The 57,671-nt window shown below is 31.4% G+C and carries 47 protein-coding genes and 1 pseudogene (2 of these 48 cut by a window edge); 36 read left to right on the top strand and 12 right to left on the bottom strand.

Annotated features, from left to right (window positions below; translation table 11 throughout):
• The 5 genes from Q4Q47_RS18965 to Q4Q47_RS18945 all read left to right on the top strand — a co-directional run.
• Window positions 1-681: the 3' portion of a helix-turn-helix domain-containing protein gene (locus Q4Q47_RS18965; RefSeq protein WP_303308214.1), read on the top strand. Its footprint begins 1,059 nt before the window's first position; only the last 681 of its 1,740 coding nucleotides appear in the window; its start codon lies beyond the left edge, outside the window; it ends in the stop codon at window positions 679-681.
• A 139-nt stretch (window positions 682-820) separates the two neighbouring features.
• Entirely contained in the window at window positions 821-1,675 is an 855-nt protein-coding gene (locus Q4Q47_RS18960; RefSeq protein WP_303308213.1) for an alpha/beta fold hydrolase, read from the top strand.
• A gap of 55 nt (window positions 1,676-1,730) precedes the next feature.
• Window positions 1,731-2,939: a glycosyltransferase gene (locus tag Q4Q47_RS18955; protein ID WP_303308212.1), complete on the top strand. Its 1,209-nt coding sequence runs from the start codon at window positions 1,731-1,733 to the stop codon at window positions 2,937-2,939.
• A 50-nt stretch (window positions 2,940-2,989) separates the two neighbouring features.
• The gene (locus Q4Q47_RS18950; RefSeq protein ID WP_303308211.1) at window positions 2,990-3,493 is read left to right on the top strand and encodes a hypothetical protein; all 504 of its coding nucleotides are present in this window, start codon (window positions 2,990-2,992) and stop codon (window positions 3,491-3,493) included.
• A 42-nt stretch (window positions 3,494-3,535) separates the two neighbouring features.
• Window positions 3,536-3,730: a hypothetical protein gene (locus Q4Q47_RS18945; protein WP_303308210.1), complete on the top strand. Its 195-nt coding sequence runs from the start codon at window positions 3,536-3,538 to the stop codon at window positions 3,728-3,730.
• A 102-nt stretch (window positions 3,731-3,832) separates the two neighbouring features.
• Here Q4Q47_RS18945 and Q4Q47_RS18940 read toward each other — a convergent pair whose 3' ends face one another.
• Complete coding sequence (locus Q4Q47_RS18940) at window positions 3,833-4,927, bottom strand: adenylate/guanylate cyclase domain-containing protein (protein WP_303308209.1); 1,095 nt, start codon at window positions 4,925-4,927, stop codon at window positions 3,833-3,835.
• A gap of 153 nt (window positions 4,928-5,080) precedes the next feature.
• On the opposite strand from Q4Q47_RS18940, the gene Q4Q47_RS18935 reads away from it, so the two are divergent.
• The 5 genes from Q4Q47_RS18935 (at window position 5,081) to Q4Q47_RS18915 (ending at window position 11,504) form a co-directional block, all read left to right on the top strand.
• Window positions 5,081-6,151: a helix-turn-helix domain-containing protein gene (locus tag Q4Q47_RS18935; protein ID WP_303308208.1), complete on the top strand. Its 1,071-nt coding sequence runs from the start codon at window positions 5,081-5,083 to the stop codon at window positions 6,149-6,151.
• A 330-nt stretch (window positions 6,152-6,481) separates the two neighbouring features.
• Window positions 6,482-7,936 carry an amidase gene (locus Q4Q47_RS18930; protein WP_303308207.1) on the top strand — a complete coding sequence of 485 codons (1,455 nt, stop codon included), beginning with the start codon at window positions 6,482-6,484 and terminating at the stop codon, window positions 7,934-7,936.
• A 159-nt stretch (window positions 7,937-8,095) separates the two neighbouring features.
• Window positions 8,096-8,230, top strand: a complete 135-nt coding sequence (locus Q4Q47_RS18925) for a hypothetical protein (protein WP_303308206.1) — start codon at window positions 8,096-8,098, stop codon at window positions 8,228-8,230.
• 57 nt (window positions 8,231-8,287) lie between these two features.
• Window positions 8,288-10,654: a TonB-dependent receptor gene (locus Q4Q47_RS18920; RefSeq protein WP_303308205.1), complete on the top strand. Its 2,367-nt coding sequence runs from the start codon at window positions 8,288-8,290 to the stop codon at window positions 10,652-10,654.
• Window positions 10,655-10,658: 4 nt separating this feature from the next.
• Entirely contained in the window at window positions 10,659-11,504 is an 846-nt protein-coding gene (locus Q4Q47_RS18915; protein ID WP_303308204.1) for a DUF4249 domain-containing protein, read from the top strand.
• 83 nt (window positions 11,505-11,587) lie between these two features.
• Here the strand turns inward: Q4Q47_RS18915 and Q4Q47_RS18910 are convergent, their stop codons facing one another.
• On the bottom strand, window positions 11,588-13,297 hold the full coding sequence (locus Q4Q47_RS18910; protein WP_303308203.1) for a tetratricopeptide repeat protein: 1,710 nt from the start codon (window positions 13,295-13,297) through the stop codon (window positions 11,588-11,590).
• A gap of 175 nt (window positions 13,298-13,472) precedes the next feature.
• Between Q4Q47_RS18910 and Q4Q47_RS18905 the strand changes: the two genes are divergently transcribed.
• Both Q4Q47_RS18905 and Q4Q47_RS18900 read left to right on the top strand, forming a co-directional pair.
• Window positions 13,473-14,060, top strand: coding sequence for an RNA polymerase sigma factor (locus Q4Q47_RS18905; RefSeq protein WP_303308202.1), 588 nt, complete (start codon window positions 13,473-13,475; stop codon window positions 14,058-14,060).
• Between the two features lie 205 nt (window positions 14,061-14,265).
• The gene (locus tag Q4Q47_RS18900) at window positions 14,266-15,093 is read left to right on the top strand and encodes a mechanosensitive ion channel family protein (protein WP_303308201.1); all 828 of its coding nucleotides are present in this window, start codon (window positions 14,266-14,268) and stop codon (window positions 15,091-15,093) included.
• A gap of 97 nt (window positions 15,094-15,190) precedes the next feature.
• Here Q4Q47_RS18900 and Q4Q47_RS18895 read toward each other — a convergent pair whose 3' ends face one another.
• Window positions 15,191-15,907 carry a LytR/AlgR family response regulator transcription factor gene (locus Q4Q47_RS18895; RefSeq protein ID WP_303308200.1) on the bottom strand — a complete coding sequence of 239 codons (717 nt, stop codon included), beginning with the start codon at window positions 15,905-15,907 and terminating at the stop codon, window positions 15,191-15,193.
• A 176-nt stretch (window positions 15,908-16,083) separates the two neighbouring features.
• The gene (locus tag Q4Q47_RS18890) at window positions 16,084-17,136 is read right to left on the bottom strand and encodes a sensor histidine kinase (protein ID WP_303308199.1); all 1,053 of its coding nucleotides are present in this window, start codon (window positions 17,134-17,136) and stop codon (window positions 16,084-16,086) included.
• Between the two features lie 189 nt (window positions 17,137-17,325).
• Between Q4Q47_RS18890 and Q4Q47_RS18885 the strand changes: the two genes are divergently transcribed.
• The 7 genes from Q4Q47_RS18885 to Q4Q47_RS18855 all read left to right on the top strand — a co-directional run bounded on the left by Q4Q47_RS18885 (window position 17,326) and on the right by Q4Q47_RS18855 (window position 22,568).
• The gene (locus Q4Q47_RS18885; RefSeq protein ID WP_303308198.1) at window positions 17,326-17,733 is read left to right on the top strand and encodes a MotA/TolQ/ExbB proton channel family protein; all 408 of its coding nucleotides are present in this window, start codon (window positions 17,326-17,328) and stop codon (window positions 17,731-17,733) included.
• A gap of 163 nt (window positions 17,734-17,896) precedes the next feature.
• A complete protein-coding gene (locus Q4Q47_RS18880) occupies window positions 17,897-18,226 on the top strand; it encodes an ArsR/SmtB family transcription factor (RefSeq protein WP_303308197.1) in 330 nt (109 codons plus the stop codon).
• On the top strand, window positions 18,219-18,683 hold the full coding sequence (locus tag Q4Q47_RS18875; RefSeq protein WP_303308196.1) for an SRPBCC family protein: 465 nt from the start codon (window positions 18,219-18,221) through the stop codon (window positions 18,681-18,683). The genes Q4Q47_RS18880 and Q4Q47_RS18875 overlap by 8 nt, the downstream gene beginning before the upstream one ends.
• A 169-nt stretch (window positions 18,684-18,852) precedes the next feature.
• Window positions 18,853-19,428: a Crp/Fnr family transcriptional regulator gene (locus Q4Q47_RS18870; protein WP_303308195.1), complete on the top strand. Its 576-nt coding sequence runs from the start codon at window positions 18,853-18,855 to the stop codon at window positions 19,426-19,428.
• Between the two features lie 83 nt (window positions 19,429-19,511).
• Window positions 19,512-20,051 carry an NADPH-dependent FMN reductase gene (locus Q4Q47_RS18865; RefSeq protein ID WP_303308194.1) on the top strand — a complete coding sequence of 180 codons (540 nt, stop codon included), beginning with the start codon at window positions 19,512-19,514 and terminating at the stop codon, window positions 20,049-20,051.
• 27 nt (window positions 20,052-20,078) lie between these two features.
• Window positions 20,079-20,492, top strand: coding sequence for a nuclear transport factor 2 family protein (locus Q4Q47_RS18860; RefSeq protein ID WP_303308193.1), 414 nt, complete (start codon window positions 20,079-20,081; stop codon window positions 20,490-20,492).
• 390 nt (window positions 20,493-20,882) lie between these two features.
• Window positions 20,883-22,568 (top strand): hypothetical protein, encoded by a 1,686-nt coding sequence (locus Q4Q47_RS18855; protein ID WP_303308192.1) that lies wholly within the window; start codon window positions 20,883-20,885, stop codon window positions 22,566-22,568.
• A 250-nt stretch (window positions 22,569-22,818) separates the two neighbouring features.
• Here the strand turns inward: Q4Q47_RS18855 and Q4Q47_RS18850 are convergent, their stop codons facing one another.
• Together Q4Q47_RS18850 and Q4Q47_RS18845 are read right to left on the bottom strand one after the other, a co-directional pair.
• The gene (locus Q4Q47_RS18850) at window positions 22,819-24,171 is read right to left on the bottom strand and encodes a DEAD/DEAH box helicase (RefSeq protein ID WP_303308191.1); all 1,353 of its coding nucleotides are present in this window, start codon (window positions 24,169-24,171) and stop codon (window positions 22,819-22,821) included.
• 39 nt (window positions 24,172-24,210) lie between these two features.
• A complete protein-coding gene (locus Q4Q47_RS18845; protein WP_303308190.1) occupies window positions 24,211-25,098 on the bottom strand; it encodes an aldose 1-epimerase family protein in 888 nt (295 codons plus the stop codon).
• Window positions 25,099-25,354: 256 nt separating this feature from the next.
• Between Q4Q47_RS18845 and pabB the strand changes: the two genes are divergently transcribed.
• Window positions 25,355-26,656 (top strand): aminodeoxychorismate synthase component I, encoded by a 1,302-nt coding sequence (gene pabB / locus Q4Q47_RS18840; protein WP_303308189.1) that lies wholly within the window; start codon window positions 25,355-25,357, stop codon window positions 26,654-26,656.
• Between the two features lies 1 nt (window position 26,657).
• On the opposite strand, the gene Q4Q47_RS18835 is transcribed toward pabB, so the two are convergent.
• Window positions 26,658-27,344, bottom strand: coding sequence for a hypothetical protein (locus Q4Q47_RS18835; RefSeq protein WP_303308188.1), 687 nt, complete (start codon window positions 27,342-27,344; stop codon window positions 26,658-26,660).
• Between the two features lie 124 nt (window positions 27,345-27,468).
• Between Q4Q47_RS18835 and tilS the strand changes: the two genes are divergently transcribed.
• Genes tilS through Q4Q47_RS18820 form a run of 3 tightly spaced genes read left to right on the top strand, consistent with a single transcriptional unit; the run spans window position 27,469 to window position 31,402 of the window.
• A complete protein-coding gene (tilS, locus tag Q4Q47_RS18830; RefSeq protein WP_303308187.1) occupies window positions 27,469-28,779 on the top strand; it encodes a tRNA lysidine(34) synthetase TilS in 1,311 nt (436 codons plus the stop codon).
• Window positions 28,780-30,399 (top strand): adenine deaminase, encoded by a 1,620-nt coding sequence (gene ade / locus Q4Q47_RS18825; RefSeq protein WP_303308186.1) that lies wholly within the window; start codon window positions 28,780-28,782, stop codon window positions 30,397-30,399.
• Window positions 30,400-30,439: 40 nt separating this feature from the next.
• Entirely contained in the window at window positions 30,440-31,402 is a 963-nt protein-coding gene (locus Q4Q47_RS18820) for a YheT family hydrolase (protein WP_303308185.1), read from the top strand.
• On the opposite strand, the gene Q4Q47_RS18815 is transcribed toward Q4Q47_RS18820, so the two are convergent.
• Together Q4Q47_RS18815 and Q4Q47_RS18810 are read right to left on the bottom strand one after the other, a co-directional pair.
• The gene (locus tag Q4Q47_RS18815; protein WP_303308184.1) at window positions 31,399-32,415 is read right to left on the bottom strand and encodes a phosphotransferase; all 1,017 of its coding nucleotides are present in this window, start codon (window positions 32,413-32,415) and stop codon (window positions 31,399-31,401) included. The two genes, Q4Q47_RS18820 and Q4Q47_RS18815, sit on opposite strands and share 4 nt — an antisense overlap.
• 184 nt (window positions 32,416-32,599) lie before the next feature.
• The gene (locus Q4Q47_RS18810; RefSeq protein ID WP_303308183.1) at window positions 32,600-33,061 is read right to left on the bottom strand and encodes an Lrp/AsnC family transcriptional regulator; all 462 of its coding nucleotides are present in this window, start codon (window positions 33,059-33,061) and stop codon (window positions 32,600-32,602) included.
• 161 nt (window positions 33,062-33,222) lie between these two features.
• On the opposite strand from Q4Q47_RS18810, the gene Q4Q47_RS18805 reads away from it, so the two are divergent.
• From Q4Q47_RS18805 to Q4Q47_RS18780, 6 genes are all read left to right on the top strand, one after another.
• Window positions 33,223-34,173, top strand: coding sequence for an NAD-dependent epimerase/dehydratase family protein (locus Q4Q47_RS18805; RefSeq protein WP_303308182.1), 951 nt, complete (start codon window positions 33,223-33,225; stop codon window positions 34,171-34,173).
• A gap of 33 nt (window positions 34,174-34,206) precedes the next feature.
• On the top strand, window positions 34,207-35,412 hold the full coding sequence (kbl, locus tag Q4Q47_RS18800; protein ID WP_303308181.1) for a glycine C-acetyltransferase: 1,206 nt from the start codon (window positions 34,207-34,209) through the stop codon (window positions 35,410-35,412).
• Window positions 35,413-35,742: 330 nt separating this feature from the next.
• Window positions 35,743-36,369 carry a TerB family tellurite resistance protein gene (locus Q4Q47_RS18795; protein WP_303308180.1) on the top strand — a complete coding sequence of 209 codons (627 nt, stop codon included), beginning with the start codon at window positions 35,743-35,745 and terminating at the stop codon, window positions 36,367-36,369.
• Window positions 36,370-36,448: 79 nt separating this feature from the next.
• Window positions 36,449-38,386: a CASTOR/POLLUX-related putative ion channel gene (locus Q4Q47_RS18790; protein WP_303308179.1), complete on the top strand. Its 1,938-nt coding sequence runs from the start codon at window positions 36,449-36,451 to the stop codon at window positions 38,384-38,386.
• Window positions 38,387-39,027: 641 nt separating this feature from the next.
• On the top strand, window positions 39,028-40,227 hold the full coding sequence (locus tag Q4Q47_RS18785; protein ID WP_303308178.1) for a thioredoxin family protein: 1,200 nt from the start codon (window positions 39,028-39,030) through the stop codon (window positions 40,225-40,227).
• 34 nt (window positions 40,228-40,261) lie between these two features.
• Complete coding sequence (locus Q4Q47_RS18780; protein WP_303308177.1) at window positions 40,262-40,771, top strand: hypothetical protein; 510 nt, start codon at window positions 40,262-40,264, stop codon at window positions 40,769-40,771.
• 63 nt (window positions 40,772-40,834) lie between these two features.
• Here Q4Q47_RS18780 and Q4Q47_RS18775 read toward each other — a convergent pair whose 3' ends face one another.
• Together Q4Q47_RS18775 and Q4Q47_RS23875 are read right to left on the bottom strand one after the other, a co-directional pair.
• A complete protein-coding gene (locus Q4Q47_RS18775; protein ID WP_408612146.1) occupies window positions 40,835-41,041 on the bottom strand; it encodes a transposase in 207 nt (68 codons plus the stop codon).
• The gene (locus Q4Q47_RS23875; protein ID WP_408612156.1) at window positions 40,956-41,147 is read right to left on the bottom strand and encodes a hypothetical protein; all 192 of its coding nucleotides are present in this window, start codon (window positions 41,145-41,147) and stop codon (window positions 40,956-40,958) included. The genes Q4Q47_RS18775 and Q4Q47_RS23875 overlap by 86 nt, the downstream gene beginning before the upstream one ends.
• Window positions 41,148-41,684: 537 nt before the next feature.
• On the opposite strand from Q4Q47_RS23875, the gene Q4Q47_RS18770 reads away from it, so the two are divergent.
• The 7 genes and pseudogenes from Q4Q47_RS18770 to Q4Q47_RS18740 all read left to right on the top strand — a co-directional run bounded on the left by Q4Q47_RS18770 (window position 41,685) and on the right by Q4Q47_RS18740 (window position 57,402).
• On the top strand, window positions 41,685-43,667 hold the full coding sequence (locus tag Q4Q47_RS18770) for a DUF4091 domain-containing protein (protein ID WP_303308176.1): 1,983 nt from the start codon (window positions 41,685-41,687) through the stop codon (window positions 43,665-43,667).
• Between the two features lie 52 nt (window positions 43,668-43,719).
• On the top strand, window positions 43,720-46,632 hold the full coding sequence (locus Q4Q47_RS18765; RefSeq protein ID WP_303308175.1) for a glycoside hydrolase domain-containing protein: 2,913 nt from the start codon (window positions 43,720-43,722) through the stop codon (window positions 46,630-46,632).
• Between the two features lie 220 nt (window positions 46,633-46,852).
• A pseudogene (locus Q4Q47_RS23870) lies at window positions 46,853-46,954 on the top strand (hypothetical protein); the annotation flags it as partial.
• Between the two features lie 202 nt (window positions 46,955-47,156).
• Complete coding sequence (locus tag Q4Q47_RS18755) at window positions 47,157-51,128, top strand: hybrid sensor histidine kinase/response regulator transcription factor (RefSeq protein ID WP_303308174.1); 3,972 nt, start codon at window positions 47,157-47,159, stop codon at window positions 51,126-51,128.
• A 256-nt stretch (window positions 51,129-51,384) separates the two neighbouring features.
• The gene (locus Q4Q47_RS18750; RefSeq protein ID WP_303308173.1) at window positions 51,385-52,878 is read left to right on the top strand and encodes a GEVED domain-containing protein; all 1,494 of its coding nucleotides are present in this window, start codon (window positions 51,385-51,387) and stop codon (window positions 52,876-52,878) included.
• A gap of 54 nt (window positions 52,879-52,932) precedes the next feature.
• Window positions 52,933-55,950: a SusC/RagA family TonB-linked outer membrane protein gene (locus tag Q4Q47_RS18745; RefSeq protein WP_303308172.1), complete on the top strand. Its 3,018-nt coding sequence runs from the start codon at window positions 52,933-52,935 to the stop codon at window positions 55,948-55,950.
• A gap of 3 nt (window positions 55,951-55,953) precedes the next feature.
• Window positions 55,954-57,402 (top strand): RagB/SusD family nutrient uptake outer membrane protein, encoded by a 1,449-nt coding sequence (locus Q4Q47_RS18740; RefSeq protein ID WP_303308171.1) that lies wholly within the window; start codon window positions 55,954-55,956, stop codon window positions 57,400-57,402.
• 243 nt (window positions 57,403-57,645) lie between these two features.
• On the opposite strand, the gene Q4Q47_RS18735 is transcribed toward Q4Q47_RS18740, so the two are convergent.
• Window positions 57,646-57,671, bottom strand: the end of a protein-coding gene (locus Q4Q47_RS18735) for a hypothetical protein (protein WP_303308170.1). Its footprint extends 727 nt past the window's final position; 26 of the gene's 753 nt are visible here — the last part of the coding sequence; its start codon lies off the right edge, out of view — the gene reads right to left on this strand; its stop codon occupies window positions 57,646-57,648.

The following is a 57,671-nucleotide window of genomic DNA, read 5'->3' as shown; positions in this document are numbered from 1 at the left end:
AAATATGGGCTTTTAGGAATTGCTTATGCGATTTTAAAAGATACGCCAAGTACTGAAATGTACATAGAGTTATTAAATAGTAAAATAGAAAAACAGCAATCAGAAAGAGCTCAGTTTTTCATATTCATAATAAACGTTCTATCTAACCAAAAGCAAAAGGCGTTAAACTGGTTAAAAGGAATTATTGATACAAAGCCCACTTTGATGCTACTGATGTTTTCAGACCCTATATTGAACACGATTAAAGAAGATAAGGAATATAAGGAAATCATCAAAAATGTATTCTCTGCAACTTTTAATACTGAAGATAAACATAGCAATAAAAAAGAGCTTTTAACGAAAAAAATGCGGGATACGTATTCAAGAAAACTATTGGATTATATAGAAAAAGAGCTTCCTTATTTAAACCCTGATTTAACACTAAGAAGCCTTGCTGCTAGTTTAGATATTCACCCCAATCAATTGTCCTGGTTGATTAATTATGAATTCAATAAAAACTTTAGTGAATTCATCAATCATTATAGAGTTGAAACTTTTAAACGTATTTCAAAAGACCCAAAAAACGATCACATTACTTTGATAGGGTTGGCTTACGAAAGCGGATTTAATTCTAAAACTGTATTTAATACCTTCTTCAAAAAAGAAACAGGCATGACGCCTATGCAATATATTAAACACTAAGATTTAACCACCATTCATTTTAATTAATAGTTATCAGTTGCTAAAAGAGTTCGCATTTACAATTCGGAACTCTTAAACAAACTGTAGCATATACTTTTGCCAAATAATTTAAAAATAGAATAAATTGAAAGGTGAAAAAATGAAAACAATTAAAAGAATTAAAGTAGCAATCGCACTAATTTTGATACCACTGGGTTTTATATCATGTGGCGAAGATGATATTGTAACTAACCTGTTAAAAGATCCGCAACAAATACGAGTGGAATTAGGAACACACAAATTGGAGACTTATAGTCAAATAAATAATACAGAATACTTAGTTGTATTTGAATCTGGATTAGGAGATGGTCATTCGGTTTGGTTTGAAAAAAATATCTTAGAAGAAATAGGAGACTTATCAGATGTATTATTATACGATAGAGCTGGTTATGAGAATTCTGAAGTTGGTCCTGGCCCTAGAGACATTGAAAGATTATCGAGTGAATTGGAAACAGTAGTTAACCTATTTTCAAATGGTCGAAAAGTAATACTGGTCTGCCATTCTATAGGCGGATTAATTGCCAGAGATTTTGCTATAAAGAATCCTGACAAAATGGCCTCGATACTATTCATCGACCCATCACATGAATCTTATAATAACCCAACTCAGGAAATAGAAGACTGGGGGTACGATTTATTTGCTAATGCCTATGGAGAGAACCATGGAGCTCCAATGGAGTACAGAGAATTAATAGAAGACATAGCGTATGCGTATACGCTTCCGGATTTACCGAATATCCCTGTTACTGTTTTAACCAGTATGAATGTAGAGGCCAATGCTGATAATGACGAGATTAATAATGCAAGTAGAGCAATAGCATTTGCGGCTCAAGGAGAATTAGGGGAAGGGATTGCTGATTTTACGCATGTAGGTGTTGAAAGTTCTGGACATTATGTTATGAGGGAAGAACCAAATTTGGTTATAGAACACATTAAGATATTGCTTTCTAAATAAAACTACCGTAGTAAAATAATTAATAATTAAATGTTGATGAATTAAAAAGAGTACTATGAATATAGTAATATCAGCTTTTGGTACACGTGGCGATGTACAACCTATGATTGCTCTGGCTCTTCAGGCAATTAAGAAAAATCATAATGTATTAATGGTTGTAAGTAAAGGGATGGAATCGCTTTTAATTAAATATAGTATTCCTTATAAGCTATATAGTGGTAAAACTGCTCAAGAGCAATTTGGAAGATTAGGAGGTGATAATAAATCAACCTCTATAGTTTTAAAGAATATAAAACAGCATATGATAACACAAGTGGAGGAATTGCCAGCTTTTTGTAATGATGCAGATATTCTAGTAGGAAACAGCTTAGATTCAGCAGCTCCTTCAGTAGCCGAATATTGCAATATTCCTTTTGTACGAACGGCTTTAACTCCCATGTTTGCAGGAGATTCAAGACCTACAACAATTCCTATGCAGTCGTTATCAAAAAAAATGAATAAATGGGTTTGGAAAATAGGCATCTTATCTTGGGAATTTTTGTTAAAGCCGCAATTAAACAAATCAAGAAAAATTCTCGATTTAAAGCCAATTGCTAATTATTATAAATACACTATTGCCAACCCGACCATACTTTGTTTAGATAAGAGATTAGCTCCACCATCAAAAGATTGGCCTGAAAATATTAAGTATGCAGGGTATCCATTTCTTAAGACACAAGAAGAGCTACCGTTGGATTTATTAAAGTTTATAAATAATGGAGAAGCACCAATATATTTTGGGTTTGGTAGTATGGGTAATAACGACCCTATAAAAACGACTCAAACTATTTTGTCTGCCGTTAAGAATTCGGGGGTCAGAGCTATTATAAATAAAGGATGGGCAAATTTAGGCGGTATTGAACTTCCCGAAAATGTATTTGCAATTGATAAAGTTTGTCACTTCCAATTATTTCCTCACCTATCAGGAATAGTACATCATGGTGGCGCTGGGACAACCCATACAGCTGCTTTGTCTGGAGTTCCTCAATTAATAATTCCACATATCACAGATCAGTTTTACTACGGACAATCCGTTTTTGAAAACAGAATTGGTCTCGAACCAATTCCTTTTAAAAAAATTAATGAAGAAGTACTAACTAGGGCATTAATAAAACTAAAGGATTCAATACTTGTTGAAGCTGCTGAGGAATTTTCATGTAAGATGAAATTATATGGAGCCGATAAAACTTTAGATGAAATAGAGCGTCTCCTAAAAGAAAATTAATCAAACATTAAAAAATCAATAATGGTTATTTAAATACAATCCTGTTTTATATGAAAACAAATCTATTATTCTTAACTCTGATAAGCTCTTTTTTAATATCGTGTTCATCAGATAATGACCCTATTGAAGAACCTTTGAGTATTTTTGGGATCTGGAACTCTACAAGCTTTATAGCTAACGAGCCACTGTTTGATGTCAATGAAGATGGTGTTAATTCTTCTGAGCTTTTGGATGAGTTGCCATGCAGATATTCTAAACTCATTCTTAATACAGATTTTACGTTCTATCAAGAAAATAATACATGGTTTTATAACAAAGATACCCAAACTTATGGTTGTTCAACTCAAGACAATATCTCATCGGTTAATGGCACTTGGACTGTTAATTCTAATTACACCTTACTATCACTAGAAATAGATGGCAATATATCATTTCTGAAAATAGAATTAGATAGTGAGGTTCTACAATTTAATTCAAGCGAAATATTTATTAATAAAAATGCTCAGGGAGAAGCCAAAAATATTTATGGTCGAGCATTCTATAAAAGGAATTAATATAACTATTTAAATTTGGTCCCTTTTTTATTCAAGAAAAAAATGAAGGTGAATAAACAAAATAAAATAGAGCAAGAAATTATTAAAAAGTCAAATCATCTCGAATATTTAAAATTTGAGATGATTGACGATATCTGGGTCGTATCTCTAAATGATCTAGCTGGTTACACTATCGTTAAGGGCTATGGGGAAACAATCATTGAAGCTATCAATGACATGCATAGAGGGGTAATTTAAAATTAATAACCCTGTTTTTTTTAATAATAGGTTTATTTGATGTTTTATAACGATTTCGGATAAATCTTAGAAGATGTTAAAAATAGGCTAGCCTATATACTATCAATTAAAAGCTACTTGATACAATTGTATAGGCTGTTTTTTTCCACGAAGTAATAAGTTTTCAACTTTGATGGAAGAGAACCGATTGTCTGCTTTTAATTTTAAAGAAAGGTCTTCAGAAATAAGAACCTTAGAGTTAAAATTATTGCATTCTTCCTGAATACGGGCAGATGTGTTTAAAATATCCCCCGTATAAATAAGATCCTTTTTAATAATACCTATTTCGCCAGTAGTCACCATACCTATATGGTAGCCTGCTTTAAATTCTGGTACCAATCCAAATTGCTCTATATATTTATTCCTTTTTTTGTCCAGTCCTTCAGAAATCTTCCTAAAGCAATGAATACAGTTATTTCTATAAATTCCAGACGTTTCTTTCCAGGTAATGACTATTTCATCTCCTACATATTGGTATACTTCGCCAGAAGTTTCTAAAATAGCATTCGTCATATCTGCATAATAGGTTTTTAATAGTTCAAAATACTTTTTATGACCTAAATTTTCAGCTATTGTGGTTGATGATTTCATGTCTAAAAACATAAATATGCGTGTCTCTTGTTTGGGTTTGTGGTATTTTCCAAGGTAATTTGATAATACGTTTTTACCCAAGTAGTCTTTAATTTCAGAATAAAACAAAGCAATATCCAAAATAATCCCTATGTATATTATGACGCTCCAAAAAACAAATTTGTTCATGAACACAAGCAAATTATCAATTACAATAGGATCAAATATTGAAGTTTTATATAAATAAGCATTATTTATAAGTGATAGTAAAATAATACAGGTAACTACAAAAAAAAGATAAAATATACTTTTAAATAAAATCTTGATCCAAAATGATGTATGTGTAAAATATTTTTTAAGCCAAAAAATCTCAACACTCCCTTGAATTAACCCCATTAAAAAGCCGCCAACACATACCATAATTAATGAGTTTTTAGGGCTGTAAAGACTTCCTGTAACAGGGTATAAAGTAAGTGTTCCCAGAAGTCCATATTCTATCATAACGTACGTAAGACCAAAAAACAACCAGATGATTCCAAAAGACAGAATTTGTCCAAAATGACGTTTATATAAAGGGTGAAGTTGCATGAAGTAAATATAGATAAATCATACTTATTTTGTTTTTATTCAATGATATTCTATAAAGAAAAAAATATTGCTTTATTTTGTTTAACTCCTTAAACGTAAGTAGTGTTTTTTATAATTGGAATTTTTGTAGCAATATTTCTTATTCTTCTGTTATTGATAAAGAAGAACAAATCTCGTGCAGATAAGATTTTAGTATTTTGGCTGTTACTAATTTCTATCAATCAGTTATTTCATTATTTCACATTTACAACAGCTATATATGAATACCCAGATTGGTTAGGAATCGATCTTGCTATGCCAGTTTTAATAGGTGTATTTTTATACTTCTATGTCATGGAAATTACTGGTAATAAATTAGATTTCAATTGGAAAATACTATGGCACTTTATTCCAACAATACTACTTGTGTTATTAGCAGTTCCTTTTTATAAACTATCTGGACCAGAAAAGATTTATGTCTTCGAAAATGAAGGTCTTGGTTTTGAATGGTATACAATGATTCAAAACTCTGTAATTGCACTGTCTGGTTTAGCCTATTCAATATGGTCTTTAGTTATTATAAATAGGCATCAAAAAAGAATAAAAGATAAGTTTTCGAATACTGATAAAAAGGAGCTACAATGGCTTCGATTATTATCTATCGGTTTTGCTATTATCTGGGTTTTATCCATGTTTTTTGGTAATATTATAATATTTTCAGCTGTAGTAATCTTTGTATTGTGTATTGCAATTTTCGGAATCAATCAGTTAAGTATTTTTAATTCAAATTTAGTAGAATTGGAAGAGCTACCAGATGAACAAATAGTAACTAAAACAAAAAAAACGTCCAAAGATGTTATTAAGACAGAAAAATATTTGAAATCTGGTTTAAATTCTGAAATGGCCTCCGAAATATATTCAGATTTAAATGGCTTAATGAAGGCAGATGCTATTTACAAAAATGCAAACCTTACTTTAGTTGAGCTAGCTAAACGATTAGATATTCATCCAAATTATCTCTCACAAGTTATTAATGAAACGGAGGGAAAGAATTTTTATAACTACGTTAATGCACTTCGGATAAAAGAGTTTATTTCACTAGCATCTCTTCCTGAAAATAAAAAATACACTATGATTTCTTTAGCCTACGATTGTGGCTTTAGCACAAAATCTACATTCAACAAACATTTTAAATTGCATACAGGTAAAACACCTACCGAATTTTTTAGTACTTCAAGTATTTAAACAAGGTGTTTTTCTTCCCCCTGTGTACACGTACCTCATTTTTATTTAAAATCAATATCTGTTAATTCTTTGATATTTAGGTATTTGTGGGTTTTTCCTTGTAAGCGCGTACCCCCTTTTTTATTACGCTTGTAAACTTGACCTTTTGGTATTCAAATCGGTCACATCTTTGTCGAAGATTTAAGAAATGGATCTATCAAATTGCTTTTTGCATAATTTCTTTACAAAAGAAGTTCTGTTTTGTAAAAGCGAACATTTCAACCAAAAGGCGATAATACATTTGCCGAATAATAGTATATAAAAATAAATTACGAACAGCGAAATATAATTATGAAATCTATAATTTTTAAGAGTGCAACAGAAATCACAAAACTTATAAGAGATAAAAAAATCTCTTGTGTTGAAGTTACAAAACAGTTTGTAGGCCATATTGAAACGTATAATAAAACTATTAATGCGATAACGGATATTATAGATTATGATGATATCATTACCGAAGCAAAAGTTAAAGACCGGTTGTTAAATAATGGTGAAGTAATAGGACCGCTACACGGGTTGCCAATAACGGTTAAAGATACATTTAATGTAAAGGGTTTGATTTCTTCAAATGGAAATCCTAAGTTAAAAGGAAACATTGCAGATCACGATGCAGAATTAGTAAAAAGATTAAAAGAAGCTGGAGCCATCATTATAGGTAAAACAAATTTAGCATTATATGCTCTTGATTGGCAATCAACAAACCCTTGGTTTGGGCAAACGAATAATCCCTATAACCTTAATCATGTTGTAGGGGGGAGCTCAGGAGGTTCTGCAGCAGCATTAGCTTCAGGCTTTACGGCTTTAGAATTAGGAACTGATGCAGGAGGATCTATTAGAGTGCCGGCACATTTTTGCGGAGTTTGTGGTATTCGTACAACAGAATCTGCATTACCAAATAGAGGTAATATGGTAACTCCAAAAATGCCAAGACTGGGGCGTTACTTAACAAGTAATGGTCCCATGGCGAGAAATGTTGACGATTTAGCCCTTGCTCTGGAAGTACTGTGGAACGATGAGCAACAGTTTTCCGAGAATCCACCAATAACCTTAAAGCAGTTTGAATATAAAGGCGGAAATCTGAAAATCGCATATTCTCCAACACTTGATGGTTTATATCTTGACGAAGATTATAATGAAGTATACGCGTCATTTTTAGATAAAATTCAACAATCAAAACACGAATTAGTTCAATCAAAGCCCAGTTATAGTTCTAACACACTCATTAATCTTTGGGGACGAATAGCTGGGTTCGATTTTGGGGCAGCCATGAAAGGTATGCCATTTAAAGGCTTTATATCTTATTTATTTATAAAATCTAAATATAAAGACTCACAATGGGCAAAAGGGATGAGCCAAGGCGCAAAAAGTTTTCCTAATGATTATGTACAAGCTTTGCAATTAAAAGATGACATATCAGATACTTTTACAAATTTTTTTAAAAAGCATGATGTTTGGTTGACTCCAGTTTCTATGGCTCCTGCATTTAAGCATCAAAAGCCTGGAATCCCATTTGAAGTTAATGGATGGAAAATTCCTTATACAAAAGCGTTTATTCCATTTAATTTTCCGTCAACTATTCCTGGTCATCCAATAGTAGTTATTCCTATAGGTATAACAAAAAAAGGATTGCCTGTAGGGATCCAAATTCATGGACAGAAATGGCATGATTACAAGGTGTTACAGATAGCCAAAGAATTAGAAAAATTAACTAATGGATTTAAAATACCAGATATGTTTGAACTATAATATTTTTATAAAAAAAGTTAAAATCTGAAAAAAGAATCTATTTATGCAACCTTTTATTTTTTCGAATGTCTATAGATAGAGATTAAGAAAAAATAAAAATCAATAATCAATACTGAAATTAATTCAGCACAAGAAAACGAACATGTAATTAATAAAACAATGGAAAATATTTACAATAATCGGCCAATAAAATCTTTAAATCCGTTTTTAGGATTTGGCTGGAATACAAAAACAACATTAATAAAAGAGGGATTAAATATTAAACACAAAAAGTTTACGTTTAAAAACGAATAAAAAATTACTTAACACAAATCATTTTAAAATTTTACAAAATCATTAATCAAAAAACGAATGAAAAATCTAGTATTATTATTTATGTTATTTACCGCGGTTTTGTCGGCTCAGGAAAATTACACCGTCAGTGGTATAATTAAAGAGGCAAAAAACGGAGAAACGGCTTTTGGAGCATCGGTATTTTTAAAAGGAACCAGTATTGGCTCCATTAGTAATGAGTATGGGTTCTTTTCCATTACAGCGCCAAAAGGGACGTACACTTTAATTGTTTCTTATATAGGATTCGAAAATATGAAGCAAGAAATAACTTTAGATCAAAATCAAAAAGTGAATTTTGAAATGAAAGAAGAATCAACTCAATTAGATGAGGTGTTGGTGGTTGCAGAAGAAACCGAACGTGTAAGTCTTAAGAAACCAGAAATGAGTGTTTCTAAGCTAAATATTAAAACAGTGAAACAGATGCCTGTGATTTTAGGAGAAGTTGATATTATAAAATCTTTGCAAATGCTTCCTGGGGTTACTAAAAATGGAGAAGGTACCGGTGGTTTTCATGTAAGAGGTGGTGCCGTAGATCAAAACTTAGTATTACTGGATGAGGCCATTATATATAATACGTCTCACATGTTAGGTTTCTTTTCTGTATTTAATGCAGATGCTATTAAAGATATTAAATTGTACAAAGGTGGGATACCTGCTCGTTTTGGAGGCAGAATATCGTCTGTATTAGATGTACGTCAAAAAGATGGAAATAGTAAAAACCTTTCTTTTACAGGAGGTGTTGGTCTGATTTCTAGCAGACTCGCTGTTGAAGGTCCAATGTTTAAAGATAAAGGATCGTTTTTAATAGCAGGGAGAAGTTCTTATATTAACTTGTTTTTAATGGCAGCCAATGAAAAGAACAGACTTGGTTTTTATGATTTAAACCTTAAAACAAATTATAAAATAAATGATAATAATAAGCTATATCTTTCTGGGTACTTTGGTAGAGACTCCTTTAAGTTTGGAAAAAACTTTAGCAGTAGCTATGGTAATGCTTCAGGAAATTTAAGATGGAACCATATTTTTAATGATCGCTTATTTTCAAACTTATCTTTGATTTATAGTAAATACGATTACGATTTAGAAATTACTGGTGATGAATTTGATTGGATTTCTTCAATTAATAATTATAATATAAAATACGATCTCAAATATTATGCTAATGATAGATTTAAACTTGATTTTGGAATTAGCGGGATTTATTATGATTTTGATCCTGGTCAAGTACGTCCAACTTCAGATACGTCTCCTATAAACCCTTTATCATTAGATAGAAAAAAAGCATTCGAAAGTGGATTGTATGTTAATGCAGAGCATAAGTTAACAGATAAATTAACTGCCCAATACGGATTAAGATATAGTAGTTTTAGTCGTTTAGGAGGACAGTCAATGACAAACTATGCTAACAATCAACCTGTAGTATATAATAGTCTTTTGGGTATTTATGAGCGTGGTACAGCAGTGGGGGAGACTGCTTATAAAAAAGGAGAAAGTATTAAAGATTTTGGAAATTTAGAGCCTAGAGCTTCTTTGGCATATCAATTAAACGAATCATCTTCTATTAAAGCAGGTTACTCAAGATCTGCTCAATACATACACTTACTATCTAATACAACTTCGGTAACACCTTTAGATGTTTGGACTACCAGTGGGAAGTATATTAAACCACAATTATCCAATCAGTATGCATTAGGATATTTTAGAAATTTTGATGATAAAAAATATTCTCTGGAAGTTGAAGGTTACTATAAAACAACAGATAATAGAATAGATTATATAGATGGATCAAATCTAATAGGCCAAAATACGATTGAAACTGAAATTTTAAATGGTGAAGCCAGAGCTTATGGTTTGGAATTTTTAGTTCGTAAAAATGAAGGAAGATTTACGGGTTGGATCTCATATACCTTATCTAAAGCGGAACAAAGAACTTTAGGTGGTACTGCAGGAGGCCCTGGAATTAATAAGGGTAATTGGTATAATTCTTCTTTTGATAGGACTCATGATGTTTCAATTACTGGCGCCTACGAGTTAAATGATAAATGGACTTTTGGAGGTAATATGGTTTTTCAAACAGGAAGACCTGTTACATATCCTAACGGGCAATACCAATATGAAGGACAATCGATAGCTAGTTTTTCTGATAGAAATTCTGATAGACTACCTGCTTATCATAGGTTAGATATTTCTGCAACCTACAAACCAAATAGAAAACCTAATAACAGGTGGAAAGGCGAATGGGTTTTTGGTATATATAATGTGTATGGTCGAAAAAATGCTGCTTCAATTTCTTTTACTCAAAACCAGGATTTAGGTATTAATGAAGCAACCAGAACGGCTATTTTCGGAATGGTACCATCAGTAACATATAACTTTAAATTTTAACAAAATGAACACATATTTTAAATTATTCATACTTTTTTTAGCTATGTCATTGATATCATGCGAAGATGTTATAGACGTAGACGTACAAACAGCACCCAGCAGGCTAGTTATTGAAGCTTCTCTTGACTGGGAAAAAGGAACAACAGGAAGTAATCAAACTATCAAAATAAGTAAGTCAACACCTTATTTTGATACTGCTACTAATACAAGTGTTACAAATGCTTCTGTTAGAGTAGTTAATGATAACAATAATGCAGAATTTATTTTTACACATCAAGGTAATGGCGCATACACAACAACTGAGTTTATTCCTATAATTAATCAATCGTATACTTTAGAGGTGATTCATGAAGGCGAAACCTATAGAGCAAATGAAACTTTGAAATCTGTTGTTGATATCACAGAGATTAATCAATCTATAGAAGATGGGAATGAAGATGATGAGTTAGAAGTAAATATCATTTTTACAGATCCGGAAGCAGAGGAAAACTATTATTTATTTAAGTTTCAAAGGCAAGGAGATTTGTTACCAACACTTGAAGATGGTGATGATGAGTTTGTTAATGGTAATGAAATTACATGGTGGTATGAAAAAGAAGAAGATGAAGACACAGATAAAATAGAGGCTTTTAGACCTGGAGATGTTGTAGATATTTCGTTCTTTGGTATCTCTGAAGCATATTCAGATTATATAGGAATTCTTATAGAGCAATCTGAAGGTGCCGGTCTTTTTAGTACAACACCTGTACCTTTAAGAGGGAACTGTATTAATACAACAACACCCGATAATTATGCTTTTGGGTATTTTAGATTAACACAAGTTGTAAAAACGAGCTATACGTTTCAATAGTTTTAGTGTTTAAATAAAATAGAAAACCACCAATTTATATAAAAAATTGGTGGTTTTTGTTTTTTAAGAATGAAAGTGAGTGATCACAATTCAAAATCCGCATATTTCCAGCTTTCTTTAAAAAGTGCTTCATAAAGTTCTGTATTTTCTTTATCATTTAGTGCTTCATACGCCCTTTTTATACCATGATAAGCCCATCCATTTTTTGGTAAGCGATCAAGATCTTCGAGATATAATTCAATAGCGAGTCTCTTTTGTCCATTAAGCGTATGGATTCGACCTAAGTGATGACGAATAGAAAAAAACCAATCTGGTGGTTCGTTATAATTTAGTGCATCTTCCATTTTAACAGCGCCCTTTAAAAGTGTAATGCTGGCTTTTAAGTCTCCTTCATGAGCTAAAATTTCAGCTTTCAAAACCTTTTCAGCTATTTTAACTAATTCGTATACCGAGTTAATATCCCAAACGGTAACCTCTTTTAGTGTTTCATCTTTTGCTAAGGTCTCAAGTTCTAATAATTCAGTTTTTGCTTTATTCAAATCTCCTTTTCCTAAATGGGCCATACCTTCTGCATAATGTCTAATTGCTTTTGGATATTTTAAATCATAGGTTTCCAATTTCATATTTAAAACTGTATCCCATTTTTTAAATTTTACGGCTACATAATATGGAATGGTATAATAATGTTGTAAAGTACCCCATCCAGGTTGTTTCATAATTTCCGGATGTACATGTTCAGATACTTTATTGGCACCAATCATAGCCCAATGACTATTTCCTTCTAAGGTTGCGGTGGCAGCCATAAAATGATAATTGTGTGGGTAATAGGCGAGAGGGTAAGCCCCTTGCGCATGACAGGTAGTAACATAAGCACTATCTGCTTCAACAGCAGCTATATTTGATAAGGTGCCTTTGTGGTATTCTCCAGTTCTTATATACGTATGAGAAGGCATATGTAATAAATGTCCAGAACCAGAAACTAAACCATCATCAAAAGCTTTCGCAGATATATTAGAACGTTCTGGTGTATTGGAAGCTTCAACGGCATGAATATAAAAATGGTGTGCTCCAGGGTGTTTTGGATTTTGAGCAATAAGTTTTTCCAAAAGTGTTACTATTTCTATAGTCCATGGTTTTTCGGTACCATCTTTTTCATTTAAATCCCAAGGATGTAAATTCATAAGCGATTCTGCATATAAAGCACTAATTTCTGTATCCTCAGGGTATTGATCATATAAAGCTTTCATAGCTTCAGAATATTTAGTGTCTAAAACCGTTCTATCTTCCGGGGGTTCGGGTGCATAGCGTAATGCCATGGCATCAATAAACCGCCTTTCCTTTTCGGTAGCACTTTTAGATAGCGTTTTTGCACGCTGTATGGCTTCATAAGCACGTTCGTAGTTGTCATCTTCCATTCCCGCATTATAATTTGGTCCTAACACATAGGCGTATCCCCAAAATGCCATAGCACAATTAGGGTCTAATTTTGTAGCATAATAGAAAGAACGAGCAGCTTCAGCATGATTAAAACCATAAGCCAATGTCATACCTTGATTAAAATAACGTTGCACCAAAGTGTCTTTAGTAGTAATAGGGTAGTTTACAGCATCATAACCTTCTATAAGTGGTGCTATGTTGTCTTTTTTATACCATTCAGCATCCGTTACTTGCGGCACGCAGGCATATCTAGATGATGTAGTGGTTTTTACGATAAGTTCTTTTGGCTGTTCAATGGTCTTTTTACAAGAAAAAAATAAATTTAGGGCCATGAATAATAATATACATCTTTTCATTTTGTAAAGTTTTATTTTTTAGTAAATTGTTGTCTTACAAATTACTAAACTTTTTAAATGTCTTTAATGTAAAACTTACTTATTTTTGTTTTTTTATGAATCAAATAAGTAAATGTTACTTTTTAAGAAGTTACGTATCTTAATTATAAACAACTAAACTAGCGAAACGCTACATTTGAAATCCCTCGAAAATATTAGTAAACTATCCGATGAAGATCTGGTAAAAGCAATTGTAAAAGACAATAATACGTTGCTTTTTGAGACTTTATACGATAGGTATGCTATGCTGGTATATAATAAATGTTTTGGTTTTGCTAAGGATGAAGACGAAGCTGAAGACTTAACTCAAGATGTGTTTTTAAAACTTTTTGTTAAGTTGGGAAGTTTTAAAGAGAAATCGAAGTTTTCAACATGGTTGTATGCTTTCACATATAATCATTGTGTAAATTATGTCACTAGAAATACTGCCAAAAAATTTGAAAAACAGTCCGTAGATTATAAAGATATAGAAAACCTTTCAGAAAAAGAAGACGATGATTATAGTTTTCTTGATATGAAAATTGATAAGCTAAAAGTAGCTTTAGAACTAATTTCTCCTGACGAGAAAATGATTTTATTACTAAAATACCAGGATTTTCTTTCTATTAAAGAGATTGAAAGTGTTTTAGAAATTGGAGAAAGTGCCGTTAAAATGAGGATTAAACGCGCTAAAGATAAGTTGATAACAGTGTATAACGATAATATCTTAAATAATGGAGAATAATCCGTTTAAAGACATAAACAAGCCACTTAAGGAAGTTCCAAAGGAACTTAAGTCTAAGGTTATGAGAGATATTGCCATGGCTAAGTTGCTTATGGATCTTGCTGAACTATTTTCTTATAATATAGGTGACTTAATCGAATCTGTTATGAAGCAGAGAAAAGACAAAAAATAAGCCAAAACCAACAATAACATTAACAAAATAAAAATGGAAGAAGCAGGAAAATGGAAAGATGTAGCCATGGAATCTTTAAGTAAGATGTGGTTAGAAATAACAGATATATTCCCGAACATAATAGGAACCATAATTGTCTTATTTATAGGCTGGTTGGTTACTAAGCTCATTGTAAAAGTTATTAAGAAAGCCTTGAAGTTTGCTAAAGTTAACAAACTAGATGATGCTATAAACGAAATTGAGGTTGTTGAAGGAAAAAATCTGAATTTTGACACTGTAAAAGTGATATCAAACTTTGTGAAATGGGTGATGTATATTATGCTATTAATCATGGCATCGGACATCATGAATTTAACTATGATTTCTGAGCAAATAAGTAATCTCCTAGGCTATTTACCACAATTGTTTTCAGCATTAGTCATCTTTACGGTTGGATTAATTTTAGCAAATGTCATCAAGAAAGGCTTAAAAGCATTTTTTGAATCTATGGATTTATCTGGAGCAAAAATTATAAGTCAAATAGTATTTTTTATAATCCTCATATTTACTTCCATAACAGCATTGAATCAGGCTGGTGTTAATACAGAGATCATTACTCAAAACCTAACCTTGATTTTAGGAGCATTTTTGTTGGCATTTGCTTTAGCATTTGGATTTGGCGCACAAAAAGTAGTTGGGGACGTATTAAAAGCTTTTTATACTAGAAAAATATACGAAATTGGACAGGTTATCGAATTTAACAATATTAAAGGAGAAGTTGAAACAATAGATAGTATATCTATTACGTTAAAAACGGAGGAAGGAAAATTAGTCGTTCCTATTAAAGATATTGTAGAGAGCCAAGTAAAAATTAAGGATTGACTTTAGTTAGGGTTAAAGTTTTGGTTGGTTACTTTTCCGAATTTTTAGCAACTCTCTATAGCCCCTTTTCATTTATTTGAAAAGGGGACGTCTTTTTTTAGAATTTCTCTAAGATTTGTAATACCTCTTTTTTATAACTTCTGCTAATCGGTAATGATTTTTTATTAATTATTATTTCTTCATTTGTGAAAGAGGCAATATTATTTATTGATATAATATAGGACCTGTGGATTCTAATAAATTTTTTAACAGGTAGTTTAGCTTCAATAGCACTAATGGTTTCTCTGGTTACTATAGTTTTATTCGTTAAATGAATTTTAATATAATCACTATAGCTTTCAATATATATAATAGCATTAAAATCTATTTTAATCATGCGTCTATCAGATCGAACAAACATAAAATCGTTACTATTACTATTCTCTAATGCATTATTTTTTGGTTCACTGTATATTTCAAAATAAGTATTAATAGCTTTTAGTAAACGGTTAAAAGAAACAGGTTTAAGTAAATAATCGACCGCCTGTAATTCAAAACCTTCTACAGCATAATCTCTGTATGCTGTTGTAAATATAATTTTAATGTTTTTGTTAATCGATTTAGCAAATGAGATTCCAGATATTTCTGGCATGTTTATATCTAAAAAAACCAAATCGATGTTATTGTTTCTTATATAACCAAAAGCCTCAATAGCATTGCTACAACTGGCAATTATTTTAATATTTGGCATTTTTTTTAGATGTGTTTCTATAACTTCTCTAGCTATAAGTTCATCATCAATAATAAGGCACGATATATTTTTGTTTTGTAACAATTATTCTGTGGTATTTGTATTTAGTGTCTGATCGGAAACATAGCAAAATTAAAAAAGTTTCTTTTTGCAATTTTTGCATTTATTTTTAATCGCCTGATGCTAAGGCATCACCTCATAAAAAGTAAATACAAATCTTATCAAAAACAACTCTTTTTATAAAATTAGTCTGTTTCCGATCAGACACTATTTAAAATTAAATTTACTTTAAAAAAATGACTATCCTTAGTAATATTCAAGGTGTAATTATTTTTATATAATAAATCTAACCGTTTTTGCATGTTTTCTAATCCGATACCATTTTTATAGGTTTCAGATTGTGTACTTGTATTTTCAATATTAAAATAGATACTTTTATTTCTATAAGTTATATTTATTTTAATTGATAACAAACCATTTTTAATCGTACCATGCTTAAAACTATTTTCAATGAAAGGGAGCAATAACATTGGAGCAATCTTAATATTTTCAGATATGTTTTGAGTTGAAAAATGAATGTTAAGGGTCTCATTAAATCGCATTTTCTCTAATTCTATATAATCTTTGATATGATCAATATCGTCAGTTAATAAAACAAAAGGTTTATCAACTTTATAGAGTAAATAATCTAATAAATTAGAAAGTTTTAAAATCATTTCTGGTGTGTCATCGGCCTTTTTCAAGGCAAAGCCATACATCGTATTTAGAGTATTAAATAAAAAGTGAGGATGAATTTGCATCTTTAAATAATTAAGCTGCTGTTCCTTTAGTTTAAGTTGTGTTTCTAAAATTTTGTTTTCAAGTTTATTGGTTTGTTCAATATGCTTTAAATTAAGTTTTAGTAATTTAAACCCACTGACTACTATGACAACTAAATATACTGCAATAGCAACAAAAAGTAAGTTTCTGCTAATAGGTGCCATGTCTGCATATTGAAAATGAGATAAATAGATTAATCCGTAAAATACCGAAATGATAATTAGATATGAAGAAATTATAACTGTGTATAAACTATACAAACCAAACAGAAAATATCTTTTTTTTATAAGATAGCTTGGGATGAGTTTATAAATAAAAACATAGGTAGTTGCTATGGTTATAGGCATTAGAAATAACGAAAATGATAATACATAGCTAAAGTCGAGGCTATCAAAACCAAAAAAGTAAGTATAGAAAAAAAGGACACCACACCAAAATATAATATGAAGTAATAGCTGACCTGTTTTTTTTAAAAAGAACTGTTTTGTTAGCATGCTTTAAAATAATACTACAATAATACTATATTTTTAAAGTTCATTAGGTTTTTGTAGACGGATGACCAATTTGGCCATGGTTTTAACACGATGTTATTTTAATGGTTAAATTGGTAATCTGTCGCATTTAAATGAATTGTTCTTAAAAGCATTATAAGTTTGTGTTATGTTTAATTAAAATTATTAGTTATGATTATATTATCACTTAATTTAAAAAGTCTTTTAATTTCAAATCCTTTTGTAGATCGCTTTATGGAAGGCGGTCCGCTCTTTATGTCATTAATTTTAATATGCCTTTTAGTATCCATATTCTTTTTGGTAAGAGGCTTTTTAAGTTTAAATAAAAATCTGGTAGTATCTAAAAAAATGACTGCTTTAGCATCTGATGCAAGCTTACTAGGGTTGGTTATGGGCTTTTTAGGGTCTATTATTGGCCTTATTTCTGCCTTTGATGCTATTGAGAGTATGGATAGCATATCTTCTAATATGCTGGCAGGAGGACTAAAGGTATCGTTCTTAACAACTGTATTTGGTAGTATTACTTTTATCTTGCCAAGAATTGGTATTATTATATTAAAAATGCTTCAGAAGTCTTAAATATAAATAAAACAAAATATTTGTTCCCTTTTCGTTTGTTTGGAAAGGGATTTTTTTTGCTCTTTTTTTTTACAGAATAATTAGCTTCTCAAATTTTTTATAAAATAAGTTGCGTAACTAATCGGTTACATTTATATTTGTAACCAATCGGTTACTTAATATTATGAGAAGAGATGTTTTTCAAGCCATAGCAGACCCTGTTAGAAGAGATATTATAGAGTTACTCTCTAACGAAGCATTAACTGTTAATACAGTCGCAGAAAAGTTTGAAGTAAGTCGCCCTGCAATTTCAAAACACTTAAAAATTTTAAAAGAGTGTGGAATCATAGAAATAAACAAAAAAGGTAGAGAGCGGTTTTGCGAAATTCAACCTAAAAACCTGATTCCTGCATTTTTATGGATAGAGCAATATAAAAACCTATGGGAAAATAAGCTAGACGCTTTCGAAGATTATTTAATGACATTACAAACAAAAAATAAAAAAAATGAGTAAAACAAATGATGCAAAAAATCGAACTGTAACCTTAAAAAGAACATTTAATGCACCTATAGAATTGGTATGGGAAGCTTGGACACAACCAAATCATATAGTAGAGTGGTGGGGACCAAAAGGCATGAATGCTAAAGTGATTGAACATAATTTTAAAGTTGGAGGAAAATGGAAGTACACTATGCAAATGCCCGATGGCAATGAATTTATTTCGGAAGGTATGTATTTTGAAATTGTTGAGTTCGAAAAAATAATTTCATCGGCAGATTTCAAACCAATGACTGAAGGTGTTGAGATACAAGCTTTCTTTGAGAAAAATGGAGATCAAACTAATTTTACGTTTAACATTGTACACGATACTGAGGAATATTGTAAACAACAGGAAAAGATGGGAATTCTAAATGGTTGGGGGTCTGTTTTTGACAGATTGATCGAACATTTAGAAGTGTTGGTGAAATAAAAGAGGTAATACTTTATAATAATAAGAGTCCATATATATGGGCTTTTTTTGTTTACAACTGTTTGTAATTATTTGGCAAATACTTCCTATAAATATTGATTTTAATATTTTGAAAAACTAACTTCGTTTATCAGTTTTATATCTTGTAAAACGTTTAATACTGTTTACTTTGGCACCAATTGAAAAACTAATACTGCATTTAAAAGAATACATAAACCTTACAAATGAGGAGGTTATTCTTATTAGTAAAAGTTTCAAAGTAAAAAAATTAAAAAAGAAAGAAGTTCTTCTTTTTGCCGGTGACATATCTTCTAATATGCAATATATTGCAGAGGGGTGTTTTAGATGTTACTATATGGATAATGAGGCAAAAGAACACATTATTCAATTTGGAATCGAAGGATGGTGGGTAAATGATTTATACAGTTATTTAACCCAAACTCCAGCAAAACAGTTCGTACAAGCTCTTGAGGATGCTACAGTAATTCAAATTCATAGAGAGTCCCTTAATAGATTGTATGATCAAATACCTACTATAGAGCGTTTTTTTAGATTGAAATTTGAAAAAGCCTATGTTGCCTTACAAGATCGCACTATAAAATCGATGAGTAAAACAGCAGAAGAGCGGTATTACGATTTTTGCTTAAAATATAGAGATATTGAGCAGCGCGTTCCCCAGTATATGATTGCTTCTTACTTAGGAATAACGCCCGAGTTTTTAAGTGCTTTAAGAAAGAAAAATTAAAAAACCGTTTTTCTTAAGGTAGGTTAAGATTTCAACTTTTTTGTTCAGCTAAGTTTGTACTATTAATTTAATTAAAAGTACAAATGAAAAAAATATTGGCATTTTCAGGAAGTAATAATCCTGAGTCAATCAATGAACTATTATTGATCTCGGCTATCAATAAAATTCAGAAAGGGAATGTGCATCACATTCAACTAACCGATTATCAAATTCCTATTTACAGCCAAGAGATTGAGAAAAATGGAATTCCTCAATCAATCAAGGAAATTTTTCGTTTTTTTATAGAAGCTGATGCTTTTATAATTACTTCTCCTGAGCACAATGGACTGCCGACTTCTTTTTTTAAGAATATAATCGATTGGCTTTCAAGAATAGATCAAAAGTTTTTTGGAGGAAAACCTGTGTTGTTAATGAGTACTTCTCCAGGAGCAAACGGAGGCGCGTCTCATCTTCAAATATTGACAAAACTTTTACCAATATGGGGAGGAAATTTAGTTAGTCATTATTCATTAGGTAGTTTCAATAATAAATATGATCATTCCAATTTACAAATAGCAGATTATGATGAAGATACGAGGTTAAGTGAATCCATTCGGATATTAATCAATTCATTTTCAAAATAAATAATTTAAATCTTAAAAATAAAAAACATGAACAATTCAGAAAACAGTATTAAAGTCGTACAGGATTATTTTAAAGCTTTTCAAAATGGCGATATAGATAACGTTTTAAATTTATTCCATGATAATTGCCTTATCGTTAGTGTTAAAGATCAAGAACGAGAAAAAGAACAATTACATGGTACCTATAGAACAAAGGAAGAAGCCACACAATTCATTGCTAATATTATCAATTTATTTAATACTAAAGAATTTGTTGTAGAAAGAGTTGTTGGCAATGAAAATGTTGTTTTTGCAAATGGAAAATTCACTCACGAAGTAAAAGCAACAGGAAAACTATTTGTAAGCGACTGGACACAACTTAGCATAATTGAAGACAATAAAATAAAAGAATATCGATTTTATGAGGATTCTGCTGCTTTTGTAATTGCTTCGGAAGCCTAATCTTTTATATAAAAAACATCATTGTAAACCATCTTTTTAAATTCAAGGAACATTCATAATTATTCTGAAGGTTTCTTATAAAAGAAGATGGTTTTATATACTGCTCCAAATGATAAACCTTGGTCACTAAAGTTTTTGAAATGGATGTAACGACATTAAATTTTAAAAAGTTTTATAAAAACATGGAAAATGAAAATTTGTTTACAACTGTTTGTGAGTTAGTAGATATTTCTTACTTAAAATATTGATTTTTAGTTTTTAAAAATATAACTTCGCTTATGATAAAATGTTAAACAACTCGTTCTGAACTTGTTTCTGCATTAAAACAAGTTTATATTTGGTCGTTGTGTGTAATGTAAAAAGCGACACTATTAATTAACTAATCAAAATATGAGGGATGATCTAAGTAAAAACCGCACAAAAGAAATATACCCTTTTAGAAAATTAGCATATGCATCGTTTTTAAAAGGGGGAATATTATTAGTACTCGGTTTAGTCTTTTTATTTTTAGTGAAAAGTGATTATAAGCAAGGTAATTATACTCAATTTGCTATAAAAATATCTTCTGGTCTGGCTTTTTTAATTGCAGGAGTCAAACTATTAATCAGAGGCTATAAAAATGAGTATGACTTTAGCCTTAAAGATATTTTTGATAAAACTCGCGATATTAAAATTAATAATTTACTAGGGCAAAGAAGTAATGTTTCTGAAGAATATGACAAAATATTTCGCTCTATAAGTTTTAGTTCTAGTCCAAAAGAAATAAATAAAATTGGAGACTTGAAATTTTTAATATTTAAACTTTTTTCGAAAAAGGGAATGTCAGATATTTTTGATTATGCGCCTTATCCCATTTCAAATTTCATAGAAAACCAGTTAAGACCAATAATAATAATTGGATATTTTATTTTAATTCTGATTGTGTACGGATTTTTTAACTACCTCGAAGTAATACCGTTTGGAATGGTTTGGATAAATCTTTTTATTTTAGTTGGACTATTAACATTATGGTATCCTTCAAAAATTGATTTTATAGAAAATAAAAACAATAATTATAGAATGGGAAAAAGAATTTTATACTTTATTGTTTTTTATACTATTACTGTATTTCTATATAAACCATATGGAAGTGATATTAATTATTGGTTATTAGCTACTATGCTTGCTCTGGTGTCAATAATTATATACACATCCATTGTATCGTTTAAATTAATTTATACTACTTTTTCTAATCGTAAGGAGGTAAATGTAACAAAATCATCTATAGGTTTAAATAATCGAAAAATTGGTAGGCAACCGGAATTTTTACTATCACAATTTGAAGATGTAATAAGTGAGAAAACAGGATGGTATTTTAATGGTTCAACAAATAAATCTGGTGGATATGTCTCAGGCGACCAAAAGCATAAAGGGACTTTTGAGTATAATAAGCTTTATGAAACTAATCCTAAAATTGTTTCCACGACATATAATGATCTTATTGAAAAAAAATTGTCAACTGTCTATACATTAGGCGTTATTCTATTTTCTTTAGGGTTATTTGTAATCTTCTTTGGAGTTCTTACTTTTCCTGATATACATTTTGAGAGAGTTTCTCTTAACGCAGATTTATTGGTAGAATTTGCACCAAAAATCATGTGGAGCCTATTCTTTATTTTATTAGGGACATCTCTTTACTTTTTTGGCAATAGATTTGTCTATGATATGTTTCTATTTTTTAATACAGAAATATTTTTTGAATCAAACCTTATTTTATTTAATATAAAGGGTAGTTACGACCAATATGAACATATATCTGGACAAACTAAGGAGACTAATACGTCTACCGATTTTACACCAGATATCCAGGTTTGTCAGGTGACTAGTAGTATATTTGTCCACCCATACATGGAAAGTAAAAACATTAAAAATCTTCCAAGATTTATTTTCAAAATTCAAGATAATGACATATTACTTGAATTTATTCTAAAAGATTACGATAAAAAATTAGCACCATATACAATGAGTGTAGATAACTTAAATAATAAAACGAAAATAATTTCAGAAGATAATAATGACTTATTGAGTGACGAATAAATATTTTAGATTTTCTATCATTTCTACATAAGCAGTAACCCACTTTAAAGTTCAATACTCAAAAACAAACCTAAAAGCTAAATTTTGAAAACGATAACAACTGCAAACTGAGACTGAATACTGATTACTTAATACTGCTTACTGATATATTTTTGTTTTGTGCTAATACGGCTCAAAAACGATATTTTTAATCGCGCAAGAACGCAGAGGAGTAAAGGAAATACTGCAAACTTCCACTGAATACTGCGTACTATTTTCTCTTATTCCGTTTATTATAATTCTTATCACCTCTTGTTTTAGGTTTTTTATACTTAGCAGCAATTTTAAATTTATAAGAACCGCCTAAATTTTCTTTAGAGTTTTTTTCAGATTTTTCATGAAATGCAGGCCCTGGAGCATCTTCATCTTTTCGTTTTGTAGGATTGTTGCGTTCTTTTATTTGCGGACGCTCTTCTTCAATTAATTCTGTAGAAACTTCAACAACAGAAGGAATCTCTAATAAAGGAACCTTCATACCCATTAAAACCTCAATACTTTCAATAGACTCTTGTTCCTTTTCGGTAGAAAAAACTATCGATTTGCCTTCACGTTCAGCACGTCCAGTTCTACCTATACGATGCATATAATTTTCGGGGTATAGAGGCGTATCAAAATTTATAACATGCGATACGTTGTCAATATCTAATCCACGTGCCATCACATCGGTGGCAATTAAAATGCGGTTGTCACCATGTCGAAATTGCTCAATACTTCGTAGCCTGTAATTTTGGGTTTTATTAGAATGAATCACACATAATTCGTCATGGAATATGGCATCCATTTTTTCAAACAAGCGATCGGCCATACGCTTGTAGGCTACAAATATTAAAACTTTATTAAAAGTTTCGGTATCATTTAGTAAATGCGTTAATAAATTGACCTTGGTATAAAAATTAGGAACATTATAACGTGTTTGTGAAATATTTTCAAGAGGTGTACCCGAAACAGCAATAGAAACACGCTCAGGGCTTTTAAAAAAATCACTAATTAAGGCATCAACATCTTTTGTCATGGTAGCCGAGAACATAATATTTTGTCTACGTTCAGGGAGAATATCAAAAATGTTAACTAATTGATGCCTAAACCCTAAATCGAGCATCACATCAACTTCGTCAATGACTAGTTTCTGTATCGATTTAAGCTGTAAAACTCTGCTTAAAGCCAAATCATATAACCTACCGGGAGTGGCTACCAGAATATCTATACCTTCTGCCACTGCCTGTTTCTGAGTATTGATATTAGTGCCGCCATAAACCCCTAAAACACGATTGTTAATATATTTAGAAAGCTTTTCAATTTCATCCACTACTTGAACTACCAATTCACGTGTGGGTACTAAAACCAAAACACGTGGGTTTTCTTGAGTAGAATATTTTAAATTTTTAATAATAGGTAACATATAGGCAAAGGTTTTACCGGTACCCGTTTGTGCAATACCTACCATGTCCTTACCAGAACTAACAACATTAAATGCTTGCTCTTGAATAGGCGTGGGGATTGTAAAACCCAAGTCGTCTAATGCATTATAAAGTGGGGTATTTAAATTTAAATCTTGAAAACTCAAAATGATGTTATTTTGCTGGCAAAGTTAAGCCTAATAAATTTATAAATGACTGTTATGTATTTCAATACTATAAGACGCTTTAAATGTTTGTTGTGGCATCAAAGTTAAAATACCTTCTTTTTCTTTTAGGTTTTGATTGGTGTTTTCACTATCGGCAATACCAAGCCAGGGCTCAATGCAAACATAGTCACCATCAGGTTTTGCCCAAATACCTAAGTAGGAAAAATCTCTATATTCAACAGTAAGAATAGCACCGAGTGATTTACTGTTTAAAGTGACGCTTTTAGATTTTAAATCTTTAAAAATAAGGGCATCTTCATTAAATATATCATGTTTTAACGGTAGTCTATTGGAGTTATTAAACATCGGTTTTGTTTTTGATGAAATCAAACCACTTTCCATATTAATTAAATGTGTTTCAGAATTTTCTATGTGTTCAAACTCTAAGTAATAATTACTATAAGTTTCATTGTTATATACAGGACATTTAAAAGCCGGATGTCCACCTAACGAAAAATACATGGTCTTAGTATCATAGTTTTTAATAGTATGAGTTATGATAATAATATTGTCTATGAGTTGATAAGTAATAAGAAAATCAAACTTAAATGGGTATATTTTTAATGAATCCTCATCATAACTTAATTTAAAAGTTAAAGAACTCTGGCTTTGTTCCTGTAATATTAATGTATTATTGTTTCTTATAAAACCATGTTTAGATAATGTGTATTTTTGATTTTCGAAAAAGTAAGTATCGTTTTTTAATGCACCAATAATAGGAAATAGATTAGGAGCATAACTACCCCAGACCTTTGGATTAGCATCCCACATAAAATCTATTTCGTTTTTAACCGAAGTGATTTTGCATAATTCAGCACCCTTTTTTTTTACTGATATTTTTAATTTTTCGTTTTCTAATGTGAGCATAAAAATGACATATTTTAAGTAATACCAATTTAACCTTTAAATGTCACATATAATTCGTTTCTTTTTTATTTATATATCTTCACAAAATTAAACCATAACTACTGCTATGATTGATTTTTATTCATCATCTAAATAAAAAATAATTCAAATTATTTATACGACATTTTAAAATTAAATTGGTATATCAAATTGTTTAGACTGCAAAACTTATAATTTTTTAAGGATTCTAACTAACTTTGTGCATTAAATTTTATTATTGAGGGCAACACAAATTCACAGTTTAGATAATACTGACCAATTTAAAAATCAACTACTGATTTGGAGTCAGCAATTTGATGATGTTGTTTGGTTAGATTCTAATAACTACGAACAAAATCATTCCAACTACGAAGCAGTCTTGGCAGTAGATGCTTTCACTAGTATTCAAACGAATTTTGAAGGAAGCTTTGAAATGCTTAAGGAATACCAAACTAATGTAAATGATTGGATTTTTGGGTACTTAACGTACGATCTGAAAAATGATATTGAAGATTTAAACTCTAAAAATTTTGATAGCTTAGAGTTTCCGGATTTGTACTTTTTTCAACCCAAAAAACTGTTTCTGTTTAGAGGAAATCAAGTTGAAATACAATACTTGAATTGTGTTGATGATGAATTTGAAGAAGATTTGAAAAACATATGTCATTGCGAGGAGGTACAACGTGGCAATCTCTCAAATGAAGAAAATCAAGTAAAAATAAAACTCCGTATCCATAAAGATGAATATTTTGAAAAAGTAAGCAAGATGCTTGCGCATATACACCGGGGCGATATTTATGAAGCTAATTTTTGCCAGGAGTTTTATGCAGAAAACATCAGTATCAATCCATTGGAAACCTATTTAAAGCTTAACAGTATTTCTAAACCCCCTTTTGCAACATTTTTAAAATTTGGAAATAAGTATTTACTGTCTGCATCTCCAGAACGTTATTTAAAAAGAAAAGGGGAGACCATTATTTCTCAACCGATAAAAGGAACCGCAAAGCGTTCGGAGAATATGTTTGAAGATGAAAAGCTAAAAGAAGCTTTGTCTCAAGATACTAAAGAGCGCAGCGAAAATATTATGATTGTGGATCTGGTGCGCAACGATTTATCTAAAACCGCTATAAAAGGCAGCGTGCAAGTAGAAGAATTGACCAAGGTGTATACCTTTGATCAAGTGCATCAAATGATTTCTACAGTAATTTCAAAGATTGAAGAAACAACACATGCAGTCGATGTTATTAAGAGTACATTTCCAATGGGAAGTATGACGGGGGCTCCTAAAATTTCAGCTATGCGAATTATTGAAGATTTAGAAGAAACCAAAAGAGGGTTATATTCTGGGTCTGTGGGCTATTTTTCTCCTACTGGTGATTTCGATTTTAATGTCGTTATAAGAAGTATTCTTTATAACGACACCAAAGCATATGTGTCTTATTCTGTAGGTAGTGCAATTACAGCGAAGAGCGATCCTTTAAAAGAATATGAAGAGTGCTTGGTAAAAGCCAAAGCGATGCGACACGTATTAGAAAATTAGCTTAAATACTTTTAAAAGCCTCCATAACTAACCTTATTACACGCTCAACACGTTTGATTTCAATATTTTTAACTTCAGCAATTTCACCGTAGGTTAATCGACCAAATATAAAAAGATCTACTATATCAGATACTTTAATTGGTAATAACGTGTAAAACTTACCTAATAAATTTTTATTGTGTATTACAGATATGTCTTCAATTTCCAAAGCATTTATTATAGAGGAATTATTGTCATCATATAAAAACAAATGTTTGTGCTTATCATCCTGTTTATACGAGATATCATCTAACTCTTCGTTCATAACAAAATCAAAGCCTTCATCAACAGTAAAGTTTTCTTCTAAATTATCCAGTTCTTCCTCTAAAATTGAATTTGTACTCATCGTATTTTTATGAAACGCTTCTTTTTTAAATAGGTTATCCAAATCGGTATCTACTATTTTAAATAGCTTAATTTTTATAGCAGGGGTATCAATATCTATATCATATCCATTTTCATAAAATTTGGCAATACCTTCATCTATAAAGTCATTAGAAATGTACATGTTTTTAGGAATAACACCTATTGATTCGGCAATATATAATCTATGTTTTATATAAGCTTGCAAATGTTGTGTTACTGAAACCACCTTCTTGTTAAAAGCGGTTTGAGTCGCTTTATCGTTTAATTTTTCAAGAGAACACATGGTAAAAAGTTTTAAAATTTATACTTTAAAGTTACAAAATTCACAATTTTGGGATATGATTTATGTCATTTGATTATAAAACTAAGATGCGTATTTAAATGGGCAAAGTTGTATATTTGAAAACATGCTAAACCAACTAAAAAAACATATTGATAATCGTCTTGAATTTTTAAATAAAAATAAACTTCTTATTGCTATTTCAGGAGGTGTAGATAGTGTGGTTTTAACTCATTTATGTCACCAATTAAACCTAAATATTTCTTTGGCACATTGTAATTTTAATCTCAGAGGAAAGGAAAGTGATGACGATGAGAAATTTGTATTGCAACTAGCTGATGATTTAAATATAGAAGCTTTTACTGAAAGTTTTAATACCGAAGGATACGCTAGCGAAAATAAGATTTCAATTCAAATGTCTGCCAGAGAACTACGTTATTATTGGTTTGATGAGTTGGCACTACAATTAGGTTTTGATTATATACTTACTGCGCATCATGCAGATGATAATCTAGAAACCTTTTTAATTAATTTCTCTAGAGGCACAGGATTAGATGGTTTAACAGGAATTCCAGAAATTAATAACAAGTTTGTACGCCCGTTGTTGCCATTCTCAAGAGAAAATGTTATTGATTATGCAAAGGCTAACAACTTAGAGTGGCGCGTAGATAGTAGTAATGCATCAACTAAGTATTTGCGTAATAAATTAAGACACGAAGTCATTCCTATTTTAAAAGAAATAAATCCTAGTTTGCTTCAAAGCTATCAAGGTACTATTAATAATTTAAGTGACAGCGGAGATATAATCGAAGATGCCATGGAGTTGTTTTTAGAGGATGCCATTGATGCTATTCAGGATAACAAAATAATTTTTAAAATACCTGAGTTTAAAAAACAAAATAACCCAAAAGCATATTTATTTGAAGTTTTTAAAGATTATGAATTTACAGAATGGAATGACATCGTGAATTTATTAGATGCTCAGTCTGGTAAATATGTGTTATCTAATACTCACAGATTAATAAAGCATAGAGATACTTTGCTTTTAAGTGAGCTTCATTTAGAAGAGCAAGAAGAAATTCTCATTTTAAATATAAATCAAGAGGTTGAAACACCTTTTGGTATTTTAACATTTTCAAAAGCTAATGATGTTTCATTAAATGATACTACAACTATTTATGTTGACGAATCGCTTTTAAAGTTTCCTTTAGAAGTGAGACCTTGGAAAGTAGGTGATGTGTTTTTTCCATTTGGAATGAAAGGAAAAAAGAAAGTGAGCAAATATTTTAAAGACGAAAAATTATCATTGTTAGATAAAGAAAGTTCTTTATTACTCTGTTCAGGCAATAGTATTGTTTGGGTAATTAATAGAAGAGCTGATAATAGATTTAGAGTAACCGAAAACACTGAAAATATTATTAAAATAGAACTAAAATAATTGAAATTACAAGGACAAATAGTCGATATACAAAACGGACTCATTTATAAAGGTGAAATTACTGTTGAAAATGGAAAGATTTTATCTATTATAGAAAAAGAGCATACAAATAATCAATATATCCTTCCAGGATTTGTAGATGCTCATATCCATATAGAAAGCTCTATGTTAGTGCCTAGTGAGTTTGCCAGATTAGCAGTCATGCATGGCACTGTAGCTACCGTTTCTGATCCTCATGAAATAGCAAATGTATTGGGGGTAGAAGGTATTGAATTTATGATTGATAATGGTAAAAAGGTGCCTTTTAAATTCAATTTTGGAGCACCATCTTGTGTGCCGGCTACTCATTTTGAGTCAGCGGGAGCCGTTATAAATTCTGATGCTATAAAAACGCTGCTTGAAAACCCGGATATCAAGTATTTAACAGAAATGATGAACTACCCTGGGGTGTTGTTTGATAATGATGAAGTTCTAAAAAAAATAGCCTGGGCGAAATATTATAATAAACCAATTGATGGTCATGCCCCCGGTTTAAGAGGAGACGATGTTACAAAATATATCAATGCCGGAATTTCTACAGATCACGAATGTTTTACTTATGAAGAAGCTTTAGAAAAGCTTGAAAAAGGGATGAAAGTTCTCATAAGAGAAGGGAGTGCCGCTAAAAACTTTGAAGCCTTAATAGATTTACTTCCGGAACATTTTGAAAACATGATGTTTTGTAGTGATGATAAACATCCTGATGATCTGCTATTGCACCATATTAATAACTTATGTGCTAGAGCTGTAGCAAAAGGAATAGATGTTTTTAAAGTATTAAAAGCGGCATGTATTAATCCCGTAAAACATTATAATTTAGATGTTGGCTTACTTCAAGAAGGCGCATTTGCAGATTTTATTCTTGTAGAAGACTTAACCCATTTTAAAACGATTCAGACCTATATAAATGGCGAATTAGTTTTCGATAAAGGCACATCTTTAATACAACCAGCGGTGTTTAAAAACCTTAACAACTTTAACTGTAATAAAAAAAACATATCAGATTTTAGATTTGAATCGTCGTCAAAACGAATTCGTGTCATAGAAGCTTTAGAAGGTCAATTAGTGACTAACGAACTTGTCGCTAACGCTTCAGTTTCTGATGGAAACCTGATTTCTAATATTGAAAACGATATCCTTAAAATGGCAGTTGTTAATCGGTATCAAAATCAAAAACCAGCGATTGCTTTTATTAAGAATTTTGGATTAAAAGAAGGCGCTATAGCGTCTTCTGTTGGCCACGATTCTCATAATATTATTGTAGTAGGTGTTAGTGATGATGCGATTTGTAAAGCAGTGAATTTGCTTGTTGAAAATAAAGGAGGCATTTGTGCTATTTCTAATTCAGAAGAAAAAGCATTACCACTTCCTGTAGCGGGTATTATGAGTGATAAAGATGGTGAAATTATTGGGAAACAATATGCAGAATTAGACACTATGGCAAAGCACTTGGGGAGTCCTCTTCACGCCCCTTATATGACATTATCATTCATGGCTTTATTGGTAATTCCTTCGTTAAAATTGAGTGATAAAGGATTATTTAATGGTACCGATTTTGAATTTACTTCTCTAGAAGTTTGATTTTTTAACCCCTTGAAACCTAATCCCTAATTCCTAACACATGCCAGTAATAGAATCAAAGTATAAGCCTTCTTTCTTTTTTAAAAAAGGGTTCATTTCAACCGTGTATTCTGGTCTGGTTAGACGTGTTAAAGACGTAAAACAAAAACGAGAACGTATTACGTTGTTTGATGGAGATTTTATTGATTTAGATTGGAGTTTTTCAAAAGAAAAAACAAAGAAGCTTGTTATTTTGTTGCACGGATTAGAAGGAAACGGGCAGCGGCCATATATGACAGGTGCAGCAAAGCTTTTTAATGATAGCGATATAGATGCAGTGTGCGTGAATTTTAGAGGCTGTAGCGGAGAAGATAATTTAAAATACCGTAGCTATCATTCTGGAGCTACCGAAGATTTGGATGCTATTATTACTCATATTATTTCAGAAAAAGAATACTCGGAAATTTATTTAAAAGGCATCAGTTTAGGGGCTAATATGATTTTAAAATATTTGGGAGAAAGGGCAGTAGTACCTAGCCAAATAAAGGCAGCCGTTACAGCTTCAGTACCTTGTTATTTATATGGTTCGGCCAAAGCTTTGCATACTTTTAAAAATAAACTGTATCATGATCGGTTTTTAAAACATTTAGTAAATCGTTTAAAAAATAAACAACAACATTTTAAAGAAGATTTAAGCATTAAAGACATAGCCTCTATAAAAACATTATTCGACTTTGATAATCTTTACACTGCCAAAGCACATGGTTTCAAAGATGCTTTAGATTATTATGAAAAATGCAGCTGCTTACAGTTTCTTCCTAATATTAAGATCCCGGCTTTAATTATTAATGCCTTAAACGATTCATTTTTATCTCCGGAATGTTATCCGGTAAAAGCTGCAAAAAACAACCGGTATCTTTATTTAGAAATGCCTCAACATGGCGGACATGTAGGCTTTGTAGACAAAAAGGGTGTTTACTATAATGAAAAACGAGCCTTAGAGTTTGTTAAACAAACCTATTAGCTGACCATATTTTTTTCTTTATTATATTTTGTCCAAGATTTTATTCTTCCAATAAACATTTTGAGGTAATTCTCAGACAGAAAAATATTTGACCAATCATATCTTTGAGCTTGAACACCAAGATAAAAGACAAAAACGACCGAACCAGCTTCCGGAATTAATTTTAACTCATTATCTGATAATATTCTGATACTTTGATAACCATCTAAAAAACTTAATCTTTTTAACTCGTACTTATTTTTATCACTTTCAATGTGGAATAGCTGTTTACAGAAATATCCAATGTCTAAAATCTGCCACCCATTCCCACAAAAATCGAAGTCGAACAATGTTACCTCTTTTTCATTTAATACAGCCATATTATCATACCAAATGTCCATATGAACAATACCATTTCGAGTTTTTTCAAAATCAATTTTCTGAAAAGATTTGCCAATTTCTTTGATAAATTTCATTTCAGGTAATTCCTTAGAAAAGAATTGTGTTAAACGCTTATAAGGTGATTCTATAAGTGATTTTTCGTCATAAGATATTCGGGCAATAGTTTTATTTAAGGTTAGATTATGAATTTTTGCCATTAGAGAGCCAATTAAGAAACAAGTATCTTCGTTCATAAATCTTATTTTTCCACCTTGAGCAAACGAAAAAAGTACTACGTATCGAATCCCTTCTGGAGCATTTATTTCTTGAATAAACCCGCCATTTTTATCCTGAATAGGAAAAGAAACGTTTAAATTATTATCTTTTAGTAAATTTAAAAGTTCTATTTCTTCAATGATTTCGGATTTGGATCTCCAATTATGACTGTAAACTCTTAAAACATACTTTGTATTGCCATCGGAAAGAAAATAAGTATGATTCATCCCCGTCCTAAATAGTTCACAACTGAAATTTTCATTTAACGGATATTTATCTCTAATAAATTCACCTAAATCTTTTGCTGAAAGCGTAGAGGTTGTGACTGGAAAAACGGTCATTTTTTTAGTTCTAGTTAGTTGGCAAATATATTTCATTTATTAAACCAACTCAAGTTATACCAATTCTCATTAGATATTACCGTAAAAGAAAATGATGATTTTTTTCTTTATACGAAACAGAAAAATAAACCATAGCCATAGTTACGGATTCTTTTTATGCTGAGATATAAAGGGAAAAAGGGTGTTTTATTAGGGTAATATCTAATGAGAATTGGTATTATCAGATATAAAACTCCGAGGAGTGTTTGATATCTTTTAAAACGAATGTGCTATTCAATACCCCTATATTTTCAATCTTAGAAAGTTTATACTTCACGAAATTATGATAATCTTCTAACCCCTTTGTGTTTATTTTTAAAATGAAGTCCACTTGGCCAGCCATATGATAGCATTCTTGAACTTCGTCTAAGTTTTGAATTTGTTCTTCAAACTTCTCAATAAAGGCCTCACTATGGTAACGCATAGATACCTGGCATATAGTAGTTACAGATCGTTCGAGCAATTTTTTATCAAGTATGGCAACATATTTTTTAATGAAGCCTTGATTTTCAAGCCTACGGATACGCTCGTAAACAGGGGAAGGTGTTAAGTTTAAAATTTTAGCAATCTCTTTAGCTGTTTTTTTAGAGTCATTTTGTAAAATTCTAAGTATAGTAATGTCAGTTTGGTCTAAATTTTCCATAATGTGTTAAATAAAAATTATTGCAAAAACGAATTATTTTATTATTTGAAAGTAAATATAGCTGTTATTTGATGATAAAAAAGATTTAATTGCTTAATTAAGTGATTTATTTTATTTTAAAAGCTGTATTGTTTACTTTTGAAAGTAAATAACACTTATTTATGAGTACGACAATTTTAGTGATAGGAGCAAATGGACAGGTAGGACGTGTGCTTACTGAGGCATTACAGAGTAAATATGGAAAAGAAAGAATCATTGCTTCAGATTTAAGAGAGAGAGAAGATTCAAATGGTATATTTGAAGTTATTGATGCAACAAACTTCGATAGAATTAAGGAAGTTGTTTTACAATATAAAGTGACTCAAATTTATCACTTAGCTGCCATTTTATCTGCTAAAGGAGAAGAAAATCCATTGAAAACCTGGGATATTAATATAAAAACCTGGCTAAATGTTCTTGAAGTCTCTAGAATTTGTAACGTAGAAAAGGTGTTTTACCCAAGTTCGATAGCCGTTTTTGGAAATAGTGCTCCTAGAAATAATACACCTAATAATGCTTATTTAGATCCAGCGACTGTGTATGGTATTAGTAAAGTAGATGGTGAAAACTGGGCGCAATATTACCACATTAAATATGGTTTAGATGTTAGATCTATTCGTTACCCTGGCATTATAGGATATCAGTCATTACCAGGTGGTGGTACTACAGATTATGCAGTAGATATTTATCATAAAGCTGTTTTAAATGAAATGTTTACTTGTTTTTTAAATGAGGATACAGCTTTACCTATGATTTTTATAGATGATGCTATTAGGGCTACTATAGAGATTATGGAAGCTCCGGTTGAAAGTATAAAAGTGAGAACATCCTATAACATAGCAGGGATAAGTTTTTCGCCAAAAGAAGTAGCATCAGAAATCCGTGAATTATATCCCGATTTTAAAATTGACTATAAACCTGATTTCAGGCAAGATATTGCAGAAGGATGGCCAAAGTCTATAGATGATTCTGAAGCGCGAATGGATTGGGGATGGAAACCTAAATACGATTTATGGGCTATTACAGAAACTATGATTCGTGAGCTGAAAGCACAATATGAGATGACAATTTAAGTTTAAAAAGTATTACCAAAAAAAAATAAAACTATGTACTCTAAGATAAAGAATGATTTACAGAAAGAAATTGAAGAAATTAAAGCAGCAGGTTTATATAAATCTGAAAGAATTATTACAACACCTCAAGGTTCAGAAATAAGCACAACAACATCATCTGAAGTATTGAATTTTTGTGCCAATAACTATTTAGGGTTGTCATCGCACCCAGAAGTTATTGATGCCGGTAAAAAAGCCATTGATTCTCATGGGTATGGATTATCTTCTGTACGTTTTATTTGTGGAACACAAGATATTCATAAAACATTGGAGGAAAAAACAGCCTCGTTTTTAGGGATGGAAGATTGTATTTTATATGCTGCTGCATTTGATGCAAATGGCGGTTTGTTTGAACCTATATTGAATGCAGAGGATGCTATTATTTCGGATGCTTTAAACCATGCATCAATAATTGATGGCATTCGTTTATGTAAAGCAAAACGATTTAGATATGCTCATAACGATATGGCAGATTTGGAAGAGCAACTCATCCAATCTGAAGGGGCACGTAGAAAATTAATAGTTACAGACGGTTCTTTTTCAATGGACGGAACGATTGCTCAGCTTGACAAAATTTGCGATTTAGCCGATAAGTACGACGCTTTAGTAATGGTTGATGAATGTCATTCTACAGGTTTTATTGGTAAAACAGGACGTGGTACTCATGAATATTGTGATGTTATGGGGCGAGTAGATATTATAACTGGCACCTATGGTAAAGCTTTAGGAGGTGCTTCAGGTGGGTTTACGGCAGCAAGAAAGGAAATTGTAGAGATGTTAAGACAGCGTTCCAGACCTTATTTATTTTCAAATACGGTGGCTCCATCAATAGTTGGAGCTTCTATTAAAGTGTTAGATATACTAAGCACGTCCACAGAACTTCGTGATAAGTTAGAAGATAACACTAAATATTTTAGAAAAGAGATGACTGCGGCAGGATTTGATATAATCAAGGGAGATCATCCTATCGTTCCTGTTATGTTATACGAAGCGACGTTGGCACAAGAGTTTGCTTCAAAATTATTAGAAGAAGGTATCTATGTCATCGGTTTTTTCTATCCGGTAGTACCAAAAGGAAAAGCTAGAATACGTGTTCAATTATCAGCAGGACATGATCGTTATCATTTAGACAAAGCTATCAAAGCTTTTACTAAAATAGGGGAAGAACTTAATGTCATTCCTGTGAAAACGGAAATCTAAATTAAAGGATTTGGGTTTTTGACTAGAAAGGTAAAAACCTGTGCTTAATGTGGTTGAGTATGAAACGAGCGAAACCAGTGCTGAGCGAAGTCGAGGTATACCTTTATGGCTCTGTCCCGAGGATCGTTCATTTTAAGAAATTCTTTATTTGAAAAAAAGCTCCGAGGCTATCTTTGCTCCGGAGTTTTAAAAACTTGTATTCGACTTATACCATTCTATAACAGAATTGATATTAATTGCAATTCCTGCTTGGTTAAATAACTATTTTTAGTTTTTTAAGTTAAGATTACTATATTTAAACAATATTTTAACTTAACCCAAACTACGATTATGATTATTTTTGGAACTAGAGGTGTACGTTCAACTAAAGCAACAGGGATGTTTGATTGTCCACAATGTGAAGACAATAGAGGGTACAGACACAGAAAAGTAACCCAATTTTTTACCTTATATTTTATTCCGCTTATCCCTTTAGGAAATAAAGGCGAGTATGTAGAGTGCGATCATTGCAAAGGCACTTTTATCACTAAAGTTATAAATAATACAGCATCTGCAGATAAAGAAGCTTTTATGGCTATGTATGAGCAAGCAATACGCCACGTTATGGTAAAAATTATGTTAGCAGATGGAGTTATAGATAGTAACGAAAGAACCATGGTGCTACGTATTATTAATAAATATGGGCATAATGATATGTCATCATTTCAGCTAGATGATTATATTAAAGAAGTACAAGCAGATTCCAGCGATATTTCAACCTATTTAAAAAATGTTGGACCATCTTTAAATGAGCATGGTAAAGAACTTTTAATAAAATGTGCTTTAGATGTAGCCTATTCAGACGGTCATTTTGATGATTCAGAAAGAATAATGATCCTTGAAATGGGTAAAGTCATGGAAATGTCTTCAGCTCATGTTAAAGGTATTATGGCAGAATTTGTTGAACAACTCAATTAAACATTAACACCTAACACCTAACACCTAACACCTAACACCCAATACCTATCCCAATACCTAATAACCAACCTACCATCTTATGAAAAATTCTTTCAGAGAGCGTTTAAACTATAAAGCTGAACGTTTTTTAAGCAAAGGAGGCACTTCCATATTTAAAAGTCTTTTAATCTTATTTATAGTTGTTTTTGTAATACTTACAGGACTACGGTTGTTACTTATAAACCTATTTCCTAGTTTAGATTATACGGGCAATATTTTTAGAGATATTTGGGTGACTTTTTTAGAAATGACAGATCCTGGGAATATGAATCAGGATAATGAGGCACCGACCTACCTCAAAATTTTAACAGTACTTTCTGGTTTAACAGGTGTTATTTTATTGTCTATGCTCATCGGTTTTATCACGACGGCATTAGATACGATGCTTTATGATTTTAGAAAGGGCAGGGGTAAAGTTATAGAGAATAATCACACTATAATTTTAGGTTGGAACGAGCGAGTAGTTGATGTTATTAGAGAACTTATTTTAGCTAACGAAAGTGAAGATAAGGCTTCGGTCGTTATTTTATCCAGAGAAGATAAAGAAGTGATGGATAATCTTATTACTAAACGTCTTCCGGATACGCTAACTACAGAGGTTATTACGACACAAGGTGATTATGCAAATATTAATGAATTAAAGCGGGTAAATTTAGAATCCGCACGTTCTATCATTATCTTGGCAAATTGTTCAGAAAGTGCGACCATAGCTAAAAAAATAGCTAGTGATGTGCAATCTGTTAAATCGATATTAGCCATTACAGCTTGTCAGGATGGTAAAAATGAACTACCAATAATTGCTGAAATTTTTACTAAAGAAAAACGAGACATCATTAGCTTTTTTGAAGATGATAATATTATCGCTATAGATAGTTGGGATATTATGGGGAAACTCCTTATTCAGACATCTTTAACAAGCGGTTTAGATACTGTTTATAAAGAAATTTTATCGTTTGATGGTTGTGAGATCTATTTCTATGAGGATGATTGGAATGAAACTAATTTCTACGAGTTAAGTTACCATATGAAAGACGGGATTCCTTTAGGAGTCTATTCTGAAGAAGAAGGGTTGGTTTTACGTCCGCCAACAGATACTATACTTAAAAATGGAGATACCGTTGTTATTTTAGCAGAAGACGATTCCACAATAGCTTTCGAGAATAAGCAATATTTCTTCCCTGATAATTCTAAGAAAATTATAAATAAACGCTTAGAACAAAAAAGGAAACGTATCCTTATTTTAGGTTGGCACAAGGTAGCTGAGGTCTTTATTGAAGAAGCTACAGATTATTTATTAGAAGGTTCGGATTTTGATATTATGTTCGATACACCTACTGAAGAATTACAAGATATTATTAAAAAGGTAACAGAAGAATACGAAGATTTTAATATAAACCTTCATGATTCTAATCCATTAGATTTAGAAAAACTGCAAACTATAAATCCAGAAAGCTATGATACGGTTGTTATTTTATCTCAGAGTATGGAAGAGCAATCCGCTGATAAAATAGATTCCGATACACTTATTATCCTATTACTATTAAGAAAATTATTGAATAAGGATAATGGATTACACATTATCACGCAGGTTTTAAATTCTGAAAACCAGGAGATTATCACTCAAACCAATGTCGACGATTTCATTATTAGTAATAAGCTAATTACTATGATTTTAGCACAATTAAGTGAAGAGACATTAATGAAGAATTTTTATGATGATATTTTCTCAGAAGATGGTAGTGAAATATATGTAAAACCAGCAACTTTATACTTCGATACGTTCCCACAAACTATATCATTTGCAGACACTATTTTTTGTGCACACCAACGTGATGAAATCTGTTTAGGGATTAGAAAAGGAGATTTTAGTAAATCTTTAGACGATAACTTTGGTATTAAACTTAATCCAGACAAAGATATGGCTATCCAGCTTACTGAAAACGATTTCTTGATTGTTTTGAGTGAGGATGAACTTTAGAAATTTATGTGAGTTTCTATATTAAAAAAATTATTTGATTTTAAGTTAGTTGTCGCTTCGACCTTTCGGCTTTGCTTAAAGTTTACCTTGATTGGGAGTAAGTTGAAAAACATAGCGAAAGACTATGCTTTGAAGTAGTTCCAAAATGTAACACCTGCCCGTCCGGGATGGTTTTCTAATACCAAATATGGACTTAACCTGATTTTCATAAAATAAGGAATCTTCCCTATTTTTTTTAATGTATGAATTAATAGATTTGGGCTAAAATAGTGAAGCTGTCGTGGATAGATTTCAAAATGTAAATAATGAAAAAAAGTTGTTTAAATAGTTGTTTTTGCACGTATTCACAAATACACAACCCTGTAAAGTGGGAAACCAGTGTTACCAAAGTTTCAGATAATGAATATAAATTAATTTGAAATATAGTCATTCAAAAAACAAGAGTTGTCTAAAAAGTGTCATTCTGAATATTGCCGAGAAGTAAAATATATTTTGTTTCGAAGGTAGCAACGAAGCTGTGAAGAATCTCCTAAAAATATAAGATTCCCTGCCTGCAGGTTCGCTTCACTCTGGATGGCAAAACATATTACTTTTTTAGGCAGTCTCTTTTTTAATCTAAAATAATAATATATAATAAAATAATGAGAAAAATACTTTTAGGAATAGCTTGTTTAGTGGGGTTGTCTACAATGGCTCAAAATCGTGAAATTGAATTTAAAGTACGACCATGGAAAACACAACTGGCAGCAGCAAAAAAAGAAAACAAACTCATCTTTTTTGATGCCTATACCACATGGTGTGGCCCTTGTAAAGTTATGGCTAGAGATGTATTTACCAGAGATAAGATAGCAGATTTGTTTAATGATAAGTTTGTCAATGTGAAATATGATATGGAAAAAGGTGAAGGCATAGCTTTAAAAGATAAATATGAGGTTAGTGCTTATCCTACATATCTATTTATTAATGGAGATGGAGAAGTGGTTCATAAAATAGTTGGAAGTATGACAGCTAATGAATTTATAAATGAAGCTAATAAAGCACTTAATCCGGAAAGTACGATGTACGGATTGGCAAAGAATTTTGAGGCTTCAGGACATTCTGAAGCAAGTGCTATAGCATATTTGGATGCCATAAAAAAAGCCTATGAATCTGAAAAAATGAGCGTCGTTTCAAAAATATATTTTGATGCTCTTGAAAAGTCTACATTGTTAGACGAACACAACTGGAAGCTCGCTTTAAAATACTTGAATAATCCATCATCAAAAGCCTTTGCTTATTTATATAATAATATGTCAAAATTGAAAAAGACATACAAAGTAAGTGAAGTAAATAATTACTTTCAGCAAGTTTTTGTCTCTTCAGTTTCTAGGATTAAAAGGTCTTATAATAAGAAAAGTGGCGTAAAAGAGGCTAAGGAAAATAGTAAAGCTATAAGAAAATTATTAAAAGAAGGAAATGATTATTCAAAAGTATTACTCGCTAAATTAGACCTTATTGAATTTTCTGCTAAAAATCAATGGGATAAGTTTGGAGTAAAATTAGACGCCATGTGCAATGATGTTGAATTTTCTAATAAGAGCTACGTTTTAATTGAAGCAGCCAATGATATTGCGACTGCAAATCAAGAAAAACAATATGAGAATGCATTAAGATGTGCCGATTTAATAGAGAAGAATACTCCTGGATTGTTTACTCAAATACAGTTAGCTGAGCTACGAAAAAGAGTGTTAATACGTCAGGGAAAAAAGGCTGAGGCAGAAGCCATGTCTCAAAAAGAAAAAAAATTAAGAAAAGAGGCCATGGACAAAAGGGCAATGAGTCCTCCAATGTATAGAGATTAAAACAGAATTATCATCAAATAAAAAATAATTAATAATGAAAAAAATAACAACAGTGCTTTTCCTTTTATTGGGTTTAATTGGAGGAAAAAAAGCTTCAGCACAAATGGGGGGTGCACAAAAAATAACCTGGGATGTCGATGTCGATGTTGATGTAAAAGCTTCCAAGAGTGCCGTATGGGGTTTTCTTAATAACAACGAAGTGCTTCAAAGCTATTCAAATGGATATATAAAGTCGATTAGAGCGATAGACGAATCTAGAGAGATCATATTTACTAATGGGAAAAAACGTTCTGAAACCATTGTTCAAACAGATGGCGTTAATAAATTCATGGTTATAAAGGTTAACAAAGTATCATTGCCAAAAGGAATAAAAAATGTTAGAATAGGCATTTTTACTAAAGATAAAGGTGAAAAAAAATCAAATATTCATTGGGTTGCAAAAATAGAAGGTGGCAAATCAGAGAAGCAAATATTAATGAAGCAATTAAAAGCCGAATTTGATTCTTATGTAAAAGGTTTTAGTGATATAAAAAACGGAATTTAAAACATTACTCTAAAAACTTTGAAATTCAATGGGTTCTATATATAGCTAAATCAAAATAAAACGTCATAAGCCAGCATATAAAAAAAGTTCATCAGGTGTATAGTCTAATTTTCTTCTGATACTTTTTGCTTGTGCCCACTTCTTATCAATAGGATTCAAATCAGGACTATATGGTGGTAGAAATTCAAGAGTATGTCCTTTTCTCTTCAACAGCTTGTAAAGTGTCATTTCTTTTGTAAAAAGCTGCATTGTCAAGTACAATAACGGCATTGCTAGGGATGTTAGGAAGCAATTCTTGCGTAAGCCATGCGTAAAATACATCTGCATTTATATAGCAATCAAACAAGCATACATTGAATAATTTGAAATCGGCAATAGCTCCAATAGCATTTATTCTACCCCTAGCATGCCAGTCTTTACTATAGCTGAATCATAATAATTTAACATAATCTGCATTTGTGTTTTAAGAGACCTGACAGGTTTTAAAAACCTGTCAGGTCTGCTCACTCTATGATATTTTATCTTGATTTAACTATAGCCAATAGTTTCTAATTCTCCAAGGAATATTATTCCTTTCGTTAATGTGTTTTTTTACTGACAGTGAAGGTAAAAGAGAGCAGTTTAAATGGCAAGCAATTGAAAAGGAAGAACTAAAAAGTAAAAGGGAATATTCTAGTGAAGAGCTATGGTTGAATTTTGAAAGGATATATAAAGAAATAAGATTTAATTTTCAATCTAATCAATAACACATATTTATTACTCAATTACTCCCATATTGGTATTATGCGTTATTAAATTTTGTGTGATCGTTAGCTGAAAACAAAAACACCCCCCTAATTATCCAGAAATGGCACATATAAGATTCGTTAAAAAAATCTTCTTTTGAGTTGTAATAACAATTTATACAAGATTAATGAAGAACTCTTTTTACCATAGTAGATTAATACTGGTTGTTTTAATAATATTCAATTTTAATTGCGCAAGTGATAAATTAACAAAAAAAATAAATGAGACAATAAGTTTAGATGATATAGAAACAGTTCCAGAATGGCTAAATTTAAATGTAGATGAAGTTTTTTTAACAGACAGTTTAAATATATGGGTGCCAACTGGTAATTTTCAAACATCATCATTAATAAGGGTTCCAAGATTTCCGCGCAAATTTTCTGAAGAAGAATTAATAGAAAATGAAGCGTTAAAAGATTTTGAAATTGTAAACCTAGTAAAAGAAAGTGTGTTAGAACTTACAGCAGTTAAAAATGAGCAAGTATCTGCACAAATAGCTTTAGGTTCAAAAAAAGATATATCTAAATTAAAAGTAAGTATTAATGGTTTAAAAGCTTCAAATGGAGAAGTCATTAATAAAGAAAATTTTCAAATTAGATATGTTAAATATGTTCCCATACAACGTGCCAGAAGTGAGTATGATTGGTCTCCGAAATTAGAAGAAATTATTGGGGAAGGTGTTTCTGGAAATATGACACCAGATATTGTTGGAGATCCTCTTTTAGAGCTAAAATTTGTTGATATTCCGGCCTATAGAGCACAACCCGTTTGGATAACTTTTAGAGTTCCTGAAAATGTTAATCCTGGAACTTATAAAGGTAGTATTACAATAAGTAGTAAGCAACATGCTGATGTAGTACACAAGATTAAATTGCATATTCAAAAAGAAAAATTGCCAGACCCAAAAGATTATAAATTCCATTTAGATCTTTGGTTAAACCCTAGTGCCATAGCCGAATATTATAACTTGGAACATTGGTCTGAACCACATTGGAGTATGATTTCAAAATATTTAAAAGATTATGCTTCAAGAGGGGGAAAAAATTTAGCAACGACCATAACACATGAACCATGGCTTAAACCCTGGATTAGTAATTCGACACGTTCTCAAATTGCTTTTGGATATCGCAGTATGGTCCAATGGACTTTAAATGAAAAAGGTGATTGGGAGTTTGATTATAGTGTCTTTGATAGATATGTAGATATGGCTACCCAATTAGGGATTGATGAAGCTATTAATACTTTTTCTATGGCGCCATTTAAAGAAACCAAACAAAGATTACACTATTTTGATAAAAAAGACAATGCATTTAAAAATTTGGAATTAGATATTCACGATGTGCTATATAAAGATATTTGGACTAAATTTCTAATAAGCTTTAAAAAGTATTTACTTTCTAAAAACTTAACAGAAAGAACTTTTTTAGGGTTTGATGAGAAAACAGAAGAAGATATGCAAGTTTTACTTGCTATTATTAAAACTGCAGCTCCAGAGTTTTTAGATAAAATTATTATAGCAGGGCATCCAGAAGGAGACGAGTATGCCAAAAACCTATCTATTTCATATATGTTTTTTCCTGAACAACCTTTAGAAAGAAAAGCGGTTGTGCCAGTCTTACCTACTATAGAAGGCAGGAAAAGTGATAACAAACGAACTACCTTTTATTTATGCGCAGAACCTGCTCACCCAAATGCGTTAACCTACTCGCCAGCAATTGAGTCGCAATTAATACCTTGGTTGGCTTTAAAATATAATACGGATGGATATCTGAGATGGTCTTATAATAATTGGACAAAGGACCCCTTTAAAAATCCAGTATTTAGGCATAATCAAGGAGATGATTATTATGTGTACCCTGGAAAGGATGGACCCATTTCGAGTATTAGATGGGAATTGCTAAAAGAAGGAATTGAAGATTATGAGCTGTTTAATATTATTAAGAAAGCTGGTAATATTCCAGATAAAGAACTTTTAAAAGCTATAGAGCTTGCCACTAGAAATCAAGATGGAAGATTTAAAAAGGCTAATGATTTAGCCAAATCTAGAAATATATTATCTATTAATAGGAAAGGAAATCAAACTTTACTTTCATTAAAGAATAAAAACTAATAGAGGAAGTAATGTTGAATTGGTATTAAAAATCACTACAAAAATAATTGCTATGAATTTACGAATATTACTATTTTTTTTGTCCCTGAGTATAAGTGTTACCTCATACACACAGACTATAAAAGGCTCTTATACCTCAAAATTTAAACGTTATCAAAAGAATGAAAGTTTTTCGGGAACACAAACTCAAAATTGGAATACTGTGGCTTGGAAAGGGGATCGTATTCATAAACAAATTGTATTATGGAGTACGTCTAATATTAATGGTTTAAGTTACACTGTAAGTAATTTGGTTAAGGGAGGAGATCAAATATCGTCAACGAATATAAAATTACGTTTTGGTCAATATATTAAAGGTGACCCAGAGGCTAGAACTTGTTCAGAGTATCCAACACATTCCACAACGGTTGAGATTATTGATGCTTTAAGTGATGTGACAACTACGTCTTTATCCGCTTCAGATCCTTTAAAATTATGGCTTACTATTGATATACCCAATACAGCGGTAGCTGGAGTTTATACAGGTACAGTTACTGTAAATGGTGGCGCAGCACCACTGGTTTTTAATATTTCTGTAAACGTGGTCAATTATACATTACCAGACGTTGTAAATTGGGATTTTCATTTAGATTTATGGCAATTTCCTACCCAGATTCTAAATCATTATAATACAGCTAATCCAGGCAGTCCAATGACTATTTGGTCTGATGAACATTTCGATTTATTTGAACCAGGCTATAGAATATTAGCCGACATGGGACAAAAAGGAATTGCAGCACAGATAAAAGATGGTGCTCTTGGAATGCCATCGATGATTCGTTGGATACGAAAAACAAATGGCACTTGGGAATATGATTTTACAGCTTTCGATAAGTATGTAACCACATTAATGTCTTGGGGCATAACAAAGCAAATAGATTGCTTCTCACCCGTAGGTTGGAATGAAACAGTGATCCCATATTGGAATGAAGCTACCAACTCCATAGCTAATTTAAATGCAGCTATAGGCTCTACAACATACAATACCCGTTGGGATCATTTTTTAGATGCTTTTAAAACGTTTTTAGATAGCAAAGGATGGTTTAATAAAACCGTTTTGTATTTAGATGAGGTAGAGCAAAGCAAACTGAACAATGTATTTAGTATGGTTCAAAATAATAATAGCGCATGGAAAATAGGTATTGCACATACAGCGGTATTATCAGCTTCTAATAGCAGCCAACTATATGATGCTTCAGGAATATTAGGAACCACATCTACAACAGGCAGGACAGGAAAAATTACTACTTTTTATACCAGTTGTACACAAGTACACCCTAATAGTTATGTTGCATCAGATACTAACTTGGCAGAAATGACTTGGATGGGTTGGCATGCCACAAAAGAGGGATTAGATGGTTACTTGCGTTGGGCTTATGATAATTGGAGATCCTCAGACCCTTTTAATATACAAGACGGAGCACATACGGCAGGAGATTTTGCTATGGTATATAGAAACTCAAATAACAGTCCTTCAAAATATTTACCCAGTTTAAGGTTGATTATGCTAAGAGATGGTATTCAAGACTTTGAAAAATTAAAAATATTAAAAACACAATTAGAGAGTGCTTCCGATGATTATAGTCAACAACAACTTGCAGCCTTCACTAGTATTATAAATGCCTTTGATAATACTAGTGGACCTGGTGCAGAAACTTTAGTGAAAAGAGGACAAGAAATGATTGAAGAGTTAGTACTAGGTACATTTTCATATTGCAAAGCAAATGGTGAAGCAGATACTAGTTATTATGTAAGTTCGTTAACAACAACAGGAGGAATAAATAACATAAATTTTTCTACATCTCAATACCCAACTACTGGTTACGAATATCATACTGCAACTAAATTGAGCATTCCAGTTGGAGGTAGTTTTACATTAGAACTTCAAAATTCTGCAGCTTCTAATTGCGCAAGAACTGCTGTGTGGATAGATTGGAATGACGATGAAGATTTTGAAGATACTGGTGAAATGGTCTTTTCTGGAGGAACAGCAAATACATGTAGCAATACCAAATCTTATACCATGCCTATTACTGCTCCAAATGGAGTATTATGGGGCGAAAAGCGTATGCGCATTCAAGTTAAAAAATCTGATTTAGCAATTCCAGCGCCTTGTGGTACGATAGATAAAACTGGAACCGTAGATTTTAATTTAGAATTGCTAGATCCCCATTGTGTTGTAACTGGTACAGGAGATTATAATGTAGCCTCGGTAGTAACTACTGGGGGTACAAAAAATATAAATTATACGGGTGGCGCAGGAAGTAATAATTATACAGCTGTTGATGAGAAATTAAAAATTGGTAAAGGAGATACTTTTAATCTATCGGTTAGCAATGGTAATGGTTGGTCACGGTCTATAGTTTGGGTAGATTGGAATGCTGATAACGATTTTGCAGATGCAGGAGAAAGATTAACACCTCTAAGTCCTGAAAAAGTATCAGATGCCACCGTTACGTATGATATGGATATTACTGTTCCTTCGAACGCAATAACTGGAGCTTTTAAAATGCGTATTGTTTCAGGAGATGCATGGACCTATGAAAATGCTGCGATACCTAGTATACCTTGTGGTATTCCTACTCCTGATAGCACATTAGAAAATTCAGCTATTAAAGATTTTATAATTGATACCTCTCCTGTTTTAGCAGTCAATGATATTAAGGAATATGAAGATATAAAAATATTTCCAAACCCGTTAAAACATAATAAGTTGACTATTAAACTACCCAAAATTAGAAATGAAAGCCTTGATGTAGTTCTGTTTAATATTAGAGGACAAGTTGTTCATCGTGTAAAGCTTAATGCTTTTAAAACCTATAAAAATATAGTTTTTTCTAATGAATTGGCTAATGGATTCTACTTTGTAAAAATAAGAACAAAGATGAACGAAATAATTACTAAAAAACTATTAATTGCAAAATAACATCCCGGAAATAGAATTCATCTTTTTTCACATTTAGTAGTTTTAACAGCAGGTATGGGAAGTCGTTATAAAGACTTAAAACAAATAGAAAACTTTATCCCAGAAGGTGATACAATCTAGATTTTTCATTGTACGATGCCTTAGAAGCTGGTTTTTAAAAATTCGTATTTATCATCAGAAAGAGTTTTGAAAAAGAGTTTAAAGCCGTATTTAATAAAAAGCTGGAAAAAAAGGAGAAGTAAATGTTGGGATTGCTATGAAAGAAACCAATGCTGTTATAGGAGGAGAGGGCAATGGAGGAACTATTTATCCAGCTTCACATTAGCCAAAAGTTTTATAAACAGAATTTTATTAAAGCTAAAACTGCCTCTAGGATAGTTGGTTTCAAAAAATTCTTTATTTTATAAAAGGAGATTTTAAATACTTGAAACTTGAAAACTATGGTGAAATATCGGCTGATATTTTGTTTTATTATTGGTTTTACAATAATCTGTAATACGCAAAATCAAATTCAATTTAAACATTTGAACATAGATAAAGGATTATCGAATGGTCGTGTTACTGCTATTGTTCAAGATCGTTTAGGTTTTATTTGGGTTGGTACTAAGAATGGATTAAATAGATACGACGGAACCTCTTTTAAAGTTTTTAATAAAAAAAATAGCTCAATAAGCTCTGATGATATTTCAGCTCTAAAAATTGATAGTCAAGGAAAGTTATGGATAGGTACCATTGGTGGAGGGGTTAGTGTTTATAACCCTATTAAAAATAGTTTTACTAATTATAAATCAAATTTGGAAGATGTAAAATCTATTTCATCTGATGATGTACATACAATTATTGAAGATAAAAATAATAGAATTTGGATAGGCACAGAAAATGGCTTAAACCTTTTTAACAAAAAAACTAAAGCATTTAAGACATTTATATATCAGATAAACAATACGTTATCTTTAAGTCATAATAGTGTTTGGAGTATTTTTGAACAAAAGGAAGATGTATTTTGGATAGGGACTTATGGGGGTGGCTTAAACAAGTTTGATTTTAAAACAGAAACTTTTACAAGGTTTAGCTTAGATAGTAAAATCAATTTTGAATTTATTAATGCAATTACATCAATAAACAAAAGTGAATTGTTAATAGGAACTAATGGTGCTGGCTTGTTAAAGTTTAATATAAAAGATAATACATTAACAAATTTTTTAAAGAATTCTAAGTATCAAGATGTATCAATTATAAGAACGATTCAGAAAGATAATACCAATAATTTGTGGATTGGTACTGATGGATCTGGCGTGCTAAAAATCCAAGGCAATTTTCATAATAAGCTTGTTATTAATCAATATAAGCATGATAACCGTTTACAAACTGCTTTAACAAATAATACAGTTAATGCTATATTTGAAGACAATCAGTCTAATATTTGGATTGGTACAGCATGGAAAGGAATAAATATTCTTGAAAAAAAATCTAATGATGTCCTGCTTTTTTATAGTGATATAAAGGGGTATGATACATCTCCAATATTATCTGTTTATAAAGAAAATGAAGAACTTTGGATGGGAACAGATGGTAAGGGGTTAAGTGTTTTCAATATTGATAATAAAGAACTTAAATTTTATAATAAAGAACATAATTCATTTATTGGTGGCGATTTTATTCAATGTATAAAACCTTCAATAAAGAATCAATACTGGATAGGTACTTTTGCGAATGGGCTTGTTTTATTAGATTCTAAAAAGAAAAAAGTAAAACAGTTTAAAAGAGAAGCAAATAATGATTTTTCATTACCCTATAATGATGTAAGGTCGATTGTAGAATTACCATCTAGTGATCTATGGGTAGGGACTTGGGGTGGTGGATTGAGTTATTTTAATGTACAAGAACAAAAGTTTACAACTTTTAAACATCGTAAAACAAATTCGAAGTCATTACCAAGTGATAATGTTTTGTCTATTTTATTGAATAAAGATAATACATTATGGATAGCAACTTTTGGAGGAGGATTAAGTTTTTTTGACCCTAAAACAAATCAATTCACCAATTATCTCGTCAATAAAAATAATTCTAATGCTATTGCTAGTAATTACATTTTTAGCTTTATAAAAGATGATAAAGGGAACTTATGGATAGGAACTAAAGAAGGATTGAGTTTTTTTGATATAAAAACCAAAGTTTTTAAAAATTTTAGTATTGGAAATGCTATAAATAATAATGCCGTAGTTGGGTTAATACAAGATAATGAAAAAAATATTTGGCTTAGTACAATAGAGGGTATTTATAAGTACAATATAGATTTAGAACGAATTCAGGCATTTTCAGATAGAGAAAGAGAATTCCATATAGCTTCAGTATTTAAAGATAAAAATGGTATGTTGTATTTTGGAGGAAATAGAGGTGTTACTTCATTCAACCCAAAATCTATTCAAGAATATAATTCAGAATTCCCAGTTGTATTTACAGATTTTAAGCTACTAAACAAAAGTGTTCATGGTAGCGAGGAGTCTGTTATTAAAAATCATATATCTTATCAAGACAGTATTACTTTAACCTATAGCCAAAGAGTATTTACATTTAGTTTCTCATCATTACAATATCCTTTTTCTAATAATACTCAGTTTGCTGTAAAAATGGAAGGATTTGAAGATGCATGGCGAGAAATTGGCACACAAAACACATCAACATTTACTAATTTATCTCCGGGAGAATACAAGTTTAAAGTAAAAAGTAAAGAGCAAAATGGAATGTGGAATGTAGGCAATATAGCAAATATTCATATAAATATTCTACCACCTTATTGGAGAACATGGTGGGCTTATGTTTTGTATTCGATACTATTAGTAATAGTGTTGGCATTATTTCAGCGTTATTATTTGAGATGGTCTCAAATGAAGAACAGATTGGTATTAGAAAAATTACAGCGTGAACATGAAGATAAATTGCATAAAGCGAAACAGCGTTTTTTTACAAACATATCACATGAAATAAGAACGCCATTAACCCTAATATTAGGTCCGTTAAATAATTTATTAAAGAGTGATTTAGAGGTAAACAAAAAGAATCAGCTTTCAACAATAAAAAGTAATACTAATAGGCTATTGCATTTAGTAAATGAATTATTGAATTTTAGAAAATTAGAAGAGGGACATGTTAAATTAAAAGTAACACAAAGCAATATTGTTGACTTTACAAATGAGATTTTTTTAAATTTTTCACAGCAAGCCATTATTAAGAAAATAGATTATCAGTTTAAAAAAACAGATTCAGATATAAAGGCTTGGTTTGATAAAGATCAATTAGAGAAAGTAATTTTTAATTTACTATCTAATGCTTTTAAATTTTGTGAAGAAGGAAATCAAATAAAAATTAAAGTAACGAAAGATAGTAAGTATGTTAACATTATAGTAAGTGATTCAGGTCAAGGTATTCAAAAAGACAAACTTCAAAATATTTTTGAACGCTTTTATCAAAAAGAAGACGATACGAATGAAGCCAAAGGGTTTGGAATAGGATTGTCTATAGCTAAAGATATTATCGAATTGCATTCGGGAAAGATTGAGGTAAACAGCAAATTGGGAAAAGGGAGTGTATTTACAATTAAATTACCCCTTGGGTACATGCATTTTAAAGAGGCTGAAATAATAAAAGGAGTTCATGAAGATGAAAATATAGAAAACTATGTTGCAGACCGAAGTGATGTTGAAGTAGATGAAGATTCTAAAAGAGAGTCTAAATCTTCAATTTTGTTAGTAGAAGATAATACAAATTTGAGAGACTACTTAAAAGGCGTATTATCAAAGTCCTATTTGGTTATAGAAGCCTCTAATGGAAAAGAAGGTTTAGAAATGGCTGTAGAATTTATTCCAGATTTGGTAGTGAGTGATATAATGATGCCAGTTATGGATGGCGTAGCTTTTTGTTCTAAATTAAAAAATGATATTAGAACTAGCCATATTCCTGTCATATTACTTACTGCTAGAACGCTTATTTCTGATAAAATTGAAGGCTTAGAAACGGGTGCAGATGATTATTTAACCAAACCGTTTAATGAAGCTATATTAAAAATAAGAATTAAAAATCTTTTACAGACTAGAGAATTATTACGAGATCGTTATTTAAAAGAAGGTTTGTTACGACCTAAAAATGTAGCATTGAACTCTCCCGATGAAGAATTTTTAACCAAATTGGTAACAATAGTTGAAGAAAATATTGAAGAGTCTGAATTTAATGTCGATCAATTGGCTAAAGATATTGGGATGAGTCATTCTAATGTTTATAAAAAAATTAAAGCAATGACCGGTATGACGATTATCGGGTTTGTAAGAGATTTTCGTTTACAGCGTGCAGCCCAATTATTAAAAGAACAACAAAAAATCTCGATAACAGATGTTTGTTTTAAAGTTGGGTATACAGATAGAAGGCATTTTAGTCAGGAATTTAAAAAGAAATTTGGTAAAAGTCCTTCGTTGTTTGTTAAAGATCATTTTTCTGAATAACATAAAGATATTAAATCTTTAAAGAATATTAATTAATAACATCAAAAGTCAGTTTTTGATGTTTTTTTTATTCTTTAAAGTAAGAAAGCGTGTAAAAACAGGAGGTTACGAAAATACCAACCTTAATTTATGAATTCCTAACACGTCTTTTTTTTATAACTCCAATAATTTAGACCGTAAATAAAAAGATATGTCATTAATGTTTATAATGCGCATTTTTTTATTCCCTAACTCATAAACAACTAAACAATAAATTATGAAAAAAAACAAACTTAATTTTTTAATGTCATTACTTGCTTTAAGTATGATATTGTTTTCTTCCTGTGAAGAGGATGACCTTACAACTGTTTCTTTAAATGAAATAGAATTAAGTGAATCTGCTTTGCAATTAAGTATTAATGAAGTAAAGCCAATTATTGTTACACCATCTCCAGATACAACTACAGAGAAAGTGACTTGGTCTTCAAGTGATGAACAAGTTGCTGAGATTCAATTTAGTGAAAACGGATTAGTTGCAGGTGTAAAAGGTATTAGCTTGGGTGAGGCTATATTAACAGCTAAAAATGTTGATGGAAATATTACTAAAACAGTAACAATAAACGTAATTATTAAAGTAGAAAGTATCGCTTTGGAGGAAGTTGTGTCTGCTAATCCATCCCAAACGTCTTATAATGTAATTTTTACACCAGAAAATGCGAGTATAAAAGAGGTAACCTGGTCTTCTAGTGACCCAAGTGTGATTTCTGTTGATGCTAATGGGAATGTAACAGCCATATCTCCAGGAGTAGCAGTTATTACAGCGATGACAATTCAGGGCGAAAAAACAGCAGTTATTCAATTAGCGACCAGTGGAGACCCAGTCATTCTAGGTTTGCAATATTGTTCAATATCTGGAACAGGAGGATATAATGCCGATACAATTGTAACAACTGGTGCTGAAGGAAATATTAATTATTCAGGATCTCAACCAACAAATAATTATGAATTGTCAACTGAAACATTAGTAGTTACTACTGATTCTCAATTTTCTATTTCTTTAACACAGTCTAATAATTGGTCAAAATCTAAAATATGGATTGATTGGAATGGTGATAAAGATTTTGAAGATGCTGGTGAATTAGTAATTGAATTTGGATTAGATGCTCAGTTAAATGATGGGCCTTTCAATGATATGATAAATGTACCGGTAGATGCAGCAGTTGGAACCTCAAGAATGCGTGTTCAAACTTTAGATGCTTGGACAAACTATGGTCTTTGTGGAGATGTAGCAAATCAAACTACTAAAGATTTTGAAGTAGAAATTTTAGGAGTATCATATTGCAGTATTTCTGGTACTGGGGGATATAATGCAGATACAGTAACCACAACAGGTGGAGATACTAATCTTAATTATTCGGGAGCGCAACCTGCAGGGAATTATGAGTTTTATACTACTGAAACTCTAAGCACATCCATTGGAAACTCCTTTACATTAGATTTAGTTCAATCAAATAATTGGTCTAAATCTAAGGTATGGATTGATTGGAATGCAGATGGAGACTTTGAAGATGTTGGAGAGTTGGTTATTGAATTTGGATTGGATGCTCAATTAAATGACGGTCCTTTTAGTGAGTCACTAACAGTTCCTAATAACGCAGCAACAGGAAATACAAGAATGCGCATCCAGACATTAGATGCTTGGGTAGATTTCGGACTTTGTGGAGATGTAGCAAATCAAACCACTAAAGATTTTAAAGTTTCTATTTTTTAAGATAATAATAACAAAAATATTATTAACAGAATTAACTATTAAGTAAAATATATTATGAAACAAAAATTAGGCGTATTACTGCTGTTTTTATTAATAACATCGGTGTCGTTGGCACAACAAACAATAATAGGGTTAGTAACAAGTACTGAGGATAATCAACCTTTACCAGGAGTAACCATTCTTTTAAAAGGAACGACTATAGGTGCTACCACCGATTTTGATGGTAATTTTTCCATTGAGGCACCATCTACTGGTATATTGGTTTTCAGTTATGTAGGTTATTTAACCCAAGAAATATCAATTAACAATCAAATTAAATTAAGCGTAATATTACAAGAAGATGTATCTAAATTAGACGAAGTTGTTGTTGTTGGTTATGGTACTCAGAAAAAAAGTGATATTACAGGAGCAGTAACTTCAGTTAAAGTTGGAGAATTGACTAGTATTCCATTAGCTAGAACTGATGAAGTGTTGCAAGGACAAGTCGCAGGAGTTCAAGTAAATAGTAATGATGCTTCCCCAAATTCTAATGTATCTATTAGAATTAGAGGTGTGAGTTCTATTAATGGTGGTAACAATCCACTTGTGATCGTTGATGGCACTCAAGGAGTAAGCTTAAGTGATATACATCCAAATGATATCAAATCTATGGAGGTATTGAAAGATGCATCAGCAACAGCTATATATGGATCTAGAGGAGCTTCAGGTGTTATCTTGATAACAACTAAAAAAGGAAGAAACGAAAAGCCAACACTTACATATAATGGTTATACAACATTGCATAGTGTTCGTGAAAAGTTAGATTTGATGAATGCTTCGCAATATGCTCAATATATTAATAGAAATAGAGTAGCAAGAGGTTTAGCAGAAATTTTTTCATCCCAACAGTTAACAGATTTTGCTGCTGGTGGAGGAACCGATTGGCAAGATGAAATTTTTAAAACTGGAACTACTCAGAATCACCATTTAACTATTGGAGGGGGAACTGATAATGTAAATTATAACATTTCTGGAGACTTTATTGAAGCAAAAGGAATTATAATAGGATCCAATTATAAAAAGTTTTCAGGACGAGTAAATATTGGTTTAAAACTTAGTGAAAAATTAAAAGTAAATATAAATTCATTTACAAATTTTGCTAAAGATAACCCAACAGTATTAAATACAAGAGATGCGTTTGGGAGTCCTGTATATGCATCATTGTTATTTTCACCAACGAAGCCAATACTTGAAGCAGATGGAAGTTATTCTCAACCTGGAGGAGGCGTAGGTTCAAATACGGAATATAATCCTGTAGCTTTAGCGCTGGAGCCTATTAGAAATAATTATTCAAATACGATATTGTTCAACCCTTCTGTTGAATATAAAGTTTTTGATGCTTTAACTGCACGTGTTGGTATATCCTACCAATTAAATGATAGTGAAGATAACTTTTATTATAATGAAAGAGTTGTTAATGGAGATGAAACAGATAGACAGGCTTCAATAGGAGATAGTAAATGGAGTCGTTATCAAAACACCAACATTTTAACTTATGAGAAGCTATTTAATGAAAAACATAGCGTAAAACTTACTGGAGTTTTTGAACAACAAAGCACCAAGTTTAATAGTAATTTCTCAAGTGGAAAAGGCTTTTTAACAAACGCAGCATTATACAATGCTTTAGAGTTGGGTAGTGAAGCCACAAAACCAAGTTCTTACGCCGAAGATTCAGATACAGAGTCGTACATGGGAAGGTTAAATTATGCTTTCGATAATAGGTATTCTGTTACATTAACTTATCGTGCTGATCATTCTTCAGTATTTGCAACTAATAATAAATGGGGGTATTTTCCTTCTGCTGGTTTTGCTTGGAATATATCGAATGAGAAATTTTTAGAAAATACAAACACCATTAATAGTTTAAAACTAAGAGGAAGTTATGGAGAAGTAGGAAATCAAGCTATTGGACCATATCAATCTCTAGACCAATTAAGAACAGGCTCTAATGTATCATTTAATGGAGGTGCACTTACAACTGGGCTTAGTTTGTCTACACAGGCAGGAAACCCAAATTTAAAATGGGAAACTACAGAACAATTAAATATTGGACTAGATTTAGGTTTGTTTAATGGGCGATTGTCTTTGTCTGCAGATTATTATAAAAAGAATACAACAGACCTTTTATTAGAAAGACAGCTCTTTCAAGCATCTGGCTTTCAAACACAATTAGTTAATGCAGGGGAAGTAGAAAATAAAGGATTTGAAATAGCCCTATCAGGAAAACCGATTGTAAAAGGAGATTTTGCATGGGGTTCTAATATAACATTTACAAAAAATGATAACGAAGTTATAGCATTAAATAGTGGAGAAACAGAATTGTCAATAGGTGGTGCAGGTACTCCAGGATTTTCTGACGCCCTATGGTTAGAAGTAGGACAGCCTATAGGATTAATCAGAGGTTTTGAATATGATGGTGTATGGAAAAGTGATGAAGCAATATTAGCTGCAGCTTATGATGTCACTCCTGGGTCTCCTAAATATGTTGATCAAAATAATGATGGTGTTATAAATGGCGATGATGTAGTTAATATAGCTAAGGCATTACCAGATTATACATTTGGTTGGAATAATACATTTACCTACAATAATTTAAGTCTAAATGTATTTATAATAGGCGTACAAGGCAATGATATTTTAAATATTGGTAGATTTTTAACTGAAGGAGGAAATGATGGTTTAAGTACCGCTTTATTAAACAGATGGACACCAACCAATGAGAATACAAATGTTCCTGGTCATGATGTGTTGGGAAATCAACGTAATTCAAGCCGTTGGGTAGAAGATGGTTCGTATATCCGAGTTAAAAACATAACGTTAGGATATAATTTACCAAATAAAGTCATACAATCATTAAAAATAAACTCAGCTAAAGTATACTTCACGGGTACTAATTTATTTACGTTTACTGATTATTCAGGGTATGATCCAGAATCTAATAACTCAGGAGGTGCTGATGCTTTTGCAGGCGTAGATACTGCCTCTTACCCATCTCAAAAGAAATTTACTATAGGGTTAGATATAAAATTTTAAAAAATGGAAAAGAATAATATATATATGAAAAATGCAATTGTTATTTTGATAACTATTTTAAGTTTATCTTTATTAGAAGGATGTGCAGATGTGGAATTTGAAGAAAACCCACCATCGTTATTAAGCCCTAATAGTTTTTTTACTACAGAAAGTGAGTTTGAAGCAGCTTTAGTTGGGACATTTAGACCATTATATAGTGAATGGAGTTCTTATGATTATGGCTATGATTTACTATTAGCTTCTGGGGCAGAAGATGTGCGTTCTGATGCAGATATTTTTAAAAATATAGATCGATTAAACCCCAATGATAATGAAGAAATAGTTCGTGGTTTTTGGAAACAACATTACCAATGTATAGCCAATGCTAATACTATTATAGGAAATTTAAAAAATGCTACAGAAATATCTGATCAAAAATTAGCAGAATTAGGTAGTCAGGCCAAATTTCTTAGAGCTTTGGCATTGTTTAACTTGGTACGTTTTTTCGGAGAAGTACAATTAACAACTTTTGAAAACCAAGGAGATATTGAAAATTTAAAACAAGCTACAGTACAAGAAATTTATACTTCTATTGTAAATGATTTAAAAGATGCTGAAGAAGGGCTACCAACATCATTTTCAGAAAAGGGCAGACCTACACGAGGAGCAGCAAAGGCTTTGTTAGCTAAAGTTTATTTAACTATGGCAGGTTGGCCAATAGAAGACGCTACTAAGTATGCAGATGCTAGAGACAAGGCAGCAGAAATAATAGGAGGAGTTTACAACTTAGAGCCTAATTTTGCTGATTTATGGACTCAAGAAAAAAAGTTAACCACTCCAGAATTTATATTTACTTTTTATGGCTCGATAGAGCAAGAAGGGGCTTTTGGGAGTCATATGCATCAAGCAACAAGACATTGGGGTAATGGTGAAGGTGGCTGGGGAGATTACTTCAGCGAAGAACGTTTTTTTAATGCTTTCCCAGATAGCCCTAGAAAAGATGCCTCTTTTACATCAGTATTTGCTGACGGTACTACGTTTACTGAAGCAGGTGTACAACCACATATAGCAAAATATAGGGATGCAGGAAGAACTGGTGCTAATTATGGAGAAGGGTTTAGACCAATTCTTCGTTATGCAGATGTGCTGTTAATATATGCGGAAGCAGCAAATATGGCAGAAAGTGGACCTTCTCAAGCTGCTTATGATGCAATAAATGCAGTTCGTCAAAGAGCAGGTTTAGCAGATTTACCTTCAGGATTGTCTCAAGACGATTTTGACAAAGCTGTGTTAGATGAAAGAAATTGGGAATTAGCTTTTGAAGGACATCGTTGGCATGATTTGGTAAGAAGAAAAATGGTTGTAGAAGTAAATCAAAGTGAGCATCCTGGAGTTAGTGAAATCAATAGGTTGTTGCCTAAACCAGGCGCACAATTAATTTCAGGGATTTTGGAACAAAACCCCGGTTATTAGTTAATAGATACTAGTGATCTTTTTGATTTTAATTTAAGTTAGTTTTAAATGGGGGTGCTGAATATAGTACCCCTCTTTTTATTAAGGGTTTTAAAAGTGTATTATACGAATAAAAGAGAAAAATGTATCGTGATAAATTAATTGCTAATAATATTTTGAAAGTGCTTACTTTTAAAAAGTTAACGTCTAAATATTAGTTTTATAATAGACATTGTCAATAATTACATTTTAACTAACATAACTCTATTGAGTATTCTTTAGCCCTCTAA

Origin of the sequence: Flavivirga spongiicola (assembly GCF_030540825.1) — a bacterium.
GTDB lineage: Bacteria > Bacteroidota > Bacteroidia > Flavobacteriales > Flavobacteriaceae > Flavivirga > Flavivirga spongiicola.
Note: the sequence above shows the minus strand (reverse complement) of the source record. Positions and strands in the feature narration are given on the sequence as shown.

What these genes read in the sequence shown, in the direction of transcription:
- Q4Q47_RS18930 (WP_303308207.1), top strand. Translation starts at nt 6,482, where the DNA reads ATGAAATCTATAATTTTTAAGAGTGCAACAGAAATCACAAAACTTATA.
- Q4Q47_RS18795 (WP_303308180.1), top strand. Translation starts at nt 35,743, where the DNA reads ATGATTATTTTTGGAACTAGAGGTGTACGTTCAACTAAAGCAACAGGG.
- Q4Q47_RS18750 (WP_303308173.1), top strand. Translation starts at nt 51,385, where the DNA reads ATGAAAAAAAACAAACTTAATTTTTTAATGTCATTACTTGCTTTAAGT.
- Q4Q47_RS18920 (WP_303308205.1), top strand. Translation starts at nt 8,288, where the DNA reads ATGAAAAATCTAGTATTATTATTTATGTTATTTACCGCGGTTTTGTCG.
- Q4Q47_RS18775 (WP_408612146.1), bottom strand. Translation starts at nt 41,041, where the DNA reads ATGCCGTTATTGTACTTGACAATGCAGCTTTTTACAAAAGAAATGACA.
- Q4Q47_RS18765 (WP_303308175.1), top strand. Translation starts at nt 43,720, where the DNA reads ATGAATTTACGAATATTACTATTTTTTTTGTCCCTGAGTATAAGTGTT.
- Q4Q47_RS18885 (WP_303308198.1), top strand. Translation starts at nt 17,326, where the DNA reads ATGATTATATTATCACTTAATTTAAAAAGTCTTTTAATTTCAAATCCT.
- Q4Q47_RS18950 (WP_303308211.1), top strand. Translation starts at nt 2,990, where the DNA reads ATGAAAACAAATCTATTATTCTTAACTCTGATAAGCTCTTTTTTAATA.
- Q4Q47_RS18925 (WP_303308206.1), top strand. Translation starts at nt 8,096, where the DNA reads ATGGAAAATATTTACAATAATCGGCCAATAAAATCTTTAAATCCGTTT.
- Q4Q47_RS18815 (WP_303308184.1), bottom strand. Translation starts at nt 32,415, where the DNA reads ATGAAATATATTTGCCAACTAACTAGAACTAAAAAAATGACCGTTTTT.
- Q4Q47_RS18790 (WP_303308179.1), top strand. Translation starts at nt 36,449, where the DNA reads ATGAAAAATTCTTTCAGAGAGCGTTTAAACTATAAAGCTGAACGTTTT.
- tilS (WP_303308187.1), top strand. Translation starts at nt 27,469, where the DNA reads ATGCTAAACCAACTAAAAAAACATATTGATAATCGTCTTGAATTTTTA.
- Q4Q47_RS18875 (WP_303308196.1), top strand. Translation starts at nt 18,219, where the DNA reads ATGAGTAAAACAAATGATGCAAAAAATCGAACTGTAACCTTAAAAAGA.
- Q4Q47_RS18810 (WP_303308183.1), bottom strand. Translation starts at nt 33,061, where the DNA reads ATGGAAAATTTAGACCAAACTGACATTACTATACTTAGAATTTTACAA.
- Q4Q47_RS18835 (WP_303308188.1), bottom strand. Translation starts at nt 27,344, where the DNA reads ATGTGTTCTCTTGAAAAATTAAACGATAAAGCGACTCAAACCGCTTTT.
- Q4Q47_RS18915 (WP_303308204.1), top strand. Translation starts at nt 10,659, where the DNA reads ATGAACACATATTTTAAATTATTCATACTTTTTTTAGCTATGTCATTG.
- Q4Q47_RS18890 (WP_303308199.1), bottom strand. Translation starts at nt 17,136, where the DNA reads ATGCTAACAAAACAGTTCTTTTTAAAAAAAACAGGTCAGCTATTACTT.
- Q4Q47_RS18900 (WP_303308201.1), top strand. Translation starts at nt 14,266, where the DNA reads ATGGAAGAAGCAGGAAAATGGAAAGATGTAGCCATGGAATCTTTAAGT.
- Q4Q47_RS18805 (WP_303308182.1), top strand. Translation starts at nt 33,223, where the DNA reads ATGAGTACGACAATTTTAGTGATAGGAGCAAATGGACAGGTAGGACGT.
- Q4Q47_RS18785 (WP_303308178.1), top strand. Translation starts at nt 39,028, where the DNA reads ATGAGAAAAATACTTTTAGGAATAGCTTGTTTAGTGGGGTTGTCTACA.
- Q4Q47_RS18865 (WP_303308194.1), top strand. Translation starts at nt 19,512, where the DNA reads ATGAAAAAAATATTGGCATTTTCAGGAAGTAATAATCCTGAGTCAATC.
- Q4Q47_RS18770 (WP_303308176.1), top strand. Translation starts at nt 41,685, where the DNA reads ATGAAGAACTCTTTTTACCATAGTAGATTAATACTGGTTGTTTTAATA.
- Q4Q47_RS18855 (WP_303308192.1), top strand. Translation starts at nt 20,883, where the DNA reads ATGAGGGATGATCTAAGTAAAAACCGCACAAAAGAAATATACCCTTTT.
- Q4Q47_RS18745 (WP_303308172.1), top strand. Translation starts at nt 52,933, where the DNA reads ATGAAACAAAAATTAGGCGTATTACTGCTGTTTTTATTAATAACATCG.
- Q4Q47_RS18845 (WP_303308190.1), bottom strand. Translation starts at nt 25,098, where the DNA reads ATGCTCACATTAGAAAACGAAAAATTAAAAATATCAGTAAAAAAAAAG.
- kbl (WP_303308181.1), top strand. Translation starts at nt 34,207, where the DNA reads ATGTACTCTAAGATAAAGAATGATTTACAGAAAGAAATTGAAGAAATT.
- Q4Q47_RS18955 (WP_303308212.1), top strand. Translation starts at nt 1,731, where the DNA reads ATGAATATAGTAATATCAGCTTTTGGTACACGTGGCGATGTACAACCT.
- Q4Q47_RS18940 (WP_303308209.1), bottom strand. Translation starts at nt 4,927, where the DNA reads ATGCAACTTCACCCTTTATATAAACGTCATTTTGGACAAATTCTGTCT.
- Q4Q47_RS18910 (WP_303308203.1), bottom strand. Translation starts at nt 13,297, where the DNA reads ATGAAAAGATGTATATTATTATTCATGGCCCTAAATTTATTTTTTTCT.
- Q4Q47_RS18820 (WP_303308185.1), top strand. Translation starts at nt 30,440, where the DNA reads ATGCCAGTAATAGAATCAAAGTATAAGCCTTCTTTCTTTTTTAAAAAA.
- Q4Q47_RS18880 (WP_303308197.1), top strand. Translation starts at nt 17,897, where the DNA reads ATGAGAAGAGATGTTTTTCAAGCCATAGCAGACCCTGTTAGAAGAGAT.
- Q4Q47_RS18860 (WP_303308193.1), top strand. Translation starts at nt 20,079, where the DNA reads ATGAACAATTCAGAAAACAGTATTAAAGTCGTACAGGATTATTTTAAA.
- Q4Q47_RS18740 (WP_303308171.1), top strand. Translation starts at nt 55,954, where the DNA reads ATGGAAAAGAATAATATATATATGAAAAATGCAATTGTTATTTTGATA.
- Q4Q47_RS18960 (WP_303308213.1), top strand. Translation starts at nt 821, where the DNA reads ATGAAAACAATTAAAAGAATTAAAGTAGCAATCGCACTAATTTTGATA.
- Q4Q47_RS18945 (WP_303308210.1), top strand. Translation starts at nt 3,536, where the DNA reads ATGAAGGTGAATAAACAAAATAAAATAGAGCAAGAAATTATTAAAAAG.
- Q4Q47_RS18780 (WP_303308177.1), top strand. Translation starts at nt 40,262, where the DNA reads ATGAAAAAAATAACAACAGTGCTTTTCCTTTTATTGGGTTTAATTGGA.